The sequence below is a fragment of the Halanaerobium saccharolyticum genome, from assembly GCF_003053565.1.
Taxonomy (GTDB): Bacteria; Bacillota; Halanaerobiia; order Halanaerobiales; family Halanaerobiaceae; genus Halanaerobium; species Halanaerobium saccharolyticum_B.
The window spans coordinates 57,672-115,342 of sequence record NZ_QAXS01000004.1 but is presented as its reverse complement, the minus strand read 5'-3'; the positions used below and the strand labels follow the sequence as shown (position 1 = coordinate 115,342).

At 34.8% G+C, this 57,671-nt stretch carries 59 protein-coding genes and 5 tRNA genes (2 of these 64 cut by a window edge); 21 read left to right on the top strand and 43 right to left on the bottom strand.

Annotation, left to right across the window (positions count from 1 at the left end; translation table 11 throughout):
* The 18 genes from C8C76_RS02950 to C8C76_RS02865 all read left to right on the top strand — a co-directional run.
* Positions 1–378 carry the 3' portion of a GNAT family N-acetyltransferase gene (locus C8C76_RS02950; RefSeq protein WP_108138495.1) on the top strand. 69 nt of this gene lie to the left of the window's left edge, so the window shows 378 of its 447 coding nt (coding positions 70–447); its start codon lies off the left edge, out of view; it ends in the stop codon at positions 376–378.
* A gap of 25 nt (positions 379–403) precedes the next feature.
* Entirely contained in the window at positions 404–1,174 is a 771-nt protein-coding gene (locus C8C76_RS02945; RefSeq protein ID WP_108138493.1) for a hypothetical protein, read from the top strand.
* 28 nt (positions 1,175–1,202) lie between these two features.
* Complete coding sequence (locus tag C8C76_RS02940) at positions 1,203–1,517, top strand: hypothetical protein (RefSeq protein WP_108138491.1); 315 nt, start codon at positions 1,203–1,205, stop codon at positions 1,515–1,517.
* Positions 1,518–1,580: 63 nt separating this feature from the next.
* Positions 1,581–2,135 (top strand): GNAT family N-acetyltransferase, encoded by a 555-nt coding sequence (locus C8C76_RS02935; RefSeq protein WP_108138489.1) that lies wholly within the window; start codon positions 1,581–1,583, stop codon positions 2,133–2,135.
* 20 nt (positions 2,136–2,155) lie between these two features.
* On the top strand, positions 2,156–3,004 hold the full coding sequence (locus C8C76_RS02930) for a DUF2785 domain-containing protein (RefSeq protein ID WP_108138487.1): 849 nt from the start codon (positions 2,156–2,158) through the stop codon (positions 3,002–3,004).
* Between the two features lie 24 nt (positions 3,005–3,028).
* On the top strand, positions 3,029–3,883 hold the full coding sequence (locus tag C8C76_RS02925) for a hypothetical protein (protein ID WP_181248133.1): 855 nt from the start codon (positions 3,029–3,031) through the stop codon (positions 3,881–3,883).
* 189 nt (positions 3,884–4,072) lie between these two features.
* Entirely contained in the window at positions 4,073–4,561 is a 489-nt protein-coding gene (locus tag C8C76_RS02920) for a hydrolase (protein ID WP_108138484.1), read from the top strand.
* Between the two features lie 595 nt (positions 4,562–5,156).
* Entirely contained in the window at positions 5,157–6,086 is a 930-nt protein-coding gene (locus C8C76_RS02915; RefSeq protein WP_108138482.1) for a hypothetical protein, read from the top strand.
* A 76-nt stretch (positions 6,087–6,162) separates the two neighbouring features.
* The gene (locus tag C8C76_RS02910) at positions 6,163–7,374 is read left to right on the top strand and encodes a M28 family peptidase (RefSeq protein ID WP_108138480.1); all 1,212 of its coding nucleotides are present in this window, start codon (positions 6,163–6,165) and stop codon (positions 7,372–7,374) included.
* 24 nt (positions 7,375–7,398) lie between these two features.
* The gene (locus tag C8C76_RS02905) at positions 7,399–7,767 is read left to right on the top strand and encodes a DUF7670 domain-containing protein (protein ID WP_108138478.1); all 369 of its coding nucleotides are present in this window, start codon (positions 7,399–7,401) and stop codon (positions 7,765–7,767) included.
* 53 nt (positions 7,768–7,820) lie between these two features.
* Positions 7,821–8,600: an AAC(3) family N-acetyltransferase gene (locus C8C76_RS02900; RefSeq protein ID WP_108138476.1), complete on the top strand. Its 780-nt coding sequence runs from the start codon at positions 7,821–7,823 to the stop codon at positions 8,598–8,600.
* 48 nt (positions 8,601–8,648) lie between these two features.
* Positions 8,649–9,239 carry a DNA-3-methyladenine glycosylase gene (locus tag C8C76_RS02895; protein ID WP_108138474.1) on the top strand — a complete coding sequence of 197 codons (591 nt, stop codon included), beginning with the start codon at positions 8,649–8,651 and terminating at the stop codon, positions 9,237–9,239.
* A 156-nt stretch (positions 9,240–9,395) separates the two neighbouring features.
* On the top strand, positions 9,396–9,911 hold the full coding sequence (locus C8C76_RS02890) for a hypothetical protein (protein WP_108138472.1): 516 nt from the start codon (positions 9,396–9,398) through the stop codon (positions 9,909–9,911).
* Between the two features lie 70 nt (positions 9,912–9,981).
* The gene (locus C8C76_RS02885) at positions 9,982–10,311 is read left to right on the top strand and encodes a tRNA-binding protein (protein WP_108138471.1); all 330 of its coding nucleotides are present in this window, start codon (positions 9,982–9,984) and stop codon (positions 10,309–10,311) included.
* A 171-nt stretch (positions 10,312–10,482) separates the two neighbouring features.
* On the top strand, positions 10,483–10,650 hold the full coding sequence (locus C8C76_RS15045) for a hypothetical protein (protein WP_181248132.1): 168 nt from the start codon (positions 10,483–10,485) through the stop codon (positions 10,648–10,650).
* 509 nt (positions 10,651–11,159) lie between these two features.
* The gene (locus tag C8C76_RS02875) at positions 11,160–12,014 is read left to right on the top strand and encodes an alpha/beta hydrolase (RefSeq protein WP_108138466.1); all 855 of its coding nucleotides are present in this window, start codon (positions 11,160–11,162) and stop codon (positions 12,012–12,014) included.
* 89 nt (positions 12,015–12,103) lie between these two features.
* The gene (gene trpB / locus C8C76_RS02870; RefSeq protein WP_108138464.1) at positions 12,104–13,333 is read left to right on the top strand and encodes a tryptophan synthase subunit beta; all 1,230 of its coding nucleotides are present in this window, start codon (positions 12,104–12,106) and stop codon (positions 13,331–13,333) included.
* A gap of 84 nt (positions 13,334–13,417) precedes the next feature.
* Positions 13,418–13,921: a flavin reductase family protein gene (locus C8C76_RS02865; protein WP_108138462.1), complete on the top strand. Its 504-nt coding sequence runs from the start codon at positions 13,418–13,420 to the stop codon at positions 13,919–13,921.
* A gap of 385 nt (positions 13,922–14,306) precedes the next feature.
* Here C8C76_RS02865 and C8C76_RS02860 read toward each other — a convergent pair whose 3' ends face one another.
* The 3 genes from C8C76_RS02860 to yneA form a co-directional block, all read right to left on the bottom strand.
* A complete protein-coding gene (locus C8C76_RS02860) occupies positions 14,307–15,266 on the bottom strand; it encodes an L-lactate dehydrogenase (RefSeq protein ID WP_108138460.1) in 960 nt (319 codons plus the stop codon).
* A 118-nt stretch (positions 15,267–15,384) separates the two neighbouring features.
* Positions 15,385–16,041 carry a YneB family resolvase-like protein gene (locus C8C76_RS02855; RefSeq protein WP_108138458.1) on the bottom strand — a complete coding sequence of 219 codons (657 nt, stop codon included), beginning with the start codon at positions 16,039–16,041 and terminating at the stop codon, positions 15,385–15,387.
* Positions 16,042–16,173: 132 nt separating this feature from the next.
* A complete protein-coding gene (yneA, locus tag C8C76_RS02850; RefSeq protein ID WP_108138457.1) occupies positions 16,174–16,515 on the bottom strand; it encodes a cell division suppressor protein YneA in 342 nt (113 codons plus the stop codon).
* 163 nt (positions 16,516–16,678) lie between these two features.
* On the opposite strand from yneA, the gene lexA reads away from it, so the two are divergent.
* On the top strand, positions 16,679–17,302 hold the full coding sequence (lexA, locus tag C8C76_RS02845; protein WP_108138455.1) for a transcriptional repressor LexA: 624 nt from the start codon (positions 16,679–16,681) through the stop codon (positions 17,300–17,302).
* 86 nt (positions 17,303–17,388) lie between these two features.
* Here lexA and C8C76_RS02840 read toward each other — a convergent pair whose 3' ends face one another.
* The 13 genes from C8C76_RS02840 to gyrB all read right to left on the bottom strand — a co-directional run bounded on the left by C8C76_RS02840 (position 17,389) and on the right by gyrB (position 32,109).
* Positions 17,389–18,021: a uracil-DNA glycosylase gene (locus C8C76_RS02840; RefSeq protein WP_108138453.1), complete on the bottom strand. Its 633-nt coding sequence runs from the start codon at positions 18,019–18,021 to the stop codon at positions 17,389–17,391.
* Positions 18,022–18,047: 26 nt separating this feature from the next.
* Positions 18,048–18,689 (bottom strand): tetratricopeptide repeat protein, encoded by a 642-nt coding sequence (locus tag C8C76_RS02835; protein ID WP_108138451.1) that lies wholly within the window; start codon positions 18,687–18,689, stop codon positions 18,048–18,050.
* 82 nt (positions 18,690–18,771) lie between these two features.
* A complete protein-coding gene (hfq, locus tag C8C76_RS02830) occupies positions 18,772–19,011 on the bottom strand; it encodes an RNA chaperone Hfq (protein WP_108138449.1) in 240 nt (79 codons plus the stop codon).
* A gap of 94 nt (positions 19,012–19,105) precedes the next feature.
* Positions 19,106–19,501 (bottom strand): thioredoxin family protein, encoded by a 396-nt coding sequence (locus C8C76_RS02825; RefSeq protein ID WP_108138447.1) that lies wholly within the window; start codon positions 19,499–19,501, stop codon positions 19,106–19,108.
* On the bottom strand, positions 19,461–20,432 hold the full coding sequence (gene miaA, locus C8C76_RS02820) for a tRNA (adenosine(37)-N6)-dimethylallyltransferase MiaA (RefSeq protein WP_108138445.1): 972 nt from the start codon (positions 20,430–20,432) through the stop codon (positions 19,461–19,463). The genes C8C76_RS02825 and miaA overlap by 41 nt, the downstream gene beginning before the upstream one ends.
* A complete protein-coding gene (gene mutL / locus C8C76_RS02815; protein ID WP_108138443.1) occupies positions 20,432–22,411 on the bottom strand; it encodes a DNA mismatch repair endonuclease MutL in 1,980 nt (659 codons plus the stop codon). The genes miaA and mutL overlap by 1 nt, the downstream gene beginning before the upstream one ends.
* Position 22,412: 1 nt before the next feature.
* Positions 22,413–25,019, bottom strand: coding sequence for a DNA mismatch repair protein MutS (gene mutS, locus C8C76_RS02810; protein WP_108138441.1), 2,607 nt, complete (start codon positions 25,017–25,019; stop codon positions 22,413–22,415).
* A 138-nt stretch (positions 25,020–25,157) separates the two neighbouring features.
* Entirely contained in the window at positions 25,158–26,483 is a 1,326-nt protein-coding gene (gene miaB / locus C8C76_RS02805; protein WP_108138439.1) for a tRNA (N6-isopentenyl adenosine(37)-C2)-methylthiotransferase MiaB, read from the bottom strand.
* A 28-nt stretch (positions 26,484–26,511) separates the two neighbouring features.
* On the bottom strand, positions 26,512–27,171 hold the full coding sequence (locus tag C8C76_RS02800) for a potassium channel family protein (protein WP_108138437.1): 660 nt from the start codon (positions 27,169–27,171) through the stop codon (positions 26,512–26,514).
* A gap of 35 nt (positions 27,172–27,206) precedes the next feature.
* Positions 27,207–28,529 (bottom strand): TrkH family potassium uptake protein, encoded by a 1,323-nt coding sequence (locus tag C8C76_RS02795; RefSeq protein ID WP_108138435.1) that lies wholly within the window; start codon positions 28,527–28,529, stop codon positions 27,207–27,209.
* 116 nt (positions 28,530–28,645) lie between these two features.
* The gene (gene rd, locus C8C76_RS02790; RefSeq protein WP_005488503.1) at positions 28,646–28,810 is read right to left on the bottom strand and encodes a rubredoxin; all 165 of its coding nucleotides are present in this window, start codon (positions 28,808–28,810) and stop codon (positions 28,646–28,648) included.
* An 85-nt stretch (positions 28,811–28,895) separates the two neighbouring features.
* Positions 28,896–30,164 (bottom strand): chloride channel protein, encoded by a 1,269-nt coding sequence (locus C8C76_RS02785; RefSeq protein WP_108138433.1) that lies wholly within the window; start codon positions 30,162–30,164, stop codon positions 28,896–28,898.
* Between the two features lie 28 nt (positions 30,165–30,192).
* On the bottom strand, positions 30,193–32,109 hold the full coding sequence (gyrB, locus tag C8C76_RS02780) for a DNA topoisomerase (ATP-hydrolyzing) subunit B (protein WP_108138431.1): 1,917 nt from the start codon (positions 32,107–32,109) through the stop codon (positions 30,193–30,195).
* A 143-nt stretch (positions 32,110–32,252) separates the two neighbouring features.
* On the opposite strand from gyrB, the gene gyrA reads away from it, so the two are divergent.
* Entirely contained in the window at positions 32,253–34,637 is a 2,385-nt protein-coding gene (gene gyrA, locus C8C76_RS02775; protein WP_108138429.1) for a DNA gyrase subunit A, read from the top strand.
* A 68-nt stretch (positions 34,638–34,705) separates the two neighbouring features.
* Here gyrA and C8C76_RS02770 read toward each other — a convergent pair whose 3' ends face one another.
* From C8C76_RS02770 to C8C76_RS02645, 26 genes are all read right to left on the bottom strand, one after another.
* Complete coding sequence (locus C8C76_RS02770) at positions 34,706–35,296, bottom strand: cell wall hydrolase (protein ID WP_076543474.1); 591 nt, start codon at positions 35,294–35,296, stop codon at positions 34,706–34,708.
* 73 nt (positions 35,297–35,369) lie between these two features.
* Positions 35,370–36,125: an S-layer homology domain-containing protein gene (locus C8C76_RS02765; RefSeq protein WP_076543475.1), complete on the bottom strand. Its 756-nt coding sequence runs from the start codon at positions 36,123–36,125 to the stop codon at positions 35,370–35,372.
* Positions 36,126–38,117: a hypothetical protein gene (locus C8C76_RS02760; protein WP_076543476.1), complete on the bottom strand. Its 1,992-nt coding sequence runs from the start codon at positions 38,115–38,117 to the stop codon at positions 36,126–36,128. It lies immediately after the preceding gene.
* Positions 38,118–38,123: 6 nt separating this feature from the next.
* Entirely contained in the window at positions 38,124–39,287 is a 1,164-nt protein-coding gene (locus C8C76_RS02755; RefSeq protein ID WP_108138427.1) for a TonB family protein, read from the bottom strand.
* 15 nt (positions 39,288–39,302) lie between these two features.
* A complete protein-coding gene (locus C8C76_RS02750; RefSeq protein ID WP_076543478.1) occupies positions 39,303–39,707 on the bottom strand; it encodes an ExbD/TolR family protein in 405 nt (134 codons plus the stop codon).
* Positions 39,688–40,347, bottom strand: coding sequence for a MotA/TolQ/ExbB proton channel family protein (locus tag C8C76_RS02745; protein WP_233493796.1), 660 nt, complete (start codon positions 40,345–40,347; stop codon positions 39,688–39,690). Before C8C76_RS02745 ends, C8C76_RS02750 begins: the two co-directional genes overlap by 20 nt.
* 77 nt (positions 40,348–40,424) lie before the next feature.
* Positions 40,425–41,843, bottom strand: coding sequence for a HAMP domain-containing sensor histidine kinase (locus C8C76_RS02740; protein ID WP_108138425.1), 1,419 nt, complete (start codon positions 41,841–41,843; stop codon positions 40,425–40,427).
* Positions 41,843–42,520, bottom strand: a complete 678-nt coding sequence (locus C8C76_RS02735; protein WP_108138423.1) for a response regulator transcription factor — start codon at positions 42,518–42,520, stop codon at positions 41,843–41,845. Before C8C76_RS02735 ends, C8C76_RS02740 begins: the two co-directional genes overlap by 1 nt.
* A gap of 260 nt (positions 42,521–42,780) precedes the next feature.
* The gene (gene ltrA / locus C8C76_RS02730; protein WP_108076537.1) at positions 42,781–43,950 is read right to left on the bottom strand and encodes a group II intron reverse transcriptase/maturase; all 1,170 of its coding nucleotides are present in this window, start codon (positions 43,948–43,950) and stop codon (positions 42,781–42,783) included.
* 774 nt (positions 43,951–44,724) lie between these two features.
* Entirely contained in the window at positions 44,725–44,985 is a 261-nt protein-coding gene (locus C8C76_RS02725; RefSeq protein ID WP_076543482.1) for a stage V sporulation protein S, read from the bottom strand.
* A 102-nt stretch (positions 44,986–45,087) separates the two neighbouring features.
* Positions 45,088–45,864: a TIGR00282 family metallophosphoesterase gene (locus C8C76_RS02720; protein WP_108138421.1), complete on the bottom strand. Its 777-nt coding sequence runs from the start codon at positions 45,862–45,864 to the stop codon at positions 45,088–45,090.
* A 79-nt stretch (positions 45,865–45,943) separates the two neighbouring features.
* On the bottom strand, positions 45,944–47,488 hold the full coding sequence (gene rny / locus C8C76_RS02715; RefSeq protein WP_108138419.1) for a ribonuclease Y: 1,545 nt from the start codon (positions 47,486–47,488) through the stop codon (positions 45,944–45,946).
* A 151-nt stretch (positions 47,489–47,639) separates the two neighbouring features.
* Complete coding sequence (locus C8C76_RS02710; RefSeq protein WP_108138417.1) at positions 47,640–48,101, bottom strand: regulatory protein RecX; 462 nt, start codon at positions 48,099–48,101, stop codon at positions 47,640–47,642.
* A 6-nt stretch (positions 48,102–48,107) separates the two neighbouring features.
* Positions 48,108–49,145 carry a recombinase RecA gene (recA, locus tag C8C76_RS02705; protein ID WP_108138415.1) on the bottom strand — a complete coding sequence of 346 codons (1,038 nt, stop codon included), beginning with the start codon at positions 49,143–49,145 and terminating at the stop codon, positions 48,108–48,110.
* 91 nt (positions 49,146–49,236) lie between these two features.
* Entirely contained in the window at positions 49,237–49,782 is a 546-nt protein-coding gene (thpR, locus tag C8C76_RS02700; protein ID WP_108138414.1) for an RNA 2',3'-cyclic phosphodiesterase, read from the bottom strand.
* Between the two features lie 11 nt (positions 49,783–49,793).
* Complete coding sequence (locus C8C76_RS02695; RefSeq protein WP_108138529.1) at positions 49,794–50,999, bottom strand: tetratricopeptide repeat protein; 1,206 nt, start codon at positions 50,997–50,999, stop codon at positions 49,794–49,796.
* A 1-nt stretch (position 51,000) separates the two neighbouring features.
* Positions 51,001–52,248 carry a competence/damage-inducible protein A gene (locus tag C8C76_RS02690; protein WP_108138405.1) on the bottom strand — a complete coding sequence of 416 codons (1,248 nt, stop codon included), beginning with the start codon at positions 52,246–52,248 and terminating at the stop codon, positions 51,001–51,003.
* Between the two features lie 87 nt (positions 52,249–52,335).
* A complete protein-coding gene (locus tag C8C76_RS02685) occupies positions 52,336–52,776 on the bottom strand; it encodes a phosphatidylglycerophosphatase A family protein (protein WP_108138403.1) in 441 nt (146 codons plus the stop codon).
* Between the two features lie 11 nt (positions 52,777–52,787).
* A complete protein-coding gene (pgsA, locus tag C8C76_RS02680; RefSeq protein ID WP_108138401.1) occupies positions 52,788–53,318 on the bottom strand; it encodes a CDP-diacylglycerol--glycerol-3-phosphate 3-phosphatidyltransferase in 531 nt (176 codons plus the stop codon).
* Positions 53,302–54,639: a 30S ribosomal protein S12 methylthiotransferase RimO gene (gene rimO / locus C8C76_RS02675; RefSeq protein WP_108138399.1), complete on the bottom strand. Its 1,338-nt coding sequence runs from the start codon at positions 54,637–54,639 to the stop codon at positions 53,302–53,304. The genes pgsA and rimO overlap by 17 nt, the downstream gene beginning before the upstream one ends.
* A gap of 104 nt (positions 54,640–54,743) precedes the next feature.
* Positions 54,744–54,820 (bottom strand) — tRNA-Pro (locus C8C76_RS02670).
* A gap of 60 nt (positions 54,821–54,880) precedes the next feature.
* Complete coding sequence (locus C8C76_RS02665; protein WP_108138397.1) at positions 54,881–55,174, bottom strand: DUF2103 domain-containing protein; 294 nt, start codon at positions 55,172–55,174, stop codon at positions 54,881–54,883.
* Between the two features lie 137 nt (positions 55,175–55,311).
* Positions 55,312–55,387, bottom strand: a tRNA-Thr gene (locus C8C76_RS02660).
* Positions 55,388–55,405: 18 nt separating this feature from the next.
* Positions 55,406–55,481, bottom strand: a tRNA-Trp gene (locus C8C76_RS02655).
* Between the two features lie 12 nt (positions 55,482–55,493).
* Positions 55,494–55,569 (bottom strand) — tRNA-Thr (locus tag C8C76_RS02650).
* A gap of 20 nt (positions 55,570–55,589) precedes the next feature.
* Positions 55,590–55,665 (bottom strand) — tRNA-Trp (locus C8C76_RS02645).
* A gap of 327 nt (positions 55,666–55,992) precedes the next feature.
* On the opposite strand from C8C76_RS02645, the gene C8C76_RS02640 reads away from it, so the two are divergent.
* The gene (locus C8C76_RS02640; RefSeq protein WP_108138395.1) at positions 55,993–57,396 is read left to right on the top strand and encodes a dihydrolipoyl dehydrogenase family protein; all 1,404 of its coding nucleotides are present in this window, start codon (positions 55,993–55,995) and stop codon (positions 57,394–57,396) included.
* 29 nt (positions 57,397–57,425) lie between these two features.
* On the opposite strand, the gene C8C76_RS02635 is transcribed toward C8C76_RS02640, so the two are convergent.
* A protein-coding gene (locus tag C8C76_RS02635) for a class I SAM-dependent methyltransferase (RefSeq protein WP_108138393.1) crosses the window boundary here: on the bottom strand, positions 57,426–57,671 show its 3' end. Its footprint extends 324 nt past the window's final position; 246 of the gene's 570 nt are visible here — the last part of the coding sequence; the start codon falls outside the window, past its right edge; the stop codon is at positions 57,426–57,428.

Genomic DNA, 57,671 nt, shown 5'->3' with positions numbered 1-57,671 from the left:
TATGAACCATGGTTTGATAAATGGGAAGATGACAAGCAGCTGGAAAAATATCTGCATCAACTTACAGATAATAAGAACTCTTTATCCCTTGTTTTGACAAATGAACGGGATGAGATTCTTGGTGTTTCTCTGGGTTATACTTTTAGCTGGTGGCAGGGAGATGAATATTATATAAAAGAATTTTTTATAAAAAGAAACAGGCAGAATGAAGGCCTGGGAAGTAAATTTATTGAGAAACTAAATGATTATTTGAAAGAAATTGGATTTAAATATATCATATTAAATACTGATAAAGATACTCCAGCTTTTCATTTTTATCAAAAAAATGACTTTCAGCTTGAAGAAAAAAGTGTTTTTATGAGTAGAATAGTTGACTAAAAAAATAATTTAAAGGAGTTTTTTAATGCAGCAGTTAAATAATCCATTTTTAGAAAATAACAGACCAACAGATAATACATCCTTAAACAGATTACGGATTATTGATATACCAGATATTCCAGTTGATCCTGAAGTTAAAGGCAAAAGAGGTTTAAGGCTTATGTCAGCTGATAACTTAATTGAAACTATCAAAAAAGAAAGCCGTTACCTTGATTTGGATTTAGAAAATATTCCAGATGTTAAATTGCCGATTTATCTAAATAAAGCTCTGGAATCAGAAAATTTAAAAGTCAGACTGACAGCAGAAAATATAGCAAGGCGGCTGGGAAGAAATTTAGCCTTTATCTTACTCACTTTAAAAAAAGGTGATAGAGTTAATAGGGAGGCCAGACCAGACTGGGAAGATGAGCACTGGGATTACTGGAGGCAGGTTGAAAATATAGTTTTTGTCGGCGGGCTCTGCAGCGGTAGTTTAGGTCAGAGGTTAAAATATTATATTGATAAACTCTTTCAGGAAACAGAAACTCCTCAATATAGGATAAAATTTGCTAAAAATCCTTCTTTAATTCCCATGATCGGTGCTGCCAGACATGCACCCAAAGAATGCAGCAAATTGCTTGTTTTTGATTTTGGTCAGACCTTAATTAAGCGCGGCTTAGCAAATTTTGAAAATGATAAATTAAATAATATTAATCAATTGTCCAGTTTAGAATCAAAACATGTAGAGGAAATTGAATTTAGAAATGAAAATGAGGAAAAAAAGGAAGCAGAAAAATTAAAAAAAATATATTATTAAGACTATAAGTGAGACCTGGAAAGAAGTGGTGACCAATTACAGTAAACCCTGCTCTACTATTTCTGTCAGCATAGCTAATGACCTGATCGATGGTAAGTTTTTTGGCGGCGGCTATGGCAAATTAGGGTTATTATCAGATGATTTGCAAAAAGAAATCGAAACTGAAGTAAATCGTTTGATTGACAGCAATATAGAAGTAACATTTATCCATGATGGTACTGCAGCCGCAGATGCCTATGCTGAAACAGATAATTCTGTACTCTTAAGTTTTGGCACAGCTATTGGAGTCGGATTTCCAATTAAAAAAGCAGGCTTAAGACCTGTTTCAGAAGGTTTATTATAATTATTTCTTATTGCCAGAAAATACAGCTGGATTAAATATTTTAATTAAAAGAAGGTATTTAAGATGAAAAAAACTATTCTAAAAAGCAAAAGATTAATTTTAAAAACTTTGGATGAAAAAGATGCAGCCGAAGTTCTAGCTTATTATCAAAGAAATAAAGAGTTTCTCAGTCAGTGGGAGCCCAATAAAAAGAAAGAATATTATACATTAGATTATCAGATAAAATTATTAAAAGATCAGCAGAAAAAAATGAAAAATGGTACTTTATTTAGATTATGGATTTATAAAAAAAGTAATAATCAGTTAATTGGCTCAATAGCATTCAATAATATTATCAGAGGCTCTTTTCAATCCTGTCATCTGGGATATAAATTAGATAAAGATGAAATTAACCAGGGATATATGACAGAAGCTATAAAAACCGCTGTTGATTATGCCTTTAAAGAACTTAAATTACACAGGATTGAAGCCAATATTATGCCCAAAAATAAAGCTTCACTTAAGGTGGTAGAAAAACTGGGTTTTATTAATGAGGGGATATCAAAAAAATATTTAAAAATAAATGGTTCCTGGGAAGATCATATTCACATGGTATTGTTAATTGAAGAGCTGGAATAAATAATAAAGGGGTTTTGAAATTGACTAAAAGAGAGAATTTATTGAGTGATTTAAGAGAAATCCAGCAGAACGAATATAGATTAGAAAACCAAGAAAAGTTAATGGAATATGGAAATTTAATGCTTGAATACATAGGAGATCCTGACCCGGAATTAAGAGATATTCTTATCTATCGAACTTTTTATCACTGGATATTAGAAAAAGAGTATTTTAATGAAAATCAGCTTTTAGAAATTTTAAAAATAGCCCAGGATAAAAACCATTTATTTTATAAAATAGGAAATAAAAATGATGACACAATCTTCACCAGAGCTTTTTCTGTGCTTTTAATTGCTCTAATATTAGCCTATCATAGAGAAAATACTTTCATCAATCAGAACTTATTTTTAGAGGTTAAAGATAATCTGCTTAAATATTATAAAAATGAAAAGGACTTAAGGGGATATACCGAAAAAAATGGCTGGGCCGATGGAATTTCTCATGCAGCAGATGCCTTTGACGAGCTTATTGCCTGTGAAGAAGGCAGCAGAGAAATTTATTTAGAAGTATTAGAGGTAATCAAAAAAATGCTGGGTAATGAAAAGCATATCTTCAAAGAAGAAGAGGATGAAAGAATTACCAATATTGTTTTCCGGATGATTAAGGATAATTTACTGGCAGAAACAGAGCTGATTAATTGGCTTGAAAGCTTTGCTGAATTTCAAAAACCAGACACTAACAGAGAAAAAAGAACTGCCAGAATCAATTTAAAAAACTTAAGCCGCAGCTTATATTTCAGACTGCTTCATTCTGAAGTAAAATCAAAACCCAGGCTAAAGGAGACCTTAATCAGAAGTGAAAAAAAGTTAAACTCATTTATTAGAAATTAAGACCTGCAGGGGAAAGGAGTAAAATTGAATACAAAACTTATTTTAGTAGAGGGTATTCCGGGATCAGGCAAGACAAGTACAGCAGAATATATCAGCAGTTACCTTAATCGAAAGAATATTGCTAATGAACTTTTCAAAGAAGGTAATTTAGATCACCCTGCTGATTATGAAAGCACTGCCTGTCTGAGCAAAGATGAGTTTAGAGAAATTCAATCTCAATTAAGGATTGATAAAAGACTATTTTCTAATTACACAACTAATAAAGAAGATTATTATCTAATTGAATATGGGAAGCTTTATCATGATAATAAAATTAATATCAGTGATCAAATACTAAATCAGCTTGCTGAATCTGATGTATATAATCTGCCTCCTGCAGAACACAGCCGCTTAGTTAAAGATAAGTGGAGCAGTTTTGCTAAAGCAGCAGCGACTCAAGAACAGGTCAATATTTTTGAATGCTGTTTTCTCCAGAACCCGCTAACAACTATGATGGCCTACCATAATACTTCAAAAGATTATATAATTAAGCATGTTAAAGATCTAGAACAAATAATATCAGAGCTTAATCCGCTATTAATCTTACTTGAAGCTAAAAATATTGAAGAGCAGTTTGACCGAGTAAAAAAAGAGCGCTCAGAAGAGTGGTTAAATTTTGTTATTGACTATGTAACAAATCAAAGTTATGGTCAGGAAAATAATTTAGATGGCTATTCGGGGTTAATAGAATTTTATCAAAACTTAGCAGAACTTGAACTCAACATATTTTCAAAATTAAAAATGAGGAAGATTTTAATTAAAGACCCCCATTCTAACTGGGAGCAGAATTATCAAAAAATAAATTCTTTTCTAAAAAAAGCTGCGAAGGTCAATAAATGAAAAGAAAAAGATTGAGAGAGCTGGGTTTTAAAATCGGGAAAAATAATTATGCATTTTTCTGAAATTTGAGATATAATTTATTTAGAGAAAGAAATTAGGTAGCTTAAGCCTTTTCTTTAGTTGATCAGGGATTGTATTTAAGAAGAAATTTAATTTATATTGTTAGAGGTCAATAAGGAGAGGATGACAATGAAGAAAAATGCTGTTGAAGAAGAAGTTTGCTGTCCGCGCTTTGATCATGAAAAATGGGATGGAAAACTATTCGAATGGAACGATAAGAATTTTGTTAAAGATAGAGTTCATACCGCATTCCATATGCCAATCCGCTTTGGAGCGGTGATGAAAAAACTGGATCAAAAAATTACTGAAGCTGGAGCAGAAATTGAAGATAATCTGTGTCTTTCTAATCATACTTCCAGATGGAATATGGACGTCTATCTGGCAGTTGATAGAAAAATACCGGGCATGAAAAATGTTTCTCTCTCCGGAAAGTTTCTCTGCAGGGTTTATGAAGGAGATTATAAGGAAACTGAAAAATGGTGTAATGATTTCGAAAAATATGCAGTTAATAAGGGCTACTCTATAGAAGACTGGTATATGTGGTATACAACCTGTCCTAAATGTGCAGAAAAATATGGAGAAAATTATGTGGCCATTATTGCCAGAGTAGTTTATTGACATCCTCCCCGCTCGTTCGTTAAAATTCACCAACGAGGATTCCTTAAAGAAACTTGCGAGGTTGTCTGCTGATTAAATGCCAGTCCATTTCTGGTAGGCAAGTATAACGCAGACTTCAGGCTGTGCCATCAACCCTCCTGAGATATGGATATACCAACTCAGGCACCTGTACTTTAATCATACAAGCAGATAGTTTGCTGCATACTCCCTGCAATACAGATTATATTCTATTCTAATCACAGATTAGATACTTGCACGGCAAGTTAGACTATAATCCAGTTACAGTTTTTAGTGAGTACCTTGAACATTTTACGCACTAAAGGGTTAGTTAGTACAACTCCTTATATTCACTTGTATTACTAACTATATTATATCACTAAGGAAACAAACGTTCAACAAATATAAAGATTTTTTAACTATAAACCAGCCGATTCATTCCCGCCCATTAACATGAGCGATGCTTTCTCGGCTAAATTCGGTAATTGTGTAAAGAAACTGAAATTAATATTTTATTCTCAATAAAAATAGCTTAAAACGGAATAAAAGCCTCAGTCATATGAGGCTTTTATTTAAGCAAAACAAATGGAGTGGTTAGATGCTAAAACTAAGAAATAAAAGCTTTAAAATTATTACTGAGAATCTAAAAGAAAAAGCAAGACCAATAGATAGAGAACGTTTTAACTATCATTTTAACAATGCAGGGCCAGAAAAACTGATAAAGGAAATAAAAAAGTATCAAAATGAAGATGGAGGCTTTGGGCAGGCCCTGGAGCCAGATTTTAGGCTCCCCTTATCAAACCCAATGGCGACTTCAATTGCTTTAAGCTATTTACAAAACCTCGATAATCATAGTTCTGCCCGGGAACTGATCAAAAAGGCTATTTCTTACCTTGAGAATAGCTTCAATCAAAATAGAAATGGCTGGTATGCAGTCAGCAGAGAAGTCAATGATTATCCCCACACTCCCTGGTGGCATTATGATGAAGACGAGAGGATGACAGTTATCGATAAACACTGGGGTAATCCTTCAGCAGAACTGCTTGCCTATCTATTAAGATACAGTAATTACACTAATCAAATTAATTTAGATGCTTTAATTGAAAAAGCATTAAAAAATATTCAGCATAAAAAAGAATATGAATCTGAAAACGAAATCTACTGTTATCTTGAATTATATAAAGCAGTGGATTCTAAAACAAAAGCTCTCTTAAAGGGAAGTATTGCAGAAGGGATCAAACAGCTTATTGTATATGATCAAAAAAAATGGCAGGAGTACGTACCACTTCCTCTTGATTTTGTTCCAGCTCCAGAAAGTGAGCGATTTGGAGTTAGTGAAGCTAAAATAGAAGCGAACCTTGACTTTTATGTTGAATTGATCGAAAAAAGTAAGGATACACTCGTAAAACCACCCTGGGGAAAAAGTTTTTATCAAACAGATCTTAGTAAAGCCTATCAGGAATGGCAGGGTAACTGGACCCTGAAAATATTAATTACCCTGGATAATTACGGCAGAATAGAAAAATAATCATTTTATGCTGGTGATGATAGATGTGAGTGGTTAATATCTATTAAAGAAAAAGATAGTAAAGAGAGTGAGAATAATGGATAAGCTATTATATCAAAAAACAAAAAACTATCTTAATTATTTTTGTAAGGAAGTTAAAGACCGCTCTGTCGGCAGTCCCGGCAACCGCAGGGCAACAAAATTCTTTGATAATACACTTAGGGACCTGAACTGGCAGACAGATTTACAAAAGTTTGATGCCTTTGACTGGGAAAATGAAGGTGCTGTTTTAAAAAGCGCTTCTGAAAAATATGAAGTTTTTGTCAGCCCTTATTCCTTAGGCTGTAATGTAAAAGCTAAACTGGCGGCTGTTTCAAACATAGAAGTGCTTGCAAATGGTAATTTTAATAATAAAATACTGCTCTTGTACGGTGATATTGCTAAAGAACAGCTGATGCCCAAAAATTTTGTTTTTTACAATCCAGAAGAGCATCAGCAAATTATTTCCTTATTAGAAAAGAGCGGAGTAAAAGCAATAATTACAGCCACTGACAGGAATGCAGCTCTTGCTGGAGGAGTTTATCCCTTTCCTTTAATTGAAGATGGAGATTTTGATATTCCCTCAGTTTATATGACAGCTGAAAATGGCAGCAGACTGCTTAAGCAGAAAGGAAGAGAAGTCTCACTTAAATCTAATTCGAAAAGAATTGCTGGCCCGGGCTATAATGTGATCGGAATCAAAGGGAAAAATAAATCTCAGCGAATAGTTATCACAGCCCATATAGATGCTAAAAAAGGGAGCCCCGGGGCCATTGATAACGCTACAGGTGTTACTATACTATTAATCCTGGCTGAACTTCTGCAGGATTATGATAGCAATAAACTGATTGAACTGGCTGCTTTTAATGGTGAGGACTATTATTCAGTACCCGGCCAGATGGCATATATCAGAGCCAATCAGAATAATTTTGATAATATTATATTAAATATCAACATAGATGGGGCAGCTTATAAGATAGGAAACACCTCTTTTTCGAGCTTTGATCTAGAAGCTTCACTGGAAAAGAAAATTGAGGAGATAATAACGAGCTATCCCGGTATTGTTAGAGGCAGCAAATGGGCCCAGGGTGATCACAGTATCTTTCTGCAGTATGGTGTGCCGGCAGTAGCTATTTCTTCCAAATGGTTTATTGACAATATTGAGACTCAGCAGATAACCCACACCGAAAAAGATAATTTAGAAATAGTTGATCCAGCTAAAATAATAGAGATAGCTCAAGCTCTAAATCAATTTGTTAGAAAAATTTAGTTAAAGACGAAAGGTCGAGGCTCAATGATCCTTAAAATATTAAAACAAGATTTATTAAAAAAGAAAATTATAAAGTGGACGGCTAGATTACTTGCTCTGGGTTTATTGTTATTTTCTCTTCCCTTTTATTTTGGTTACGGTAATCCTGTTCCTTTTTTAAATCCTGATTACTCGTTTTTAGATAATCTCTGGCTGCTTATTTTCCCTTTAGTTTTTATTAGTCTTGCTCTGGGCTGGAAATATGAAAAACTTGCCGGCATTCTTCTTATAATGTCAATATCCACTGGTCTTCTGGCTACATTAATAATTGAAAATGAATTTATATTTGAAATGATGATTCCACTTTTTATCGGTATTTTATATTTGATTACAGCTTTTAATAACAATAATTAAAACTGGATTATTTGTTTTGAATTACTATTAAATTTTATAGATGGGGGATATTTATGTATACTAAAAAAGATTTAATTAAGGACTTTAAAGAAATTGGCATAGATCCAGAAGGAACTCTGCTGGTTCATTCTTCAATGAAGGCCGTTGGGGAAGTTGAAGGAAGAGCAGATACAGTAATTGATGCCTTTATGGAGTATATGAAAGATGGTTTACTAGTTTTTCCAACTCACAGCTGGAGTAAAGAAAATAATAAGGATAATCTTTTTAATCCCAAAACTGAAAAATCCTGTGTGGGGATTTTAACAAACATCTTTAGAAAAAGAGAAGGGGTTTTAAGATCTCTACATCCAACTCATTCTCTAGCAGCTTATGGTAAGGATGCTAAAGATTTTATTAAAGGGGAAGAAAAAAGAAATACTCCCTGTCCCAGAGAAGGCGCCTATGGTAAGCTCTTTGACAGAAATGCTCAGATCTTATTCTTAGGCTGTACTTTAAAAAGTAATACTTTTATTCACGGAGTTGAGGAATGGAATCAGATTCCCAATCGGCTTGGAGAAAAACCTGTTGAATATAAAATAGTTTTAGATAATCAAACAATTGAAGCTCCGGTTCATCCACATCAGGCACCAGTAGAAGATGTCTCTAAAAATTATGATAAGCTGAGAGAACCATTACTTGAAAAAAATATCTGCCGCAGCGCAAAAATTGGAGATGCAGTTTCTTATCTCTGTCAGGCTAAAGAAATGGCAGATTTAACTTCCACATTTCTTCAAAAAAATCAGGACCTTTTTCTTGACGATCAGCCGGTTCCTGAACAGTGGTATAAAGACTAAAGAAATAAAAGTTATCATCAATTAATTATAACTATGAGGTGTGGTAATTTGCGCTTAAAACAGGAATTTTATCAAAAAGATGCAGTTCAGGCTGCAAGAGATCTCTTAGGGAAAATTATAGTTAGAAAATATGATGGGAAAATAATTAAAGTTAAAATTGTGGAGACTGAAGCCTATTGTGGAGCAGAAGATAAGGCCTCCCATGCTCACAATAACAAAAAGACTAAACGTACAGCACCAATGTTTAAAGAAGGTGGTCATGCCTATATTTATTTAATCTACGGCATGTATTACTGTTTAAATGTAGTAACAGCAGCAGAAAATAACCCACATGCTGTTTTAATTAGAGGAGTTGAGCCGCTTAAAGGACTTAAATACATCAAAGAAAACCGTCAGATTAAAAGCAGTAGAAGCAAAGATTTAACAAATGGACCGGGAAAATTATCTCAGGCCTTAAAAATTGACAAGAGTTTTGATGGCTGTAATTTAGTCGAAAATAATTCCCTTTATCTCACAGATGGTGGAACTGAAGACTTTGAAATTGAAAGCTCTCCCCGAGTAAATATTGATTATGCTGAAGAATATAAGGATAAAAAGTGGCGATTTTTAATCAAAAATAATAAATATGTTTCAAAATAATAAGCTGATTATTATTTTCACATATTTCTGCAGGATAATTTAACTTTTTGTCTAATCTTTGTAATAGGCCCTAAAAATTTTGAGATGTAGTTTTCAAATTAGAAATTTTTTTAGTTTTAAAGTTATGATTAATCACTTTGAAAGGGGTTGGTTTTAATGAAAATAATTGATCTGCTGGAGCTTGATGAAAATGCCGAAGTCTTAAATAAAAAGGACCTCAAAGAAATTAAAGAACTTCCCGCTTTTATTATTTCTCAAAAGCAGAAGGAAAAATTTAGTAGTGCAGGACAGTGGCTTGTTTTAGATGAACTGCTGGAGATTGATAATAAATATGTCGTATATCTCCACGATGAAGAAAAAGAAAACACCTGGATCAAACTACCGGCTAATTATGTTGAAGAAGATTATATGGTGGATTATCAGGCGGAGGACAAGTGCCCCCTGGGCATTGATGTTCTAATTAAGGAAGATGGTTATCCAATTGGAGTTATCAAAGGCTGTGATTCGATTCAGCAGGCCAAAGTAGATAATAATTTGGATGGCCACAGATATAAAGGTGAACTAGGAATAACACTCAATGATAAGTATTTTTTAACTTATAAAAAGGATAATGAAGAATTTAAAGTTGTTAAGACCAATGTTGACTGGGATAGAGGAAAACATACAATTTAATTAATAAAATAGCAGAATATAAATTCGGGGCTGTCTTAAACAGCCCTTTTAAAATGGAGGAACTATAAAAATGGCAGATTTTAAAGATTTTTTAAAGTTGGATATTAGAGTAGGAAAAATTATTAAAGCTGAAAATTTTGAAGAGGCAAATGACCCGGCTTATAAGCTCTGGCTTGATTTTGGAGAAGAAATTGGAGAAAAGAAATCCAGTGCTCAAATTACTGATTTATACCAACCAGAGGATTTAATTGAAAAACAGGTGCTGGCAGTTATTAATTTCCCACCAAAACAGATTGCAGATTTCATGTCTGAAGTTCTGGTTCTAGGTGTTTATGGAGACCAGGGAGTAGTTTTAATTGAGCCAGAGCAAGAAGTAAAACTGGGCTCCCGTCTGGGTTAAATCTTTTCTGCAGCAGCTTATTTTATGAATGAAAGATATAATATTATACAGCTAAAAAAAAAGAATTTAAAGCAGGATAATTAAAATTTTTATTTAAATATATATTATAGTAATTTTTTTATCTTACCAAATTAAAAATTTCACAATACATAAAAAGGAGCTGTTTATTTAATGAACAAAAACGAAAAGAAAGACAATGTTATTATGTTAAGTGATTTCCAAAGAAATGACGATTATCTAGATGATGAATTAAGTAATTTCCAAAAAAATGATGATTCTTTAGAAAACGAAGAAAAAATCACCGCCCCTTTTGCTGGAGATTCAATGGAAAGATTTTAATTTCTAAGGGAAAATTTCACTGAAGTAAAAGAAATAATTATTAAACGATACTTAAAAGAAAATAATATCCCCACCAAAAAATTAATTATTGATTTTAGTTTCAAAGATAATAAAGAACTTTTTGCTCCTGCTTTGTTAAGGGGCGCAATTTTTGATGGTTACCTATGTCATAATAGACAGAAAATATTTTTTGGTGTACTTTTTCATAATAGAATTCATCCAAGTTATGATAAAGCATACTACAAGAAATTAGCTCGATTTCACCTTTACAATAAAAGTAATAGAAAAAATGGTAATTTTATTCTTATTTTAGCTGATGTTCCAAATATAAATTTCAAATATGAAGACTTACAACATCTATATTTAACCAAAAGATTTATAAAAAGTTTTGAACCTCTAATTGAAAAAAAATTAATGATAATCAAGAAAATGAAATTCAATAATAATGATTTTAATGAGTGGTATAATGTGATAAAATAAAAAATAAATAATACTTGGATGTGATTTCCATGCTTAAATGGCAGCTGGGAGACTATTTAACAACATTTTTATTAATAATTATACGAGCCAAAATTAAAAACTGGAAAATTGCAGACAGTCTGCAGGCGGAAAAAATAAAGTATGGAAATAATAAACATCAATACCTATTGTGGTATAACCCTCAATCTAAAGCTGAACGAAATAATATTATCTTTTTTATTCATGGCGGTGGCTGGAATAAAGGGAATCCTGAATTTTTTAAGTTTATGGCAGATTATTTTACTAAACTTGGTTTTACAACAGTTATGCCAACTTATAGGCTGGCACCTGATTTTCAATTCCCTGATCAGGAGATTGATGTCTTTGAAGCTCTAAAAAAGACCTCATCCATTTTAAGAGGTTCAGCAGTTGAGAAAAATATTATTATTGCTGGACAGTCTGCAGGTGCCCATCTGGGAGGGCTGCTGCTTTTAAATCAAGATCTGCAGCAGAAATATAAACTAAATAAGGATCTTTTTACAGCTTTTTTGTCTATCAGTGGACCACTTGATCTATCCCGACCCTGCCGAACTAAAAGAGCTGAAAAGTATTTATACGGATTTGTACCCACACCTAAAAAAAGACAAAAAGCAAATCCCATTAATTATCTGCATTCAGATTTTAAGATCCCTATTTTCTGCCTGCACGGGGCAAAAGATCCCCTGGTTCCTAAAGCTCATTCTATTGTATTTTTAAAAGAAATCAATGCAAAAACTCAGGCAGAAACTAAGTTGAAAATTTTCGAGAATAAACATCATTCTGATTTAACTGGATTATTTTTTAAAAATGAGCCAGGAAATAAAGAAGTTAAAGAATGGCTGCTAAAAGTGGATAAGTCAAATTAACCCGAAACAGCTCAGTCTAAGTTGACAGAAGTCAATATTTCTGCTAAACTTTTATTAAATTCAAAAAATTTGAGATGGAGGATGAGAGAATGAAAAAGAAGAGTAGAGAAGAGAATAGAGACGGGTTTTTTGGTGATTTTGGTGGCAGTATCGTTCCCCCAGAATTAGCAGATGTCTTAGAGGATTTAAAAGAAGCTTTTTATGAAATAAAAGATGATCCCGAATTTAGAGAAGAACTGGCTTATTTATTTAAAGATTATGTGGGCAAGCCAAGCCCTTTATATCTTGCTAAATCTCTGACTGAAGAGGTTGGAGGAGCGAAAATTTATTTAAAAAGAGAAGATTTAAATCACACTGGTGCTCATAAGATTAATAACTGTATTGGTCAGGCTCTACTTGCCCGCAAAATGGGTAAGAAAAGAATTATTGCAGAAACTGGAGCCGGACAGCACGGTGTAGCAACAGCAACTGCCTGTGCCTTATTTGATATGGACTGCATCATTTATATGGGTGAAGTTGATACCAAACGTCAGGCTCTAAATGTTTTTAGAATGGAACTTTTAGGTGCCGAAGTAAAACCAGTTACTGCTGGTGATGGAACCCTAAAAGACGCTGTTGATGAAGCTTTAAAAGACTTTGTTCAGCATGCAGATAATACCTTCTATATGCTTGGTTCTGCAGTAGGTCCTAATCCTTATCCGACAATGGTTAAAGAATTTCAGTCGATTATTGGTCAGGAAGCCAGAGAGCAGATTCTAGAAAAAGAAGGTAAACTTCCTGATTATCTGGTAGCCTGTGTTGGTGGTGGCAGTAATGCTATTGGTTTATTTGCTCCTTTTGTAGATGATGAAGATGTAAATATCCTGGGGATTGAACCTGGTGGTAAGGGAGATAAACCGGGAGAAAACGCTGCTCCTTTAACTTATGGTAAACCTGGTGAGCTGCATGGTTTCAAAAGTTATGTACTTTATGATGATCAGGATGAAAAAGTTATCTCACATACTCATTCAATTGCAGCCGGCTTAGATTATCCGGGAGTTGGTCCTGAACACAGTTTCCTCAAGGACTCCGGTCGAGCTAAATATACAACTGCTTCTGACCAGGAAGCTTTAGATGCCTTCCATTTATTATCTGAAAAAGAAGGAATTATTCCCGCTCTTGAAAGTGCTCATGCTGTAGCTGGTGGAATGAAGGTAGCTGCGGAGCTGGATAAAGATCAAATTGTAATTGTTAACCTTTCTGGACGTGGAGATAAAGATGTAGCTCAAATCAAAGAATTACATGAAAATGGAAAATTAAACTATTTATCGGATAAATAATTAAATTTATAAATTGAGGCTGAATATTTCTGCAAAGTTATATTCAGCTTTTTTTCTATAATATTTAAGCAGAGGTGAATAAAAATGAAGAAAGTAGATTTTAATCAGGTATTAAATGAATATAATGAGATTCTGCCCAAAGGAGTATTTTTAACAACAAAAAGTGACGGCGAAGTAAATACAATGACAATGGGCTGGGGAACTGCAGGATTTATCTGGAATCAAAATATTTTAATGGCTCCAGTCAGAAAATCACGCCACACTCATCAGCTTATAGAAGGCAGCAATTATTTTACAGTCAGTGTACCATTAAACGGCCAGTTAAAAAAAGAGCTGCAGTTTTGCGGAACTAAATCCGGACGAGATTATAATAAAATTGAAAAATTAGATTTAGAGCTGGGGGAAGTCGAAGAATCTGAAGTTCCAATTATCAAAGGAAATGATTTGCATTTTATCTGTAAGATTAAATATCAGCAGGATATGCTGAAAGAAAATTTAGATCAGGATATTTTGGAAAAGAATTATCCAGATAAAGATATGCACACATTTTATTATGGAGAAGTTGTTGCTGTTTATAAAGAAGAATAATAGAATAGATAAAACATATTTTTAAAACTAAGCAGAGTCTTCAAAAAAGCAGAGGCTCTAGAAGCAAAAAGTTTTCGCTGGGATGGGGATTTGATCAGCTTTTTAATTTATGAGGCTTTAAGAAAAGTGGCCATCATAGATCAAAATTGCTGATTTTAGCTCATTTTAGCGGAAATCTCTTTTTTTAAGTAAAAACTTCGTAAAATTATTATTTTACGAAGTTTTATTATGAGTGTAAATTTTTCTATTAAATATTGCCTGAAATAAATTATCATAAATTCTTTCTTTTGTATCTCATATCTTAAGTTTACTTAATATTTTGGGATATCAAAAAATTAAAAGTACCGGGTACTTGAGAAATTTTTCCAGGTACCCGGTACCGACATTAAACTTCTAATTTTTCAAAGTTCTCTTTTAAATGCTTAGCAGATTCTTTAAATGCTTTTTCCTCTTTTTCAGCCAGCGGTAGTTCTAAAACTCTTTCAATTCCATTAGAATTAATTAAAGTTGGCAGACTTAAACTTATGTCTTCAACTCCATAATATCCTTCCATCAATGATGAAACTGTTAAAACTGCATTTTCATCTCTCAAGATAGCTCTTGCGATTCTTGAAACTGCTAAAGCTACTGCATAAAATGTAGCGCCTTTTTTCTCAATTATCTCATAAGCAGCATTTTTAACCTGAGAGCTTATTTCTTCAAGACTGTGGTCTCTATCTGTACAGTCTTTATTACAAATTGGACAGTAGTTTTCTATCTTTGTTCCCGCAATATTGGTTAGACTCCAGACCGGAACCTCACTATCACCGTGTTCTCCAATAATATAACCGTGAACATTACTGGCTGCAACTCCACAGTTTTTACTTAATAAGGATCTGAAGCGGGAACTGTCCAGTACTGTTCCAGAGCCGATAACTCTATTTGCCGGAAAACCAGAAAGTTTATAGGTTAAATGAGTCAGTATATCTACCGGGTTAGTCACAACTAAGAGTATACCATCCTGATTGTATTCAGTGATTGAAGAAACTATATTTTTAAATATTCCTGTATTCTTTTTTATTAGATCAAGCCTTGTTTCCCCGGGCTTCTGGGCAGCTCCAGCAGTGATAATAATTAACTTTGCATCTGCCAGGTCCTCATAATCACCGGCATAAATATCAACCGGATTGACAAAAGAAGCTCCATGTCTTAAATCCATAGCTTCTCCTTCAGCCTTATCCTTATTTACATCGATTAAAACAATTTCTGAACCTACTCCCTGAACCATCAGAGCGTAAGCTGTTGTTGCTCCAACTCCACCAGCTCCAATGACGGCGATCTTATTAGGGTTTAAATTCTTATTCATCTTATATCACCTCAGTGAAATATTTTGTTATTATTTATAATAATTACTTGAAATTCATTTGATATTCTTTCTCTTTATTAAGTATAGCATTTTACTCAACAATAAAAGGTAAAATATTTTACAAAATTACTTCATTATTTTTCTTATATTCCTGATAACGCCGGTGGACTGTTGATTTTGAAACATCATAGCCCAGACCGCGCAGAGTTGCAGCTATATCTTTAAAGGTTAAATCCAAATTGCGTAACCGGATTATTTCTTTTAAGGGCACCTGCTTGCGGTCCCGTCCACCCTGATCAATATTTTTTAGATTTTTAGCGGGGTTAAATTCACCTTCTGCAATCTTATTTTTCATAGCCCGGCTGATATTCTGATTTCTGAGTTCCTGCTGATAATTTTCCACAACTCCCAGTATTTCTAAGATCATCTTTTCTAAATCATTTAAAGCAATTGCCCCTTTATCAGCCAGAGTATGTATTTCTGCCCCCATTTTTTCGACCTGATGGATTAAGGCCATTTTGGCATTACCACGCCCCAGTCGGCTGCTGTCCTGCACTAATAAAATATCTATTTTTCTTTTTTTGATTAAGTTTAAAACCTCAATAATCCCCGGCCTGCTCTCATTAAAGCCGCTTTCTTTTTCTTCAATAGTTTTAATAACTTTCAATTCATTTTCTAAAGCATAACTTAATAGTTCTTCTTTCTGCCTTTTTAGACTTGTGCTCTGACTTTCTTTTTGAGTGCTAACCCTGGTATAAATAATAGTTTTTTTCATCTTTAATCAGCCTTTCTGTATTAAATAGTATATTATATGAAAATAATTATAACAAAAAAATGACTGCAAAACAGCGATTTCCCCTGAATTACAATCATTTTCGATCCAGACTATATATCTTATTTATATAAATTAATTTATTGGAATTATCAATTCTCGCCCCGGATTAATTACAGCAGAATCGATATCATTAATCTTTTTGATTTTATAAACCATCTTTCTCAAGTCAACATTACTGGATTCATAGTAATGAGCGGCTATTGACCAGAGAGATTCTCCAGTTTCAATTTCATGTCTGATAAAATTGCTGCTGTTTTCTCCAGAACCAATTAGTGAAAAAATTGAAATAAACAAAACACTAAATAATAACACGGCTGCTGCAGCAGTCAAAATCTTCTTTAAAATTGATTTTCTCTTTTTCTTTGCTGTTTTAGCTCCCTGATAATTTAATGAATAAGTATTTATACCATTCATAACTAACCCCTCCTATTTAATATATAAACATCTGTACTAAACAACTGTTTGTATTTATATTATAGCAGTACACATGTTCATTGTCAAGAGCTATTTGAACGATTGTTTGTCTATTTATTATTTTTATGTTATAATAGAAGAAAATAAGAATGGAGGAATAATTATGGAAGAGCTATCTAAAAGACAACAAAGTATTTTACAATTTATTATAGATGAAATCAAAACCAAAGGATATCCCCCTTCTGTTAGGGAAATTGGGAAGGCTGTTGGCCTAAAATCTCCTGCTTCTGTTCACAGTCATTTAAAAACTTTAGAAAAATTGAATTACCTCCGCAGAGATCCCTCCAAACCGAGAGCAATTGAGGTAATTTATAATAATGATCAGGAAGCTAAAAATGATAAAGAAATGATTAACATACCGGTAGTTGGTAAGGTTACTGCAGGAGCACCTATTCTGGCAGAAGAAAATGTTGAAGATTATTTCCCTCTCCCCTTAAGCTATTTAAAAGTAGGAAATAATGATTTATTTATGCTTAAAGTTAGTGGAGATAGTATGATTGAGGCGGGAATACATGATGGTGATTATGTTATAGCTGAAAAACAGAGCTATGCTGAAAATAATGAAATTGTAATTGCCTTACTTGATGATGAAGCAACAGTAAAGCGCTTTTTCAAAGAAGAAGATCATGTCAGATTACAGCCTGAAAACCCTGCCTATGAACCAATTATATCTAAAGATGTCAAGATTTTAGGGAAAGTCACAGGTTTATTTAGAAAGTTTGACTAATTTTTTAAATTAATACAAAAAAACTAAGCAAATTAATGCTTAGTTTATAAAAAGTTCTTTATAAAATTTTAATTAACCTAAATAACTTAAATTTTTCCGCTGCTGGATAATTCTTTTATCCTATCAGCGGCTTTTTTTATTAATTTAAAATCATACCAGCTGTATTTTTTTTTCTTTTCATTTCTGAGCAAATAGGCAGGATGAAAGGTCGGCAAAAAATAAATATCTCCTCTTTGAAACCACTTTCCCCTTACCTTAGTAATTGATTCTTCTGGATCAAGTAAGTATTTTGTTGCTGTAGATCCCAAAGTTACAATAACTTTGGGCTGGATAAGCTCAATTTCAGCTCTAAGAATTGAAACACAGGCTTTAAATTCATTTTGATGGGGAACTCTGTTCCCCGGGGGACGACATTTGATTACATTGGTGATATAAAGATCTTCTCTTTTTAAATTAACAGCTTCAAATATTTTATCCATTAATTTTCCTGCTCGCCCCACAAATGGCCTTCCTAAACGATCTTCATTTGCTCCCGGACCCTCACCAATCAGCATAATTTTACTATCAGTACTACCTTCTCCCATCACAACTCCATTAGCACCTTTACGCAGCTGACAGCGGTGGCATTTTAGAGCTTCCTGCTTTAAATTTTGATAATTGTCACTGGGATAAGTAAATAATTGCTGAATTTTAAAATTTCCCTGCTGATCAAATAACATCAAATTCCCCCTGCAATTAAATTGAGTTATTCTGCAAAGTCCTGATATTCTTCACTGGCCAGAGCTTTAAATAAATTTCTAGCGCTGGCTGCTTCCATAACCGCTCTAAAATAATTACCATTTTCATAGTAAGCATAACCTTTAATTAAATGAGAATACTCATTTTCCTGCATTGAAAGAGCCTGATCTGCATAATTTAAGGCCTGATCATATTTTTTAATTTCAATTAGGGCCGCGGCGGCATGATTTAAAGCCCATAAATTTTCTGGATCAATTTTAAAAATATATTCAAAAAGTGAAACCGCTTCCCGATAATCCTTGTTTATTACCTCTCTAAAAGCAGCATAATTTAAAAGCAGCAGGTTATCTGAGTTCTGATAATTCTCCCAGTCAGCTAAATACGGAGAAACAGCAGTGTTAAAGTCTTCCCGGCTAACACTGCTGCCAAAAACATCTATAATATCATATGCATTTTTTATTTCTCCAGTATTAGCATAGGCTACTGCCAGGGTGTAATTTAAGACAATATCGCTCTCATTCTCTGCCAGCTGTTTTTGGGTAGTATTAATCAACTGCTCCCAGTTATATTTAGACTCAGCAGCTGTAGTAGAGTTAAATAGTATTGTTAATAATGAAATTATTATTAAAATCAATAACTTTTTCTTCAAGTATAAATCAGCTTCCTTTATTTCAAATTTATTACTAAATTCATAATTTAAACAGCTAATAATAGAATAAATCTTATCAGATCTATTCTTCCTCTAAGTCAAGAAGACCGCTTATTTTCTCAACTGGAGCAATAGTGGATATTGCATGTTTATAGATCATCTGGTCTCGCTCATCACTTCTCAGAATAACTGTAAAGTTATCATAGGCTGTAATTCTTCCCTTTAATTGATAACCATTGACAAAGTAAACAATAACCTCAATGTTCTTTTCGTGAACATGTTTTAAAATGTGATCCTGATAATTAATATTGTTATTACTCATCTCTGCAGCCCCCTTTTATATTTTTAAAGCTTCTTATATTATAAATTCAATATTATTTTGAAAATTCCTGCAAAGATAAATAAATATTGTCTAATTATTCTTCATTATCAGCTGATTCCTGAGCGGCTAATTCCTGAAAATATGAATTACCACTGCCAAAGTATGATTTTAACTGATAATATATATCATTAGGAGAACGAACTCCAAAGCCTGTATAAACTGCCTCTCCATCCTTAAAAACTTTAGAAACAGGAACCGAATTGATTCCATAACGTTCGAAGATCTCTGGAGCATCAGTTAATTTCAGCTGATATAGATCCAGCTGGGGGAAAGAATCAATAACCTGATTAATATTTTTTTCTGCAATCTGACAGTAACCACAGCTGTCATTTGAGAAAAGAACAAAAATTGCATCCTTTTCTTTGATTAGGCGGTCAAATTCTTCTCCATTAGAAATCAATTTCTTTTCGTTTTTTGTATTCTTGCTCATAATCTTTTTCTCCTTTTATTAATTTTAGCATTGTCTCTAAAATATTATCTTTAGTTTCCTCTTCGATATTAAAAACTATTAAATTTTCTTCTTTACGCAGCCAGGTAAGCTGCCTTTTGGCAAAATGTCTGCTTCTTTTTTTAATCTCATATACAGCTTCTTCCAGGCTAATTTCTCCATTTAAATGAGAAATCAATTCTTTATAACCTAAAGCCTGTTGGGCAGTATCACTTAAATTATGATGGCCTTCTGTAAGTGCTTTAACCTCTTCTAAAAGACCCGCTTTAATCATTAAATCAACCCGCTGATTGATTCTCTGGTAGAGATTTTCACGACTTCTGATCAGGGCAAATTTATAGGCACTGTAGCGGGGTGGACGCTCCTGCTGCTTCTTTTTATAAAAACTTTTTGTTTTACCTGTCTGCTCATAAATTTCTACGGCTCTGATAACCCGACGCAGATCATTAGGATGCAGTTTTTCGGCTGTTTTAGGATCTTTTTCAGCCAGAATTTGATGAACTTTTTCTGTACCCTCTGCTGCAGCCATTTTTTCTAAGCTGTCTCTCAGCTGATAATCAGGTTCAATCTCCGGCAGCATAAAACCCTCCAGCACTGCTCTTAAATAAAGGTGAGTCCCTCCAACCAGCATTGGAATTTTACCTTCGGCTTTTATTTCTTTAATTACCCGGTCACAGTCATTCTGAAACTGAGAGACTGAATAATCAGCTTCAGGGCTTAAAAAGTCAATCAGGTGATGTTTTACTTGCTTTCTTTCAGCCTTAGAAGCTTTGGCCGTACCAATATCCATCTCCTGATAAATCTGCATTGAATCAGCTGAAATTATTTCTGCCTCAATTTTCTGAGCAAGTCTAAGTGATAATTCTGTTTTGCCAACTGCCGTTGGTCCTGTTAAAACTATTAAATCTCTCATTATCTACCAAGTCCTTTTTCTATTTCTTCCCGGCTGATATTGATCATTATAGGGCGGCTGTGGGGACAGCGGTAAGGATTTTCTGTTTTATATAAGTCTTTGATCAGCTGAACACTTTCCTTTTTTGTCAGCGGCTGACCGGCCTTAATTGAAGAGCGGCAGGCTAAGTATTTAAGCATTGTCTTTTGTATTTCAGCTGCAGATTTTGCTTTCCCTGCTTCTGCAAGTTCTGCTATCAGCTCTTCTATAATATTTCTTGTGGGTTTATTTTTCAGTAAAACAGGAACTTCCTGAATTAAAATTGTATTACTGCCAAAATCACTAAAGTCTATCCCAATTTCTCTGATTTGATCTTCATACTGGCGCACAATTTCTCTTTCTTCTGCTGAAAGTTCTATTTTTACCGGCAGCAGTAGTGACTGCGACGCTTTATCTTTCTGATTGAACTCTGCGTAGAATCTTTCGTATAAAATTCTTTCCTGAGCATTATGCTGATCTACAATTTTTAAACCCTGATCAGTTTCAATCAAAAGATAACTGTTAAATATCTGTCCTAAATATTTAAAGTAACTTTCTTCAGCTTCTACCTTAGCCAGCGAGTATTCCTGGTTTTCATTTTTTTCAATAAGCTGACTAAAGTCTTCTTTATCTTCCGAGAAAGTCTCTGCCTGCCTGCTGTCACGGCTGTAGTTTATATTTTTTTGTAGATCTTTTTTGCTGTAGTTATTCTTTTCCCCTCTGTATTTATTGCTTGAAGAATAATTACCACTTTTATTTTGCTTTTGGGGATTATAATTATTTGCTGAAGATTTTCTCTTAAAATCAGAATCACTATCATTCTGCTCGTCAGAATTAGAATAATTAGCTTCAGATTTTTCTCTCTTTTGATCCTCTTTTTCGCCAAATATTTTCTCTCGCTCTACTCCTTCTTCCTCATTCTTTTGGTCTTTAAATTCAGCAGACTGCTTTAATTTGATTCTGGTAGTCGGATCATTTTCTTTAAGCGTTCTGCGCACCGCCTTTTTGATTACATCAAAAATAATCTGACTGCGGCTGAATTTAACCTCTCTTTTTGCCGGATGAACATTAACATCAACTAAAATAGGGTTAACCTTAATAAAGAGAAAAACAATCGGCTTTCTGCCTGGATCAGTTAACTTATTATAAGCTGTCTCTACTGCTTTTGCAGTAAGATTGTTATAGATAGGTCTGCCGTTGACAAAAAAGAGTTCATGACTTCTGCTGGATCTGGTTAATTCTGGTCGACAGAGATAGCCGCTGAGTTTGATATAGCGGTCTTCAACATCAATTGGAATTAAATTATCAGCGATTTCACTGCCGTAAACTGCATAAATAGTATCCTTTAGCTTGCCATTCCCAGGAGTGGACAAAATCTGTCTGCCATCATGATAGAGTTTAAAGCTCAAATCACTGTTGGCAGTAGCTTCTGCACTGACAATTTTACTGATATGAGAAAACTCAGTTGTTGTAGTTTTTAAATATTTATAGCGGGCTGGAGTATTGTAAAACAAATCTCTAACAGTAATTTCTGTTCCTACTGTTGAGCCTACCGGCTTTTTACTTAGTATTTCTCCACCCTTTAGTGTGATTTTTTCGGCCTGGTCACTATCCTGATGCCTGCTGATCATTTCAACCTCAGCAACTGAAGCAATACTGGCTAAGGCTTCACCTCTAAAGCCCAGACTGTAGAGTGAATAAAGGTCATCTATATCTTCTATTTTACTGGTCGCATAGCGGTTAAAAGCTGATTCTATATCATCAGTCTGAATCCCATGCCCGTCATCTTTAACCTTGATCAGCTCACGACCACCATCTTCAATTTTAATTTCTATATTCTCAGCCCCAGCATCAATTGAGTTTTCAATCAATTCTTTAACAATAGAGGCCGGTCTTTCTATAACCTCACCTGCTGATATCTGATTTGCTACATTTTGAGGGAGCTGCTTTATAATACCCATCTTAATTCTCCTCTTCTTTTAAATCCTTTTTCAATTTATATAAAAAGTTCATGGCATCCATTGGAGTCATTTCTAAAATATCCTGTTCATCAAGTTTCTTTAAAACAGGGCTTTTTTCTGTGTTGAATAGAGGCAGCTGCTGGTGTTTATCATCGGCAACTCTTTTTTCCAGTTTACGCACCGGCATCTTATTATTTTCTTCCAGTCTATTTAATATTTTCTGAGCACTGATAATTATTTCTTCCGGCAGCCCTGCCAGACGGGCAACCTCTATACCGTAACTATCACTGGCTCTGCCTTCAACAATACGGTGTAAAAAGTGTACCCCATCATTATCTTCTTTAACCAGTACATTATAGTTTTTGATTCCGCTGTACTCATCTTCCAGTCTGGTGAGTTCATGATAGTGTGTTGCAAATAATGTTCGAGCACCAATACGCTCTGGATTGTTGAGATACTCACTGACAGACCAGGCGATAGAGACTCCGTCATAGGTGCTGGTACCTCTGCCAACCTCGTCTAAAATTATTAAGCTTTTTTCAGTACTGTTGTTGACTATATTAGCTACTTCATTCATTTCTACCATAAAAGTACTCTGACCTGTTGTTAGGTCATCACTGGCTCCAACTCTGGTAAAGATTCTGTCAGTTAGTCCGATCTGAGCCTCATCTGCCGGCACATATGACCCCACCTGTGCCATTAAGACTATCAGGGCAACTTGGCGCATATATGTCGATTTACCGGACATATTGGGACCGGTAATAATAATAAATCGCTGATCACTCTGGTTTAAATAGCAGTCGTTGGGTACAAACTGCTCGGCAAACATTTTTTCAACTACCGGATGGCGTCCATTTTTAATTATAATTTCGTCATCATTATTAACTTCTGGCCGACTGTAATTATTTTCGATTGCCAGAAAAGAGAAGGAAAGTAGAACATCAAGCTGAGCTATAATAGCGGCAGTCTGATTGATCCGCTCAACTTCTTCCGCTATCTTATCTCTAATTTTAACAAATAATTTATATTCTAGATCATTGATTTTTTCTTCTGCTCCCAGTACTTCCGACTCTTTTTCCTTTAACTCCGGTATAATATACCGCTCACTGTTGCTTAAAGTCTGTTTTCTTTCATAACGCTCCGGTACTTTATCAGTATGAGAATTTGTTACCTCCAGATAATAACCAAAAACTTTATTGAAACCAACTTTTAAGGTGCTAATTCCTGTTTTTTCTCTCTCCTCTTTCTGGAGAGAAGTAATCCAGTCTTTACCATTACTAACCAGATCTCTAAGTTCATCTAGTTTGGCATCATGGCCATCCTTGATTATTCCACCTTCAGTTATTGTAGTTGGCGGCTCTTCTTTAATTGACTGATCAATCAAAGTGTAAATATCATCTAAAAGATCAAAGTCCTGCTGCATTTCAAGCAGTAAATCACTTTCTAATTCAGTCAGCAGTTCTTTAACAGCTGGTAATTTGGCAAGTGAATTTCTTAAAGCTATCAAATCCCTCGCGTTTGCTGATTGATAGGTAATTTTACTCATAATTCTTTCTAAATCATAGATTTCTGATAGCTCAGCTCTTAATTTTTCCAGAAGCATAAAGTTATCTATAATCTCTGCCAGTGCATCATGTCTTTTGTTAATTTCTGCTTTTTGAATTAAAGGCTGATTGATCCATTTTTTAATTTCTCTGCCGCCCATAGAAGTAACTGTCTGGTCAACTATAGAGAGTAAAGAACCTGAGCGCTGATTATCTCTAATAGTCGAAGTCAGTTCCAGATTGCGCCGGCTGGCCGAATCTAAAACCATATAATCTTCCAGGTGGTATGATTTTAGGGCTGTTATCTGATTAACTGTTCTCTTTTGAGTTTCACCTAAATAGGAAAGTACCTGACCGGCTGCATAAACAGCAGCCTTCATCTCTTCACAGCCAAAACCTTCCAGAGATTTTAGTTGAAAATGATCAAGTAAACCCTGATATAGACGCTCATATTTTTTATCAGCTAAGATATTTAAAGTGAAATTATAAGTCTGCTGCAGCTCCTCTATCAACTTAGTTTGGGCTGTTTTTTGATCTAGAAGCAGCTCCTGAGGCGAAATGCGGTTAATTTCATCTTTTAATTTATCCTGATCAGCTGCTGGAAACTCTGTCAGATAAAATTCTCCTGTTGAGATATCAGTATAAGAAAAGCCGTAGTAATCCCCGAATTTAAAGGCAGCCGCAAGATAATTATTTTCATTTTCCGCTAAAATTTCATTTTCGATCACTGTCCCAGGAGTTACAACCCGGATCACATCCCGCTCTACAATACCACTGCTTTCTGATGGGTCTTCGAGCTGTTCACAAATTGCCACCTTGATTCCACTTTTAATTAATTTTTCAATATATGAGGCAGCTGAATGATAGGGAACACCTGCCATCGGTATCTTTTCTCCTCCACCCTTGTTGCGGGAAGTTAGAGCAATATCAAGTATTTTAGCCGCTCTTTTAGCATCATCACCAAACATTTCATAAAAATCTCCCAGTCGGAAAAAGAGGATTGAATCCCGATATTTATTTTTTAAATCATGATACTGCTTCATCATTGGTGTTAGCTCTGCCAAATTAATCCCTCCAAAATTTATAAAATAAATAAAATAAAACCTGAAAGATCTATTTAATTATCCTTCAGGTCGACTTTGTGAATTGTTTCATCTTAACCAGGTTCAAAACGGTGGTTTTGGACCTGGTTCCATAATATATTAAATTACTGTTCCTTCTAAGGTCCAGCTTTTTGCAGCTTCAATTTTTACTTCAACAATTTCTCCAATCAATTCTTCATTTTTTTCAATAAAACAAATTTTATTGGTGGAAGTGCGGCCTTCATAAACTTCTGGATCATTACTGCTGGGCCCTGTCACCAGTATTTCCTGAGTTGTTCCAATTAACTTCTGATTTTTATCATAACTAATTTTATTCTGCAAATCCATTAAGCGCTTTAAGCGCTCTTTTTTCACTTCTTCCTCAACCTGATCGTCTCTCCGGGCTGCAGGAGTACCACTGCGCTGAGAATAAATAAAGGTATAAGCCATATCAAAATTTAATTCTTTGACCAGCTCAATTGTTTTTTCAAAATCTTCCTCGCTTTCTCCTGGAAAACCAACTATAAAGTCTGTAGAAACAGCAGCTCCAGGAATTTCCTCCTGAATTTTCTTAACTCGCTCTATATAATATTCACGAGTATAACCGCGATTCATTTCTTTAAGAACTTTGTTGCTTCCTGACTGTACCGGAAGATGAATGTGATTAGCCACCTTATCCAGATTTTTAATATTTTCTAATAATGCATCAGAAAAATCTCTTGGATGAGAGGTCATAAAGCGGATTCTTTTTAATTTTTCAACTTTATTTAATTCTTCCAGTAATTTTGGAAAAGTAATCTCCTTATCAAGATCATTTCCATATGAATTAACATTCTGACCGAGAAGAGTAATTTCTTTAACACCATCTTCAGCCAGCCTTTTAGCTTCATCTACAATTGATTCTACCGGTCGGCTGCGCTCTCTACCTCTAACATAAGGAACGATACAGTAGGTGCAGAAATTATCACAGCCCTGAATAATTGAAATCCAGGCTGAATGCTCAGACTCGCGCTGAGAAGGCAGGTCAGGAATTAAACCCTCTTCTTCATCCCAGACTTCAACGACTCTATCTCTTGTTTCTTCAATTTTTTTAATCAGATTTGGTAAATGATGAATATTATGAGTCCCAAAAATCAAATCAACATGGCGGTATTTCTTGTAAACTTCATCAACAGGTTCATCCTGCTGCATCATACAGCCGCCAATACCAATTATCAGGTCTGGATTCTCTCTTTTATACTGCTTGAGCTCACCAAGTTTACCAAAAACCTTTAATTCAGCGTTTTCTCGGATAATACAGGTATTTAATAAAATTATATCTGCATCAGCCAGTTCATCTGTATGCTGATAACCCATTTCTTCCAGCATCCCGGCGAGTCTTTCTGAATCATGTTCATTCATCTGACAGCCGTAAGTTATTATATTGTAATATTTATTTTCACTCATTATTTCACTCCTGTAATTAACTTAAAATCTATTGATGATCATCAAAATTCTTTAACTGTTCTAAACTTTCGTTTTTACCCATCACAACCAGGCGGTCACCTTCCAGAATTTTATCGCCGGCTCCAGGAGAAACATTAAGATTTTCTCCCCGCTTGATTGCCATTACGTTAACATTAAACTTAGATCTAAATTCTAATTCTTTTAAAGTTTTACCGATCATTTTATCTGTAGCAATTATTTCTATTACCCCATATTCTGGTGCAAATTCTATATAATCAAGGACATTGGAAGAAATCAAATTATGAGCTATTCTGGCTCCCATATCTCTTTCGGGGTAAACAACTCGATCTGCTCCAACTTTGGTTAATACTTTACCGTGTAGAGAATCTGGTGCCTTTACTATTACATAGGGAACACCGAGCTCCTTTAAAATCAGTGTGCAGAGAATATTGGCAGAAACATTATCTCCAATACTGACAACTGCCACATCAAAATTTCTGACACCTAAAGTCTTGAGTGCTTCCTCATCTGTGGCATCAGCCTCTACAGCATGAGTAACCTCAGCAGAAATCGACTGTACCCTTTCCTCATCCTGGTCTATTGCTAGAACATCATAACCATTATCAGCCAGAGTTGTAGCAACACTGGAGCCAAAACGGCCTAAACCAATCACAACAAACTGTTTCATCTGTATTTCCTCCTGTCAAATAAACTTCTAATTAATTAACCTACCATAACTTTTTCAGTTGGGTAGTGATATATGCCTTTACGCTGTTTTTCCCCGATTGCTACTGCCAGGGTCAGCGGTCCTACCCGGCCGGCAAACATAGTAATTGTAATCAGCACTCTACTTATATCTGAAAGCTGTCCGGTAATTCCAGTAGATAAACCAACTGTACCAAAAGCAGATACTGTCTCGAATAAAGCATCTATAAATTGAAAATCTTCAATAACTAATAATAATGTTGTAACCAGAATAACAAGCCCGGCAGCAAGCATGGTGATCGTAAAAGCCTTATAAACTATCTGTTTTTCAAATCGCCGGTTATATATTTCCATATCTTCTTTTCCAGTAATCATATTTTTCATGGTTACCAGAATCACACCAAAGGTTGTAGTTTTAATTCCACCACCGGTTGAACCCGGAGAAGCACCAATAAACATTAAAACTATAATTAAAAATAATGAAGACTGTTTTAAGGCCCCGGTGGGAACTGTATTAAAACCTGCAGTACGCGGGGTAACTGAAAGAAACATTGCCCCCAGAGTTTTATCCAGTAAAGGCAGACCCTGAAGTGTGTTATTATATTCTAAAATAAAGAAAGTAATAAATCCAAAAACCAGTAAGGCCAGAGTCATTACGATTACAATTTTAGTTTGCAGAGTTGTCTTTTTGAATTTAACTCGATTATAGGCCTCCATCATAACTCCAAAACCGATTCCACCGAGTATAATTAAAGCCATAATTACTATATTAACTGTTATATCACCGGTAAATCCTTCCAGACTGTTGCCGAAAAGATCAAAACCAGCATTGTTAAAAGCTGAAACCGCGTGAAAAATAGATAAATAAACAGATCTCCAGAAAGGATAGTCCTGACTGAAGCGCAGAAATAAAATTGCGGCAGCTGTTCCTTCAATTGCGAAAGTAAAACCTAAAAGATACTGCACCAGTCTCACCATACCAGAAATTTGATACTGATTGAGATCTTCCTGGATAATTAACCTTTCTTTTAAACTAATTTTTTTTCCGACTATAAAGGCGAATAGAGTAGACATCGACATAATTCCGAGTCCACCAATCTGGATTAAAAGCATGATTACAGTTGAACCAAAAATTGTGAAAGCCTCTTTTGTATTTACTACAATCAGACCGGTAACACAGGTAGCTGAGGTAGCTGTAAAAACTGCATCTACTGCTCCCAGACCCTGTCCGTCAGTTGTTGCAACTGGCAGCATCAAAAGCAGTGATCCGAGCATAATAATTACAAAATAGCCGCTCACCAAATATTGAGCTGGTGTTAAATTCTTTTTCTTTAAATTCATTTGTACCCCGCCCTTACATCTTATTCGAAGTTATTATACTATAATTAATTTTGAAAGTAAAATAAAAACTGGGGTTAAAGCCCCAGCTTTTAAAAAATATTTAAATATAAGTACTATTAGCCATCATATGGTTCGAACATATCTTTACCAACACCACATTCAGGACATGTCCAGTCATCTGGAAGATCTTCAAAAGATGTACCTGGCTCGATTCCACCTACAGGATCTCCTTCTTCTGGATCATAAATGTACATACAAACTGTGCACTGATACTTCTGCATATTAAGTCTCTCCTTCCTCATTTTAATATTTATTTACTTAACTAATTATAAAACAGAAATAACTAAAATGTCAAGTTTTTACTGCCTAGAGGCGTTCAAAATATTCAGGGGAATAGGCTGATTTTATACCGCTCATACTTGCTATTCTCTCAGCAATCAAGGAGGCAATTAAAAGCGGAATTGTCAAACTGTAATTATGAGTAAATTCCAGAATAATAAAGGTAGCCGTCAGGGGAGCTCTAATAACTCCACTAATCACAGCAGCCATACCAATCAGGGCATATAAAACTGGAGAACCGCTTAAAAAAGGAAAAATTTGATGAAAAGAAATACCAATAATTATTCCAGTTAAACTGCCAATTAACAGCGACGGAGAAAAAATCCCGCCCGAACCCCCTGAGCCCAGTGTTAGGGCAGTTCCAATAATCTTAAAGATCAATATTAAAAGTAAAAATCCCAGATTAAATTCGTTCTGCTCAAATAAAGAAATTATAACCCGGTTACCAGAGCCCATTATCTCAGGCAGGCCAAAAGCGATAACTCCTAACAGCAGACCTCCCAGCGCTGGTTTTAGAACAATATTAATTTTTAAGTTGTCGAATATATCGGACAGTTTATGCAGGGTATAAATAAAAGCAACTGCAAAAAATGCTGCAAAAACTCCAATAACCGCTGCTGTTAAAAAATTATAGGCACTACCAACCTGACCTAAATTTAAATCTGCCAGAAATAGATCTTTTCCACTCCAGCGGATAACCATATCAGCAGTAATAGCACTCAAAGCAACCAGAATTAAACGACTTTTTTCAACTTTATTAAATAAAATTTCAGTTACAAACATAATTCCACCCAGTGGAGCATGGAATAAACCAGCTATTCCAGCTGCAGCCCCACAGCCTAAAAAGCTTTGATAATCATCAAGATCAAGGTCAAGCTTATAAGCAATTAAATCACCCATCCCGGCTCCAATTTCGACTATTGGACCGATTCGCCCACCTGAACCACCAGTTGAAATAGTAATGGCCGAAGCAAAACCCTCAGTTAAAAGGTCGCGATAGGTTAAATGGCGCTCCTTGCTTTCAATCGAGGACAAAATGGCTGGAATACCATGACCTTTTGCAGTCATACTACCATATTTAATTATAAAACCAACAAGCAGCCCACCCAGAGCTGGTAGAAACAAAAAGCTTAGGCGGTTTAAAATAGTCAGCTCCATTCCAATATCAAGCAGCGAAAAAGTAAAAAAGTCTAAAACATTATTATATAACAAAGCTATTAGCCCTACTATTAGGCCAATTAAAAATGCTAAAAACAATTTTAGATATCTGTTATTAAATTTACTATCAGCTGACAAATAATCACCACCTAACTGCAGTTAGATTTTAAACATCAATAGTTTGAGCCAGTTCTGCATTATTAAAAATAAATTCTTTTCTTAAAGAAGCATTTGAGCCCATTAAACGGGTAAAAATATCATCTGCTTCGATATCATCGTCAATTTCTACCTTCTGCAGAACTCTGTTTTCTGGGTCCATAGTTGTATCCCAGAGCTGTTCCGGATTCATTTCTCCAAGTCCCTTATATCTCTGCAGGGAAAAACTACTGCCTTCATTTTCGGCTCTAAATTCTGCTAATTCCTGATCACTGTATAAATAATGACTCTTTCCTCTCTTTGTCACCTTATATAAAGGTGGTTTGGCCAGATAAATATGGCCGTTATCAATCAACTCAGGCATATAACGGTAAAAGAGGGTTAAAATTAAAGTTGCAATGTGAGCACCATCTACATCAGCATCAGTCATGATAATTATTTTGTGATAGCGAAGCCTCTTTAAGTCAAAATCCTCTCCAATTCCTGCCCCTAAAGCAGTAATAATTGAAGCAACCTCTTTATTATTCAAAATCTTATCAAGTCTGGCCCGCTCTACATTTAAAATCTTTCCCTTCAGCGGTAAGATAGCCTGAAATTTACGCTCTCTACCCTGTTTTGCAGAACCACCGGCTGAATCACCCTCAACAATAAAAAGCTCACTTTTTTCGGCCTTTTTGCTGCTGCAGTCGGCAAGTTTACCGGGCAGGGAGTTAGAAGAAAGCGCAGTTTTCCTTTTAGTCAGCTCTCTTGCTTTTTTGGAAGCCTTACGCGCTCTAACTGCCTGGACTGCCTTATCAATAACTTTTTTGGCAAGTTCAGGATTGGTATCAAAATATAAACTTAAATATTCGTAAACCTCACTTTCAACAATACTTCTGATCTCACTGTTGCCGAGCTTAGTCTTGGTCTGGCCCTCAAACTGAGGCTCAGGCAGTTTAACATTAATTACTGCAGTAATTCCTTCTCTCACATCTTTACCATTAAGTGAAGAGATCTTCGCCGGCAGCTGGTTATTATTCTTAGCAAAGTTATTAATTGCTCTGGTAAGAGCAGTTTTAAAACCTGTCAGGTGGTAACCTCCATCAATAGTATTAATGTTATTAGCATAAGAAAAAATCCGCTCATTGTAGCCGTCATTATACTGAACAGCTATCTCCACCTCATAATCATCAGGTTTTGATTCAAAATATATAATGTCTTCATTGAGTATATTACGGTCTTTATTTAAAAATTCAACAAAAGCTTTAATACCACCATCATACTGGAATTCCTCTTCTTCTATTTCTTCTCCGCGCTCATCTCTTAAAACAAGGGTTAATTCCTTGTTTAAATAAGCTGATTCCTGCAGGCGGTGGGCTAAATTTTCATATTTAAACTCTGTAGCTGTAAAAATTTCAGAATCCGGTTTGAAGCGAATTACTGTTCCACTGCGGTCAGTACTGCCCAGTTTTTTTAGTTTATCAACAGGAATTCCTTTTTTATAGTGCTGCTGATATTTATTTCCCTTCCAGTGGGTTGTGATCGTCAATTCCTCTGAAAGAGCATTAACTACTGAAACACCAACTCCGTGCAGTCCTCCAGAAACCTTATAACTATTATTATTAAATTTTCCTCCCGCATGCAGAGTTGTCAGAACTACTTCTACAGCAGGCAGGCCAGTATCCTGATGAATATCCGCCGGGATACCACGACCAAAATCTTCGACCGTAACTTCTTCCCCTTCGTGAATAGTAACCTTAATTTGATCACCATTTCCAGCTAAAAATTCATCTATACTGTTATCTACTACCTCCCAGACAAGGTGATGTAAACCTTTTATCCCTGTACTTCCAATATACATTCCCGGTCTTTTACGAACTGCTTCCAGACCTTTAAGCACCTGTATCTGATCAGCATTATAATCTACATTATCAAAAAGTGTATCCATAAGTCTTCACCATCCTCCATTTCATTATTATAACAAAGAGATTTAGAGAATGCCAGTCGTTTAAGCTTTAAATTTGCAAATTCTATGATAAGAATGATATTATAAATTAGCAGAAAACGATTAAATTTGAGAGGAGATAGATAATGAAAGAAGAAATTTATCCAATTGCAATTGAAGATAAAATGAAAGATGCTTACCTGAATTATTCCTTAAGTGTAATCATCGGTAGAGCTTTGCCTGATGTTAGAGATGGTTTAAAACCTGTACATAGAAGAATACTTTTTGCTGCCCGCGAACTGGGGCTGCTGCACAATCGTCCCCATAAAAAATCAGCCCGCCTAGTTGGTGAAGTATTAGGTAAATTCCATCCTCATGGTGACAGTGCAGTTTATGATGCTATGGTCAGGATGGCACAGGACTTTAATCAGCGTTATCAGCTGATCGACGGCCACGGTAATTTTGGCTCAATTGATGGTGATAGTGCTGCTGCCATGCGATATACTGAAACAAAATTAACTGAAATTGCTGAAGCACTTTTAGACAATATAGATGAAGAAACTGTTAATTTTATTGATAATTTTGACGGCAGTCTGCAGGAACCTGAAGTGCTGCCCTCAAAAATACCAAATCTGTTAGTTAACGGCTCCAGTGGTATTGCTGTTGGAATGAGTACTTCTATACCACCTCATAATTTAGGAGAGGTAATAGATGCTTTAATTCACCTTCTCGACTATCCTAACGCCAGACTGGAGACAATTATTAAAAATCATCTACCCGGTCCTGATTTTCCAACCGGTGCAGCTATAGTTGGCAATGACGGTATAAAATCAGCCTATCAAAATGGTAAAGGGAAAATAACTTTAAGAGCTAAAAGTAAAGTTGAAAAAGAAGGAAGACATCAAAATCTAATTATTACCGAAATCCCATATCAGGTTAATAAAGCAAAATTAATTGAAGAAATTGCTGATCTGGTTAACAAAGGAAAAATATCAGCAGTTTCTGATTTAAGAGATGAATCAGATAAAAAGGGAATTAGAATTGTGATTGAATTAAAAAGTAAGGCAGATCCACAATTAACATTAAATAGACTTTATAAATACACAAATCTGCAGACTAATTTTCGGATTAATCTTTTGGCCCTCAATGATAAAAAGCCAGTTGTGATGGGGCTGCTCGAGATTTTGAATCACTTTTTAGATTTCCGCAAACAGGTTATTAAAAATCATACTCAATATAACTTAAATAAATCCGAAAATCGTTATCATATTTTAGCAGGTCTAAAAAGAGCAATCGATGAGCTTGATATAGTAATTAAGGTAATTAGAAACTCTCAATCAAAAAAAGAAGCCAGGGAAAAATTAATGCAGGAACTTGATATATCAAAACAACAGGCCCAGTCAATTCTGGAGATGCAGCTGCAGCGTCTGGTAGGAATGGAATTTGAAAAGCTGGAAGCTGAAAGAGAGGATCTAGCTGAGAAAATTAAGTATTATAAAAACATTTTAAATAACGAGGATGAATTGAATAATGTACTCCGTGATGAACTTAAAGAAATCAAAAAAAGCTTTGATGATCAGCGGCGAACCGAAATAATTGCTGATGACAGTAAAGCTGAAATAACTAAAGATGATCTGATCAAAGAGAAAAATGCTGTTTTATCACTATCCTACCGGGGAATTATTAAACGAAATGAAGAATTCAAGAATCTAAGAGCGGCTAAAAACGACTATCTCGTTGCAGCAGTTGAAGGTTCTTCGTTAGATCAACTTCTCTTTTTTAGTGATCAGGGAGAAGTATATAATTTACAGGTCCATGATATTGAAGAACATCACGGACTTGCTACCGGAGATAATTTAAGTAAATATCTTCAGATTCCAATCAAGGAAAATATTATTTCATTAAATATTTTAGATAAGGAACAGAATAAGAATCAGAATCAATATTATACCTTTGTTACTCGTTCTGGTTTGGTCAAAAGGAGTAATGTCGATGAATATAGGACCAATTATAGCCATATTAGAGCAATCAAACTGGACAATGATAGCTTAGTCAATGTTGAAAAAACAAATGCGATAGAAGATATAATTGTTGTTAGCAAAAATGGTTATTTAATTAGATTTAGCGGGGATACCTTCTCGACTACCGGTCGGAATACTCTTGGCAGTAGAGCAATCAATTTAAGCAAGAATGATCATGTAATATACTTTAACATTTTTGATAAAAATGATTTCTTAATCTCAATTAGTGAGGATGGTAGAGCTAATAAAATTAAATTAAACAATTTTAGATCTCAAAAAAGAAATGGTAAAGGAATTAGAATCTTTTCTAATAGCAAATACAAACTTGCAGGAGCGGTCACAGCAGCCAGAGATGATAAAATATTAATTGCTGCTAAAAATGGAGAAATAAATGAAATAGTTGTCGCTGATATACCAGAAACCTCACCGGGAGGTAATATGTATCAGGTTACAAAAGAACTTGATTTTGAAAAAATAGTGGCTGTCAAAAAAATTATTGAAGTGGAATAAAACTTAATAATCAAAGATAAAAAACCTCAGTCATATGACTGAGGTTTTTATTTAAGCTAAATAAGTTTTTATTTTAAAAACACATGGTTGCCAATAGTTACTACCTTATCTCTTTTAGCAAAAAACTCAGGGTTTCTTGATTTAGCAGGATTATAAAAATAAAGGCTTCCCTGACTTGGATCCAGACCGCTTACAGCATCATAGGCAGCCTTAAAAGAATCATTATCTGGTGATAAATCAATCATCCCATTTTCAACTGGAGTAAATTGCCCAGTTTGATAAACAACCTCTCTAATTGAATTTGGAAATGAAGGATGATAAACCCTATTAATTATAACCGCTCCTACTGCCACTTTGCCCTGGTAGCTTTCACCACGCGCCTCCGCATTAATTATACTTGCCAGTATTTCAATTTCATCTGCACTAAAATTTTTGTAACTATAAAAATCATCCCTTACTGCAACTTCTTTATTACTGCTTTTACCACCGGAAAGAACAACAAGCAAAAACATAAGTCCCAGACCTGTGTAAATATCTTCTTTTTCTATAGATGCTGCTTTAAGTTCTGAAACAGGCATTAAATAAGGTAGAAATACTGAATTAAACAGTAAAATCAAAGCAAGTGTAATTATTATTTGTTTAAAATGAATCTTCTGCATAGACTATTCTCCTTATATAAGATACTTAATGATATTAAAATATAATCAATCTACCATAATCCCTTATTTTAAATTAAAGAATTAAAGCAAGTAATGCCAGTGCTCCAAGTATATAACCAGTATTTAAAGAACCCTTTTCTTCTTTCAGCTCTTTATTAGCCGCTTTCTTTTCAGCTTCAAGTTCTGAAATTCTATTTTCCAATTCTTCAATTCTTGTCATATTAATACTCTGATTATCTTCCAGTTCCTGCAGCTTTTGTCCGGAAACTCCTTCTTCTTTAATAGCATTTAATTCCTTTTCTAAACTATTAATCTGGTTGTCCAGACCGTTAACATTTTCTTCTAATTCTGCCATTCTGGATATATGATCAGCAATATCCTGAACCTCTTCCTGAAGTTCAGATACCCGAACATTAATGTTAGATATATCTTCATCCTGAATCTGGTTCTTATCTTCTGTATTCTGTAATCTTTCTTCAAACTCCTTTTGCTTTTGAGCAACCGTAACCAGTTCATCTCTAAATTCCAGAGAAAGTTCGCGAATTACATCAACATCTTCTTCCGAAAGATTCTGAGAAGCAGCTCCACTGGTGGTATTTTGCAGTACATTAGTAATAATTTCTGCCATTTCATATCTTGTTAAAGGTTGATCTCCATTAAAATCCTCTCCCGAATAAAGACTTAAATAACCTTTATCAGCCAGATACTGAACACTATCATAAGCCCAGTGATCACGAGGAACATCATCAAACTGCTGAGCAAAAACACCTGAAGTAAAGATTAAGACAAATAATAAAGCTATCGAAAATATGTTTTTATATTTTAACATTTAATTTTCCTCCTCTAAAATATTTCTGATTTCAATTTTAAAAGGATTACCAGGTCCATTTACTGCTTTTAGATTACTAATATTTATATTCCCCGGATCCTCTTCCTTTAATTTAAAATGAACTGTTGCAATAATCCCATTTGACTTATTAAATGGAAATTCTTGATTAAATAAAATTTTTCCTCTTTCAGATCTATCCGGCCTATTAAATGGCAGCAGATTGTTATTTTCACCAACAAAGAAATCTCCACGCGAGATATGAGTTAACAGTAATTTTTCGCTATCATAATTGAGGGTAAAGGATATATTTTCAGCTTCTGCAATATTTGCAGCAACAATGTCAACAGCAAAATAATCCTCATCTTTCTGTCCCCTGGTTTCCCTGAGCAAAATAAGTGGTTTTAATTCTGGTAAACTAATCTCTTCAACAATCGTTTTTTGGTAATTATTTAAACCACTAACCTTTAAAGCAAAAGGTAGAGTACCATCAACTCTTAAGGCTTCGATTGCCCAGTTTATATTAATCTTTTCATTAGTTCTCAGAATTCCAATATTCTTTTTACTAATTTCTCTGCTGGCTGTAACTAAACCGGGTGGCAGTATTAATTCTGCTTCAACTCCATAAAGTGAAGTTTCTCCAGAATTATTAATCTCAGCCTGAATTCTAAATGGATTGGGTTCTAATCTACCATCAACAGATTGCACATCCTCCATTAATGTAATATCAGCATTTAGCTCAGGTGGACCAAGAAATTCGACTCGTCTTTCAACTTCATTGGAATCTGTATTGTCAGCATCCACTATAACTCTGTAGGTCATATTTTCAGGAAGATTATCTCTATTACTAGCACTAACATTCCAGGTTATTTGAGAAATACCTCCCGGCTCCATATCACCAAGATTTCTGCTTAACTGATCTGCACTAAAACCATCGGGAAGTTCAATTTTAATTGATACATTCCGGGCATTAATTTCGGAAGTGTTTTCTAAATATGCTACCACAGGGAAAGTCTGATTATTATCATCCAATGTTACTTCTGCCGGTGATGTTACTCCCAGTGACAAAATACCAGGAACTATTGTTATACCTCCAAGTCCATACTTTGTAATATAGGTTTTAGTTTCTCCAGGCTCAATTATTTCAGGTACCCAGTACATTGCTATAGCACTGTCTATCTCATATTCGCCCTTACGCATAAAATCCTGACCCGGGTTAAAATCAAAATCCCAGACACCATCTGCCAGACTGCCCCAGTCAGAAAAATAAACTCTATCTGGTGTACTTACATCAGGACCAATAAATGATCCCTGAGAAGTAACCTGAGGGTTAGAAACACTATCAAAAGCCTGCCAGAAATCATCAAGCTGTTTATCATAATATAGTTTATCAGTTGAAATGGTGTCTTCACCAAGTCTAAAGGGAGCCCCATCATTTTCCCCCAGCATAGTGTCAAGCATTATTCTGAGCCCAACTTTTTCTTCTTTCTGACCTTCATTTGTAACTCTATACTGTATCTGTGCACTATCTGCCAGTCCAGTTGTTGAACTTTTTACAATTGAAAGAATCTGTTCAACTACAATATTATCAAAACGAGTTCTGGTAACAATTTGGTTATCCTCTACTGTTGGTTCCTGGATAACCTCACCATATTTAGCCCCATCACCAGCTCTTCTCTCTGTTGAACCACCAAAAACATATTTCTGATCATTAATCCAGAGTGAAGTATAGGATGTCCAGGGATTAGGCCGGCCATAAATTAGCGGTTTATTATCATCATTTTCTCGCGCTGGAGCACCACCAGTTGTTTCGACAGCAAACCTCCCCTGCGAGTTTTGATTTTGATTAACCACAATTACTATATATTCATTTCCAAATCGAAGATTATTATCTTCATCTACATTCTGAAAAAAATTATCCTGAGCTGATGTTTGAATTGAAAAGATTAATAAAAGTATTAGTGACACTAAAATTATATTTCTATATTTTTCCATTAATTATCACTCACCTCCAGCAACAAATTCAACTTCTCCAATATTTACTTCCACCTGACTGTTATCAGATTCATCAATATAATATCTTACTGAGACAGGAATTCTATAGGAACGCTGATACTCTTTAAATTCCCAGCCGTGTTCTAAAGTAAGCTGAGCCACTCTGTCCATAGAATCATATCCAGAAGATTCAACTACCTCAATATTATTGACAATTCCACCTGGTGAAAGTTCAACCATTAGTCTAACTGTACCCTCAGAACGACTTCCAACTAAATCTTTGGGAAAAGTTGGTGGTTCAATCAAACCAATCAAATCACCTGCAGTAGGCGGAGGTGGTGGATTAACTTCCTCCTTCTCCTGAGTAGTGTTATTATCTGTACTGGTTTCATCAGAACTAGTTTCAGCTGTTTTCTGTTCAGACTGAGTAACTTCTTCTGGTTTAGTTTGAGAGCTCTGGCTGCTTTCTTCTTTTGGCTTTTCAATATTTTCTTCTTTTGTCTCAGTTTTGTTTTTTTCTATTTCTTTTTTCTTTTCAGGTTCTTTTTGAGCAACTTCCAGCTCGCTTTCACTATCTTTACTGGCCATAATATCGGTTTTTTCAGAACTTGATTCTGCTTCCGGTTCCGGTTTTGATTTAGTCTCAGTTTTAGGCTCAACATCTTCAGTTACTGGTTCTGATTTGACTTCCTGTTTTACAGGTTCCGGCTTAGAATCAGTTTTCTGTTTTTCTACCGCTTCAGAATTATTAACCTCCTTCTTGGGAGCTGGTTTTTCTTCAATCTGAGCTTTTTGCTGTTCTTTAACTACAGGTTCCGGCTCCGGTTTTGTTGCTTCTTTTTTTTCGGGTTCTACTGGTTCAGGTTTTACTGATTCAGTTTTTTGTTCCTCATCTGGCTTTGGCTCTTCTAAGACTTCTTCTTTAGTTTTTTCCTGCCTTTTTTCTGCTGGTTTTTCAGTTAGTTCAGCGTTTTTGTCAACATTTTCTTCATCTAAAGGAGCAGGTTGATATTCAACCATTTGTACATAACCATAATCATCTAATTCATTCTCACTCTGAGCACTCCCATGCAGAAAACCAATTGGAAGAAAATACAAAATTATTAAATGTAGTATAATTGATACACTTATATATAACAGTAATTTTCGATCGTCATTTTTATTAGGCATAAATTCACCATCCCATTAACTACCTTCTTTATCTGCAGCTAGTGCCAGCTGTGTAATTCCTGCATTTCTCATTCCATCCATTAAAGAGACAACATTTTCATACCGCGTATTTTTATCAGCACTAATTACAATTGTCAAATTAGTATTTTCATTATTTGCAACTTCCGCTTCAGAAATAATTTGATTTAAAGCTAAAGATTGGTCTTGATAATAATAATTTCCATCCGAATCAATCTGGACAATAAAATTTTCTGTATCCTGTTCTGTTGCAGTAACTGCCTTTGGAAGCTGCATTTCAATACCCTCAGGAGTAGTTCTAAAAGTAGTAAAAAGCATAAAAAATACTAAAAGAAAAAATATAACATCAATCATGGGTATTATGTTGATTGAACTTTTTTTCTTAAGAGTAGTTTTGAACATCACTGTCACCTCTATTATTACTTACAACATCAACAATCTCCACCATGCTTAAATTCATCTGATGAGCCCTTCTTTCTACTTTATGAGCAAAATAGGAATAGAATATTGCTGTTGGAATTGCAATAATTAATCCTAAAGCAGTACTGATCAGTGCAGCAGCAATTCCAGAACTAATCTGAGCTGGATTTGCAGCACCTGCTGCTGTTCCAAGAATATTAAAACTGCTAATAATCCCCATAACAGTTCCCAACAGACCTAATAGAGGAGAAATCATAGCAACAACATCCAGTATTGGCAAATGTCTTTCCATTTTTTTAATTTCATCTTCTCCAACAGCCTGCAAAACCTCTCTTAATCGAGAAGGATCTTCACTATTATGAGCTAAAGCTGTTGAAAGAAGCTTGGCATTAGTACTCTTTTTTCCTTTTAATTCGTTTAGTGCACTTAAAATGTCACCCTCTTCAACTAAAATTTCAATTCTTTTAATTAAACGAAAATTATTGTCATTATTTCTATAAAAGAATATAGCTTTTTCGATTATTACAGCCAGACTAAAAATTGAAGCTATCAAAAGTGGTATAGTCATTGGTCCACCTAATGTCAACAAATTCCAGATACGATTTAAATCCAATCCAATCACTCCTCTTAAATCTAATAATTAAATAATTAATATGCACTAATTTTTTATTTCAATATAAAAAATCATATTCCTTTAAATTAATCCTTGCTCCTTTTAAAAACCAACTTAAATTCTGTACCATTATTACTACTTTCTACGCTAATTTGACCCTGATGAGCTTCCATTAATTCTTTAGCAACAGCAAGGCCGATACCTGTACCCTGATTTGTAGAATTTCTAGATTTATCAGCTCTGTAAAATCTTTCAAAAATATATGGTAGGTCCTCACTGCTGATTCCAATACCACTATCTTTAATAAAAACATCAATCTCATTTTTTGTTACCAGAGAATTAATTTTAATTTTTCCATTTTCAACATTATATTTAATTGCATTTTCAATAATATTATTGAAAATTTGAAAAATACTATCCTGATCTCCTTTAACATTAAGCTCATTATTTAAAGTTAAACTAAGTTCAATGTTTTTTTCTTTTAGGGCTTTCTGATGCTGATTAGTTATTTTTTTTATAATTGGAGTTAAGTTTATTTTTTCCTCTTTTAGATTAAATATTTTATTTTGAGCATCAGCGAATTCATTTAATTTTTCAATTAAAGTAGTCATTCTTTCAGTTTCTTCCTGCATTTCACTGATATTCTCCTGATTAGCTTTTATTTTTCCATCCTCTATCGCTTCCAGATAACCTTTAATAGTCGTAAGAGGAGTTCTTAATTCGTGGGCTAAATCAGAAGTTGATTCTTTTCTTATCTTTTCCAATTTATTAAGTTTTTTACTCATTAAATTAAAGGACCTAATCAACTCAGTTAATTCGTCATCTCCTTTGCTATTAATATTTTGCTGGTAATTTCCTCTGGCTACATCTAGTGCTGCGTTTTTTAGCTTAATTAAAGGTTCAGTAATTTTCTTTGATAGAATAAAAGAAAAAATAATAACAATTAAAATTACAATTAGAGCACTTAAAACAATTGCTCGATAGATATTATTCTTAAAATAATCATATAACTCGGAATCAATCTGATTTTCTGCATTAACTTCTTTCCAATATAATGTTAAGACTTTTTCAGAACCAATATAAACTTCCTGACTCCTGGTTCTGCCAGGGTAATTATCCGGTAACTGTCTAACACCATTGAAATGGGAATTATTACTCATCATCCCCATTCTCCTCATCATCCCCATTCTCCTCATCATCTGTGCCATCTGATTATTCTGGGATGGAAAATAAATAAATTCTCCCTGATTATTTTCAACCCAGAGTGGAATTCTATTAGTTCTACTGAAATTATTTACTAAATTTTGGACGGCTGCAAAATCATTATTTTTAAAATTATCACTGAGTACTGAAGCAAGATCAGAGACATTTTCTTCTCTCTGTAAGTTAATAAAATCATCAAATCTTTCCCCAATAGAAAAGTTTATAAAAACTCCGACCAGTAATAATGAGAGTATAACCAGTACTAAAAATACAACAAAAAGTTTTTGACCAAGTTTTGACATCAAATATCACCTGTAAATTTATATCCTGCTCCATAAACAGTAACAATATACTGGTCTTTATCCAGATTCATTTTTTTACGAATATTTTTTATATGAGCATCAATAGTTCTGTCAAAACCACTAAATTCTAAACCCATAACCTGATCAGCGAGTTGTTCTCTACTTAAAACCTGACCTGCATTATTTATTAGAGTCATCAAAATCTTAAATTCAGTACTCGTTAAATCACATTCCTGACCCTCTTTTTTTACAGTCATTTCATCAGGATATATTTTAAATTCTCCCCTGTTTAGTGAAATAATACTCGCCCTATTTTGATTGCTGCTTCGTCTTAAAATAGCTCTGGTTCTTGCAAGTAACTCACGAGGACTAAATGGTTTAGTCAGATAATCATCCGCTCCATAATCAAAACCTTCAATTTTATTTTCTTCACTACTTTTAGCCGTTAGCATAATTATTGGTACCTCAGATACCTGCCTTATTGTTTGACAGACCTCTTCTCCACTAATTTCGGGCAGCATTAAATCTAAAATAATTAAATCAAAGTTTTTAGTTTTAAACAGAGATAGGGCTTCTTTTCCATTTACAGCCTCAAAAATATTATATTCATCTTGAAGATAACTTTTAATAACTTTTCTTATCTTCTGTTCATCTTCAACTATCAAAATTTTTTTCATACTGCCACCTCAAAAAATAATCAAATATTCTTATTCCAGATTAATAAATAATCCCTAACTATTATCTATTATATAACTTAACCCCTGTATAACACAAGTTAAAATAAGATTAAAAAATAGAGTAGGACCAGCCTTTCAGCTGGGACCCCTCGTCAAACTGCACGTACGGTTCTCCCGTATACAGCTTTCCGTCAGTCGTTGCCCCGTCTCAAGGAATAAGTCTTCGTCGCTGTGTTACCACAGCTGTATATTTTAATCCTCTAGGACAATCTAGTAAGTAGTGAAACGAGTCCCTTCTTCCTGAAAAAGGAATTGGGGATTCTTTTGTTTTGATTCATAACTGCTTTCTTTTTCTCTATATATGACCTTAACCGCATTCGTATCCATTCATCCAAGCTCCTGAAAAGTGTCTTCACATTTCCATGACCGAAATAATTAGCCCAGCCATATATTTTAGCGTTTAGCCTTTTTATAATTGAGTCCACTTTCCAGGGCTGATTTCTCTTAGTAACTTTTCTAACTTTGTCTTTGAATTTTTCTAATGATTTCTTTCTAGGTCTTTTGTACCTCCAGGCTATGAATTCAAATCCTAAAAATACAAAACCCTCACCAAAGTTAGTTATTACTGTCTTTTCTGGATGCAGTTCTAATTTAAGTTTTTCCGTAATAATTTCTTTAACTACTTCATAAGCTCTTTTAGCTTTCCTTTTTGATTTCGTCATAACCACAAAATCATCAGCAAATCGCACCAGTTTATACCCTCTTTCTGTCATTACTTTATCGAACTCATGCAGAAAGATATTTGCCAGCAGTGGCGATATTACGCCACCCTGAGGGGTTCCTTTTTCTGTGGGTATATATTCTCCATCTTTCATGACTCCCATGGTCAGCCACGATTTTATTATTTCAATTACCCAACCATCTGTTACTTTTTGCTTTATGAATTCTATTAAAAGCTTATGGTCTATATTATCGAAAAACCCTTTGATATCTGCATCTAATACCCATTTGTATCCCTGTTCTTTATATTCTTCAATTTGGTTTATCGCGTCCATCTGCGATTTACCTTTTCTAAATCCAAAAGAACAGTCACAGAATTCTTTCTCATATATTGGCTCCAGTATTCCTCTCACTGCCGCCTGAGCTATTCTGTCTTTAACTGTGGGTATTCCAAGTGGTCGCTGTCTTCCATCACTTTTCGGGATAAATACTCTCAGTGCTGGTTTGGGTTGATATCTATCTTCTAAGAATTCTCTGTATAGTTCTCTCATGTGGACTGAATAGTTTTCTTTGAATTCTACTGTATCTATTCTGTCAACACCTGCACTACCACTGTTATCTAAGACATGTTTTGCGGCTGCTTTCATATTCCTAATCTTTGTTACTTTATCTTTAAGGGTGTAATACGTCTTCTCAGTTATCTCTTTCACCAGTCCTTACTTCACGACTTACCAGTCTCCAATTCTACAGTCCAGTTAAACAGACCCTATTTTCATAATATTATCAGCCGCGTTTTAGGTTCTCACCAATCGCCCCCTCTGACATTTTACTACTGAGGTTATGGTGTTTCTGACCTACCACCTTTGAGATTAGATTTCTCCCTCCGGCTACCAGCCTGACCCACTGCTTTAAGCAGTGTTTAAACCATTAAAATCTGTCTACCACTCCTGTATTATCTTCAACTTCGACTGCGCTGGCTGTCCTTTGCTAAACTGGCTTTATCCTCCTGCAGGTCACCCTGCTATCTAAGGACCAGTCATCATAGCTACTATTGACGCCATCTGAACTCTGTATCTACTTTATCTTGGTTTTCCCGTTCAGGTTATACCGCGACTTACTAAAACTAGTTTTAGTTTTAGACAAATACAGAACTCCTCCGGTCAATTATTCCATCTTGCTGTCATTCCAACCCTAATCACATCTGCAAATCCAGCCTAGATTGCATGGTTGTTATGCCGGCATTGAGCTTCTTCGTTTCTTAGGCGAATCGCCATTTACAGATGCCACCTCTGGTTCACATAATGTTTTGGACTAACAGCACGTCTCAGACTCTTCAGATTCCACCTCACGGTGAACACCCTGTCATTGTTGACTTCTACATGATACATGCCACAACATAGATAGGACTTTCACCTATTATCAGAATAATTTACGGAGCACACTAAAAAAAATCTGTCTGCCAGAATGGCAAACAGATATAATTTCTATCTGGGTTCCACAATTAATTTAATTGCGGTTCTTTCCTCTCCATCAATCTCAATATCAGTGAAAGCAGGAATACAAATCAAATCAATTCCGCTGGGAGCTACAAATCCTCTTGCAATTGCTACTGCTTTTACCCCCTGATTTAAAGCTCCTGCCCCAATAGCCTGTAGTTCTGCATTTCCATTTTCCCTGAGAACACCGGCCAGAGCTCCGGCAACTTTGTTAGGACTAGAATTAGATGATACTTTAAGTACTTCCATCTTTATTTATTACCTCCTTGATCTTGATTGAATAATATATTAATTACCTCTATATAATATATTAGCCATATATGAAATAAATTCCTGCTTTTTTTCAAAAAATTATAAATTATTTTTCTTTATTTCCATGATTTGTTTAACAGAATTATTTTGATCATCTGTTTTGATCAAACAGGCTTCAATTTTAACCCTACCAGTACCAACTTCGTATCTAACGGGTAAGGAATTTTTCATTTTTTCAATCATCTTATCCGGTTTCATTCCCAAAATAGAATCAACAGCACCAGTTAAACCAACATCAGTAATATATGCTGTTCCTTCAGGAAAAATCTGTGCATCATTTGTCTGTACATGAGTATGAGTTCCTATGACAGCTGTTACCAGTCCATCAACAGCTCTGGCAAAGGCCATTTTTTCTCCCGTAGCTTCTGCATGAAAATCAACTAAAATAATATCCGAATCATCAATTTCTGGATAAAGTTTCATAAACTTATGATAAGGAGAATCAGCTCCCTGCATATAAACCTGACCAATTAAATTTACCACAGTTAGCTTTGTAGAATTTATTTCAATAGTCTGCCAGCCACGACCGGGATTATTGTCAGGAAAATTTAATGGTCGGATCAGTTTTGGATCCTCATCAATAAATTTAAATATATCTTTATTATCCCAGGTGTGATTTCCCATAGTAAAAAAATCTATCCCATAACCGTACAATTCCTCTGCTACTTTTTTAGTTATACCAAAACCACCAGCAGAATTTTCTCCATTAGCTATTACAAAATCAAGCTTATAGTCCTTAATCAGATCATTTAAAAAAGTTCTGACAGCACGTCTGCCGGCTCTACCAACAATATCTCCAATAAATAAAATATTCATAAAGGCTCTCCTAGTTTTTATTGTAAATTTATTAAAGGCTCCTCAAAGAGGAGCCCATTAATTTCAGAATTAGTTATTTTTATTTAGCATAATCTACTACTCTGGTTTCACGAATAATAACTACTTTAATCTGACCAGGGTAGTCGAGATTCTTTTCAATTTTCTTAGTAATATCTCTAACCATTTTAGTACTTTCAACATCATTAATTTTATCAGGCTCAACAATAACTCTAATTTCTCTTCCTGCCTGAATGGCATAGGCTTTTTCTACACCGTCAAAGGACTCACCAATTCCTTCTAAATCTTCAAGTCTCTTGATATAAGACTCTAATGTTTCTTTTCTAGCTCCTGGTCTTGCTGCTGAAATTGCATCAGCTGCTGCAACTAATACTGCCTCTACTGATTTGAATTCAACATCATTATGATGAGCTTCAATTGTATGAATTACCTTTTCGCTTTCACCATATTTTCTTGCAGTATCAACACCAATATTAACATGAGTTCCTTCCATATCGTGGTCAATTGCCTTACCGATATCGTGAAGCAGGCCTCCACGTCTTGCTAGAGTTACATCTGCACCCAGTTCAGCAGCCATAATACTTGCTAAATAGGATACTTCCATAGAGTGCTGTAATACATTCTGTCCATAACTTGTTCTGAATTTAAGTCTACCTAAAAGCTTGACCAATTCAGGATTTAAGCCGTGAACTCCTGTATCAAATGTTGCCTGTTCTCCAATTTCTTTAATGTGCTGATCTAATTCCTTCTCAGCCTTTTCAACCATTTCTTCAATTCTAGCTGGATGAATTCGACCGTCAACAATTAATTTTTCTAAAGCAATTCTTGCAATTTCGCGTCTGATTGGATCAAAACCAGATATAACAACTGCTTCAGGAGTATCATCAATAATTAAATCAATACCGGTGAGACTCTCTAAAGTTCTGATATTTCTTCCTTCACGTCCGATAATTCGACCCTTCATATCATCATTTGGAAGATTAACAACAGAAACAGTTGATTCTGTTACATGATCCGCAGCAGATCTCTGTATTGCAAGTGAAATAATCTCTCGCGCTTTCTTCTCAGATTCTTCTTTAGCCCGTGCTTCTTTTTCCTTAATCATCTTTGCGTATTCATGATCTAATTCAGATTCAACCTTATTTAAAAGGTACTCTTTGGCTTCACTTTCTGAGAAACTAGAGATCATTTCTAATTTTTCTTTCTGTTCTTTTTTGATTTCTTCAATTTCCTCTTCAGCTTTTGTTAAGTTTTTATCTCGATCTTTAATGCTCTGCTCTTTACGTTCTAAGTTCTCAGATTTTCGATCAAGATTTTCTTCTTTATGCATCAGTCTATTCTCTAACTTCTGCAGCTCATCTCTTCTTTTCTGACTTTCTTTATTTGCTTCTTCACGAATTTGATGAGCATCTTCCTTAGCTTCAAGAGTGATTTCCTTTTTCTTTGCCTTGGCATCTCTTTCTGCATCTTGGAGTATCTTCTCTGCTTCTTCTTCTGCAGACTGCATACGTGCTTTCGCAATATATTTCCTAATTAAATACCCAATTACAATTCCGAGAGGTAGGGCTATTATAAAATAAAATACACCTCCAGTAATAATATTCACCCCCTGTCCTATATTCAATTTTTTAATTTTATATTTACATTTTCTAATAATATTTTAACTTTTTTCGCAGCTTATGTCAAGAAAAGACGATAATCTGGTACTAAAAGGAAAAAGCCTGCCGCCGGCAGACTTTTAAGTCATCAATTTATATCTATTTATCTGTAATCTTATATATTAAATCATAACTAAAACCTTTATTGGCCAGATAATTTTTCAACTTATAACTTGAGCTATCTTCTTCTGTCCGTCTGCGCAACCATTTATCTTTTAAATGATTCGCCATTTCGCGTTCATCTTGATCAGATAAATAATTGTTTAAAGCGGAATTAATAATCCGTTGATTAACTCCCTTATCCTTAAGTTCTTTGTAAATCAATTTTCTCCCTCTCGGATGATGTTTCTTTCTTGACCTGATCCACATTTCTGCAAAACGTTCTTCATTTAAATAATCATTTTCCAGCAAAAAGTCAACTACTTCTTTAATAACCTCTTCACTAAAATCTTTTTTTCGCAGACGATCTTCAATTTCTTTGATTGTCCTTTCTCGGTAGCTAAGCAGTTTAAAAGCTTTATTACGAGCTTTAGAAAATTCTTTTTTATCTATTTGAGCCATTGAAAACTATTCCTCTTCCTTTTCTTTTTCACTTTCTGCTTCAACTTCTCCTTCTTCCAGGCCCACCTTAACTCTAATTTTATTGTCTATTTCTTCCATAATTTCTGGATTGTCTCTTAAAAATTCTTTTGAATTTTCTCGACCCTGACCAAGACGAACATCTCCATAAGAGTACCAGGAACCGGCTCTATCGATGATTCCAATTTCTTCACCAAGATCAAGGATACATCCCGACTGTGAAATACCAGTACCATACATAATATCAAACTGAGCATTTCTAAACGGAGCAGCTACCTTATTTTTCACAATTTTTACTTTAGCTGTACTTCCGATCATTTTATCTCCATCTTTAATAGTTTGAGATCTCCTCATTTCAATTCGGACCGAAGAATAAAACTTAAGTGCACGTCCACCGGGAGTTGTTTCCGGGTTACCAAACATAACTCCAATTTTTTCTCTAATTTGATTTATAAAAACAACTGAAGCTTTAGATTTACTGATTGCTCCTGAAAGTTTGCGCATTGCCTGAGACATCAGTCTGGCCTGCAGACCCATATGGGAATCTCCCATATCTCCCTCTAATTCTGCTTTTGGTACCAAAGCAGCTACTGAGTCAATTACAACTAAATCAACAGCATTACTGCGGACAAGTGCCTCACCTATTTCTAGAGCTTCTTCTCCACTATCTGGCTGCGAAATCAGAAGGTTATCAATATTAACCCCTAAGTTTTTCGCGTATTTAGGGTCAAGAGCATGTTCAGCATCAATAAAAGCTGCAATACCATCCAACTTTTGAGCTTCAGCAATTATATGCAGAGCCAGGGTTGTCTTACCTGATGATTCATTACCATATAACTCAATAATTCTCCCTTTTGGGATACCTCCAATACCTAAAGCTAAATCAAGAGGTAGAGCTCCTGTAGGAATAGCTTCTACATTTAACTTTTGAGAATCTCCTAATCTCATGATCGAACCCTTACCAAACTGTTTTTCAATCCTATTAACTGCTTTATTAAGTGCTTTTTCTTTATCACTAGTTGCCAAGTTTATCTTCCTCCCCAAATTTATTTTAACTGCAATTTTTGTCTTTAATTATATTATAGAACAGATGTTTAATGATTGCAAGGGCTAATTTCTATTTAATGGAAAATAATTCAATATATTCTGGGCCTGATTTTTTCAACTGACTCTGATAAAGGGTAATGCTTTCTATTCGTGCATAAATATTAAACAAATTGGGCGCAAGTAGTTCTTTTTTAATTTTAAAAGCTTCACCTTTATTTCGCCCCAGTGTTAAATGAGGAATATAATCCCGCTCATCTTTTTCAAAGCCATATTTAATAAGCTCATTTTCCAATCTCTGCTGCAGCTCAATTAGTTCTTTTTCCCCTCTGTCAAGACCGAGATAAATCACTCGGGCTGAATCAGGACTTGGAAATGCATCAAACTTAGCAAATTGAATGTATTCATTTTTTTCTTTAAAATCAATATTTTTTAAAACCTTAATTAAATTTTCTTTTTCCTGAGTTGAACTTTCACCAATAAATTTAAGAGTCAGATGCCATTTATCTTTTTCAGTCCATTTGATATCATTTTTTATTTCAGTTTTTATATAATTTAATTTATTCTCAATTAAATCTTTACTGCGAGAATTAATGTCTGCTGCTATAAATAATCTCATATTAACACCCTTTAGTTTATATCAAGTTCACTTTCTATTCTGTCCAGAAGCTCTCTGGCCTCCTGATAATTATCATTAATGTGCAGAGCCCTTCTTAATTCAGCCCTTGCTGCTTCCAGCATTTCTGCTCCATAATAGGCTTTACCCAGATAATAGCGACTTTCTGCGTATTCGGGATTATTTTCTACTGCCAGAGAAAATCTTGAAATAGCTCTGTAATATTCCTCACGCTCTAGATGTATTTTCCCTTCTCCAAGAAAGGCTTCGACATAATTAGGATTGTACTTTAAAGCCTGGCTGTAATAATTTAAGGCCTGATTTAAATCACCGTTTTCCTCAGCTACACCAGCCAGCAGATAATAGCCGTAATATGAATTTTCGTTTAATTCTACAGCAGTTTTTAGTGCCGATTCAGCCTGAGCATAATCTTCCAGTTCAAGATAGCTCTCTCCCAGTCCAATATAATAAGGAGCAAAATCCTTTCGATTTTTTATTCCCTGATTAAATATTGAAACAGCTGAATTATAATTACCTAATTTCTGATATAAATTACCCAAATTTAGAAATAGAGAAGATTGAGAACCGTTAAGCTCTAATGCTGATTCATAATATTCTACAGCCTGATTTAAATCATCCTGTTCTTCTTTGATTTTTGCAAGGTTTAAATAATCAGCAGCTGCTGGTTCAGCATCAATTATTTCCAGATATATATTTTCGGCCTGCTCCAGTTCTTGAGTTTCTAAATAGGCATAAGCAAGATCTCTTTTAAAATCATTACTTTTAATCCCCAGTTCTTCCGCTTTTTCTAGATATTTTAAAGCTTCCTCAAAATCAGCACTGTCAAATTGATTGTTTTTATTTAAATACAATTCTGCAATTCTCCAGTTTAAATTGCCGCTCTGAAAACCGAGTTCATTCATCTCTTCCAGATAGTCAACAGCTTTAGAAGTCTGGTAGCGGTTGATAGCTGTCATAGTTGAATAATAAAGAACACTGAATTCTAGACCTTCATCCAAATCTTCTCCTTTAAGAAGATTAGTGAATTTTTCCTCTGCCAGAGCATAATTTCCAGAATTATAATTATCTAAGGCCTCATTAAATATTTCCGCTGTTGTCTTTTCCTGTTCAGTTTCGACTGCCTCCTGTGCCAGAACAGAATTAGAGAAAGAAAAAATTAAAAAGATAATGATAGTTAAATAAAAAGTTTTTTTAAGCATTTTAATTTTCCTCACTTCCTTTAATTAATTTATAAATCTCAAAAAGTACCACCTGTGAAGCATAATAACGATTTAATTCTCTGCCGTAATTTTTTTGAAGTTCTATGATTTTAAGCTTTCCTCTAAAAGCAAGAGCTAAGAACATGGTTCCAGCTTTTTTTCCCTCGTGGGCTTCAGGCCCTGCAGCTCCAGTTGTGGCAGCTGTAAGATCAGCAGCAAAAATTTCTGCTGCATTTTCGGCCATCGTCTGAACACACTCTCTACTGACAGTGCCATATCTATCTAAAAGCTCAGCTTCAATATCAAGCAGCTTACTTTTTATCTTTTTATTATAAGCAACTACTGAACCTAAAAAATATTTTGAACTGCCTGCTTTTTCAGTCAGTATCTCTGCAATTAAACCACCGGTAAAAGATTCCGCAGTGGCAATTTTAATATTCTTTTCAATTAATAACTCATGAACTTTATCAACTATGCTCTGCCGATCCTCACCATATAAATAATCAACAAACTCTGATCTGATAACCGCACTGGACTGATCTAAAACTTTATTTTTTTCTTCTCGGTTCAGGCTGCAGTTCTGATCAAGCTTCAGCCGCATTTTAACTTCAGCTTTTCCTGCCTGATAGCTAATCTTTAGATTAGAGTTAAGATCCAATTTGCTGAGTTCAGAAGCCAGAGTCGATTCGCCAATGCCAATAAAGTTAAATTCTCGAATTAAAGGTCGATTTTTATCTTTCTTTTTTAAATCATCTAATATCTTATTTTTAAATAAATATTTTAATTCTGATGGAACACCAGGCAGCAGATAAAATATCTTATTTTCTTTTTCAATTTTTAAAGCAGGAGCAGTCCCCTTTTCATTGGTAATAATTTCTGCTCCTTCGGGGATATATGCCTGCGATAAATTATTAGAACTCATACCTGAACCATGATTACAGAATATATCTTTTAAGTTGTCCTCGATTGCTTTTGAATAAATTAAATTTAAATTTAACACTTCTGCAAATGCTTCTTTAGTCAGATCATCTTCTGTAGGTCCTAAGCCTCCTGTTATAAAAATTAAATCTGCTGATTGGGCAGCATAGTCAATTGTTTTTTTTATGCTCTCTTTCTGATCTCCACAGATCAAAATGTTTTCTGGTTCAAAACCAAATTCACTTAAATTTTCTGCTAAAAAACTTGAATTGCTGTCCTGGACAAGCCCGGTTATTAATTCCGAGCCAGTTGCTACGATTGCAGTCTTCAATATAAACACCTCATTCTAATTATATCATTTTAAAAAAAGAAAATCGACCCATTTAAGGTCGATTGGATTAAAATCAGATTAAATTTATCAAATTAATGTAATAATAACTTTTAAAATAATAAGAGAAGTCAAACCAGCCAGAATATCATCGAGCATTACTCCCCAGCCAGAAGGTAAATCCTGAACTTTATCGATCAGCCAGGGTTTAGTTATATCAAAAACTCGAAAGAGGATAAAACCGCCTACTAATACAGGAATACTTGTCTTTAAAGTGTAAAAAGTTAATAACTGTCCGGCCATCTCATCAATAACAATTTTACTGTCATCTTTGATCCCTGTCTGTCTTTCTTCAAAATTTGCAACTGCTATTCCCCCAATTGAAAGAGCTGATATCAAATAAATATTATTTAAAATTGGAAAGAAAAATAGAAGCAGGACCATTAATAATGATCCCCAGGTCCCGGGTGCAGCTGGAAGATGACCACTGTAAAAACCACTTGCCAGCAAATGATTTATTTTTTTAAGCATAGTTACCTCCCTTAAGAATAATCAACCTCTGCGGCAGCAAAATAAGTATAGCCAGAATAAATTGTAATTATTACCGTTAACCAGATTAATAACTCAGTTAAAAGAAATGGAAAATTAATAATTTGTGGATTAATGATAAGCACAATAGCAGTAATCATCTGGATTGTAGTTTTGGTTTTACCCCAAATATTTGCTGGAATTACTGAGCCCTGATCTGCTGCAACCACTCTTAAGCCAGTTACTGCAAGTTCCCTTGCCACTATAATTACTAACGGCCAGGTAGAAAGCACTCCGGTCTGCACAAAAGCTGTAAAAACTCCAATAATTAATAGTTTGTCTGCCAGTGGATCTAAAATTTTACCAAGGGTAGTTATCAGATTATGTTTGCGGGCATAATAACCATCAAACTTATCAGTTAGAGCAGCCAGACTAAAGACAACCAGAGCTGCAATACTGGTACTTAAAGTATTTACTAAAAGCAGATAAATAATTACTGGAACCAGCAGAATTCTTAGAACAGAAAGTTTATTTGGTAGATTCATCCTCAATCTCTCCTATTAAATCATAATGGAAGGCTTCTTTTATTAGAGCCTGATAGATTTCTCCAATTTCAAGCTCTGCCTCATTTTTAGAAATATAAATCTGATTATCTATTTCCGGTGAATCATAACGAGACCTGGCCAGGTAATTTTCCTGATCCTGATCTTCAATGATCACTTCAATCTTGCGCCCGATTAATTCCCTGTTTTTGGCCAGAGAAATTTCCTGCTGCAGCTGCATAATTTCTTCTTTTCTTTCTGCTTTAATTTCTTCCGGAACTCGATTGTCTAAATTATAGGCTGCAGTCCCCTCTTCGCGAGAAAACTCAAAAACACCAAGCCTGTCGAATTTAAACTTTTCAACAAATTTTTTCAAATTCTGAAAGTCCTGCTCGTTTTCGCCCGGAAAACCAGCAATCAGAGATGTTCTAATTTTTGCATCAGGAATCTTATTTCTAATCTTATTTATTATATTAGCGATATCTTCTTCATTTCCTTTGCGATTCATTAACTTTCTTATCTTTTGGGAAGAATGCTGGATCGGCAGGTCAAAATAATTACAGATTTTCTCTTCTTCAGCGAAAACTTCAATTATTTCGTCAGTTATAAACTCCGGATAACTGTATAAAACTCTAATCCATTTAATTCCTTCCACTTCAGCCAGGCGCTTTAAAAGTGGTGCCAGAGCAGAACGACCGTAAATATCTACTCCGTACTGAGTTGTATCCTGGGCAATTATAATTAATTCTTTAATTCCTGATTCAGCTATTTTTTCTGCTTCTGCTGCAATATCAGCAATAGATCTGCTCTTTACTGCCCCTCTAATCTGGGGAATACTGCAGTATGTGCAGTTATTATTACAGCCTTCTGCAATTTTTAAATATGCATAAACATCATTGTCTAACTCTCTGGGCAGCGAAGAACTGTAATCAAAACCGGCTTCCTCAATTCCACCTGTATCTTTACCCTCAAGACTCTCTCTGATAACCTCTGCTATTTTATCAAAATTTGAGGTTCCTAAGACAGCATCTATTTCGGGAATATCAGCTTCCAGCTCTTCACTGTAGCGCTGAGTCAGACAGCCGGTTACAACAACCGATTTACAGTTGTACTGTTTTTTATATTCAAGAGCAGCCAAAATTGTTTCAATAGACTCTTCTTTTGCATCCTGAATAAAACCACAGGTATTAATAATTATAACTTCTGCCTCTTCAAAACTATCTGTATATAAAAAATCATCTTCTCCTCTTAAAAAACCATTCATATGCTGACTGTCAACTTCATTTTTAGGACAGCCTAACGTCATTAAAGAATATCTTATCATTTTTACTCCTTTATAGTGTCAAAATTTAAATTTAAATATATATTATTCCAGATTTAATAGCTCTATAACTACAAAAAAGCCCTCAAAGGGCTTTGATTCTAAAATGGTCGGGCTATCCGGATTTGAACCGGAGACCTCTACACCCCCAGTGTAGCGCGCTACCAAGCTGCGCCATAGCCCGTTGTCAACAAGAAATATTATATATAAATTAAGTCTTTTTGTCAAATTAAATTTTGGATATTTATTTTATAAAATCCAGTTTTTTTAAATACTCCATAGTCTGATCAGGATAATCTGTTACCACAAAAACTTCCTGCAGGGAGGAGCTGTTTTTCGCAATTAGTTTAATCCCACTTCTGGTATTATACTTAAGCTGAATATAAGCTGGGGTTCCACTACCCTTTCTTCGATTAATCCTTCCCGGAATAATACTCTTAACAAGCTTTGAAAGAGCAATATCTTCCAGCAGGGGTAATATATCTTCAATTATAGTATGTTCCTGTTTGATTTTATTCTGCCTGTACTTATTTGCCAAATTAATCACATCCTTTATTAATTATAGCATCGAAAGATAAGCTCCGCAAATTATTAAAACTCGGGGCTGATCAACAAAAAAGAAAAATACCTGTAAAAAGAAAAAAAGAAGCCGTAATCGACTTCCCTATTGTTTAATGGAGCTGATGACCAGACTTGAACTGGTAACCTGCTCATTACAAGTGAGCTGCTCTACCAATTGAGCTACATCAGCACAGTATTAAATTAAAAATGGCAGGGGAGACAGGAGTTGAACCTGCAACCAATGGATTTGGAGTCCACTACTCTGCCAGTTGAGCTACTCCCCTAAAAATCAAAAATGGAGCTGATGACCAGACTTGAACTGGTAACCTGCTCATTACAAGTGAGCTGCTCTACCAATTGAGCTACATCAGCACAGTATTAAATTAAAAAAATGGCAGGGGAGACAGGAGTTGAACCTGCAACCAATGGATTTGGAGTCCACTACTCTGCCAGTTGAGCTACTCCCCTAAGACGAGGCGTTTTTCAATCAAGCAATAACTATTATAATAGAGTTAAAGGTATAGGTCAAGTGTTATTATTGGAATTATGATACTTCAGACCAATTTAATAGCTTTTTTCTTGAAAATACTTGATTATACCCTGATTTTCATTAATTTTTAGCTGGATATTTATTAAAAAAATTCTAAATATTCCACTTTTCTCCTGTTAAATTGTAAGCTGTAATACATCTGATATATTTTTTCTAAAATGTTATAAATAACTTGAAATTAGTTTGAGAATATATTATCATATATATCGTAAAAGTTAAATATTTTGTAATATGAGGTGGTTATAATGGAAAAACATGATTTAATAGTAATCGGAATGGGTCCTGCTGGAATGGCAGTTACAGCAATGGCTGCAAATATGGGACTGGATGTTCTCTCAATTGAAAAACATAAAGTTGGTGGGGAATGTCTAAACTACGGCTGTGTTCCCAGCAAAGCTTTATTAAAAGCGGGAGAGGTAAATGAAGTTGCTGAAAATTTAAGACAGTATGGTATAAAATTAGCTGGTAAAACTGAAATCGAAAATCCTTTAGAAATTGTTAGAAAAAAAGTTGGAGAAATCAGCGGCAACAAAACAATGAAGGCTTTTGAAAGAGCAAAGTTAATTGTCGACCAGGGGGAAGCTAAATTTGTTGACAAAAAAGTAGTTGAAGTAGCTGGGAAAAAATATACTGCTGATAAGATCTTTATTGCAACAGGTACTGAGCCAATGATTCCACCAATTCCTGGATTGAAAGATGTTCCCCGTTTAACTAATTTGAATATTTTTGAGCAGGAAGATATACCCGAAACTCTAACAATTATTGGTGGAGGTGCAATCGGATCAGAAATGGCTCAGGCTTTTTCCAGATTGGGATCTAAGGTAAATATGTTCCAGATTGATGATCATCTGGTGCCAACTGGTGATGAAGAAGCTGGAAGAGTACTGGAAGAAAAGTTTAAAAAAGAAGGTATTGGTGTTCACAACAGCACTGGAATCAACAAAGTTGAAGAAAAAGACGGTAAAATCATTACCCATACAGATGTAGGAGCATTTGAATCTGACAAAATTTTAGTAGCTACTGGTAGAAAAGCTGTTTTAGATCCTTTAAAACTGGATAATGCAGGGATTGAATATGGTAAGTCCGGCATCAAGGTTAATAGAAAGCTGGAAACTAATGTTAAGGGAGTATATGCTGTCGGTGACTGTAATGGTAAGGCTCTACTCTCTCATGCTGCTATGCACCAGGGAATGCTGGCTTTAATGAATGCTATCAATCCAACTCCAATTAAACAATTTAATTATGATGATTATCTGGTTCCCTGGTCTGTATTTACTAAACCAGAAATTGCTCAGGCAGGAATCACAGAAAAAGAGGCAAACGAAAAAGGCCTAAATTATCAGATTGTAAAAGAAAGATATGAAGATTATGGCCGTGCAATTGCAGATGGTAAACCTGAAGGTTTTGTAAAAGTAATTACCAACAGCAAAGGAAAAATATTTGGAGCTACAATTGTTGGTGAAGCAGCCAGTGAGCTGATCCATGAATGGATCTTAGCAATTCAGCATGATATTTCAATGTTTGATATTATGATGACTCAGCACTCCTTCCCCACTATTTCTCTAATGAATAAGCGGGTTGCAGAAAAATGGATGATGAATAAAACTGACTCTGGAATAATTCCTAAACTCGCAAAAAAACTTATCTAGAATAAAAAGCAGGCATCTGCCTGCTTTTTTTAATTCCTCTTTTTAATAGCAACTACTTCCGGTGGTGGCCCCGGCTGATTAAGAAATTTATAATTTAAAACATTATATTTTTTATAATCCAGATCAGTTACATAATCCAGAACTGCCTCTCTTTCCTCATCTCCTCCATCATGACCGCTGTAAATAACAAGAACAACAACTCCGTCCTTTTTAAGCAGCACAACTGCTTTTTTTAAAGCTCTAATTGTACTTTTAGACTTTGTAATGATCTCTTT

Excerpts from the sequence above, each read along its gene's own strand:
- C8C76_RS02945 (WP_108138493.1), top strand. The coding sequence starts at position 404 with ATGCAGCAGTTAAATAATCCATTTTTAGAAAATAACAGACCAACAGAT.
- C8C76_RS02935 (WP_108138489.1), top strand. The coding sequence starts at position 1,581 with ATGAAAAAAACTATTCTAAAAAGCAAAAGATTAATTTTAAAAACTTTG.
- C8C76_RS02920 (WP_108138484.1), top strand. The coding sequence starts at position 4,073 with ATGAAGAAAAATGCTGTTGAAGAAGAAGTTTGCTGTCCGCGCTTTGAT.
- C8C76_RS02915 (WP_108138482.1), top strand. The coding sequence starts at position 5,157 with ATGCTAAAACTAAGAAATAAAAGCTTTAAAATTATTACTGAGAATCTA.
- C8C76_RS02910 (WP_108138480.1), top strand. The coding sequence starts at position 6,163 with ATGGATAAGCTATTATATCAAAAAACAAAAAACTATCTTAATTATTTT.
- C8C76_RS02905 (WP_108138478.1), top strand. The coding sequence starts at position 7,399 with ATGATCCTTAAAATATTAAAACAAGATTTATTAAAAAAGAAAATTATA.
- C8C76_RS02900 (WP_108138476.1), top strand. The coding sequence starts at position 7,821 with ATGTATACTAAAAAAGATTTAATTAAGGACTTTAAAGAAATTGGCATA.
- C8C76_RS02890 (WP_108138472.1), top strand. The coding sequence starts at position 9,396 with ATGAAAATAATTGATCTGCTGGAGCTTGATGAAAATGCCGAAGTCTTA.
- C8C76_RS02885 (WP_108138471.1), top strand. The coding sequence starts at position 9,982 with ATGGCAGATTTTAAAGATTTTTTAAAGTTGGATATTAGAGTAGGAAAA.
- C8C76_RS15045 (WP_181248132.1), top strand. The coding sequence starts at position 10,483 with ATGAACAAAAACGAAAAGAAAGACAATGTTATTATGTTAAGTGATTTC.
- C8C76_RS02875 (WP_108138466.1), top strand. The coding sequence starts at position 11,160 with ATGCTTAAATGGCAGCTGGGAGACTATTTAACAACATTTTTATTAATA.
- trpB (WP_108138464.1), top strand. The coding sequence starts at position 12,104 with ATGAAAAAGAAGAGTAGAGAAGAGAATAGAGACGGGTTTTTTGGTGAT.
- C8C76_RS02865 (WP_108138462.1), top strand. The coding sequence starts at position 13,418 with ATGAAGAAAGTAGATTTTAATCAGGTATTAAATGAATATAATGAGATT.
- C8C76_RS02860 (WP_108138460.1), bottom strand. The coding sequence starts at position 15,266 with ATGAATAAGAATTTAAACCCTAATAAGATCGCCGTCATTGGAGCTGGT.
- C8C76_RS02855 (WP_108138458.1), bottom strand. The coding sequence starts at position 16,041 with ATGAAAAAAACTATTATTTATACCAGGGTTAGCACTCAAAAAGAAAGT.
- yneA (WP_108138457.1), bottom strand. The coding sequence starts at position 16,515 with ATGAATGGTATAAATACTTATTCATTAAATTATCAGGGAGCTAAAACA.
- lexA (WP_108138455.1), top strand. The coding sequence starts at position 16,679 with ATGGAAGAGCTATCTAAAAGACAACAAAGTATTTTACAATTTATTATA.
- C8C76_RS02840 (WP_108138453.1), bottom strand. The coding sequence starts at position 18,021 with ATGTTATTTGATCAGCAGGGAAATTTTAAAATTCAGCAATTATTTACT.
- hfq (WP_108138449.1), bottom strand. The coding sequence starts at position 19,011 with ATGAGTAATAACAATATTAATTATCAGGATCACATTTTAAAACATGTT.
- C8C76_RS02825 (WP_108138447.1), bottom strand. The coding sequence starts at position 19,501 with ATGAGCAAGAATACAAAAAACGAAAAGAAATTGATTTCTAATGGAGAA.
- miaA (WP_108138445.1), bottom strand. The coding sequence starts at position 20,432 with ATGAGAGATTTAATAGTTTTAACAGGACCAACGGCAGTTGGCAAAACA.
- mutL (WP_108138443.1), bottom strand. The coding sequence starts at position 22,411 with ATGGGTATTATAAAGCAGCTCCCTCAAAATGTAGCAAATCAGATATCA.
- miaB (WP_108138439.1), bottom strand. The coding sequence starts at position 26,483 with ATGAGTGAAAATAAATATTACAATATAATAACTTACGGCTGTCAGATG.
- C8C76_RS02800 (WP_108138437.1), bottom strand. The coding sequence starts at position 27,171 with ATGAAACAGTTTGTTGTGATTGGTTTAGGCCGTTTTGGCTCCAGTGTT.
- C8C76_RS02795 (WP_108138435.1), bottom strand. The coding sequence starts at position 28,529 with ATGAATTTAAAGAAAAAGAATTTAACACCAGCTCAATATTTGGTGAGC.
- rd (WP_005488503.1), bottom strand. The coding sequence starts at position 28,810 with ATGCAGAAGTATCAGTGCACAGTTTGTATGTACATTTATGATCCAGAA.
- gyrB (WP_108138431.1), bottom strand. The coding sequence starts at position 32,109 with ATGGATACACTTTTTGATAATGTAGATTATAATGCTGATCAGATACAG.
- gyrA (WP_108138429.1), top strand. The coding sequence starts at position 32,253 with ATGAAAGAAGAAATTTATCCAATTGCAATTGAAGATAAAATGAAAGAT.
- C8C76_RS02770 (WP_076543474.1), bottom strand. The coding sequence starts at position 35,296 with ATGCAGAAGATTCATTTTAAACAAATAATAATTACACTTGCTTTGATT.
- C8C76_RS02765 (WP_076543475.1), bottom strand. The coding sequence starts at position 36,125 with ATGTTAAAATATAAAAACATATTTTCGATAGCTTTATTATTTGTCTTA.
- C8C76_RS02760 (WP_076543476.1), bottom strand. The coding sequence starts at position 38,117 with ATGGAAAAATATAGAAATATAATTTTAGTGTCACTAATACTTTTATTA.
- C8C76_RS02755 (WP_108138427.1), bottom strand. The coding sequence starts at position 39,287 with ATGCCTAATAAAAATGACGATCGAAAATTACTGTTATATATAAGTGTA.
- C8C76_RS02750 (WP_076543478.1), bottom strand. The coding sequence starts at position 39,707 with ATGTTCAAAACTACTCTTAAGAAAAAAAGTTCAATCAACATAATACCC.
- C8C76_RS02740 (WP_108138425.1), bottom strand. The coding sequence starts at position 41,843 with ATGTCAAAACTTGGTCAAAAACTTTTTGTTGTATTTTTAGTACTGGTT.
- C8C76_RS02735 (WP_108138423.1), bottom strand. The coding sequence starts at position 42,520 with ATGAAAAAAATTTTGATAGTTGAAGATGAACAGAAGATAAGAAAAGTT.
- C8C76_RS02725 (WP_076543482.1), bottom strand. The coding sequence starts at position 44,985 with ATGGAAGTACTTAAAGTATCATCTAATTCTAGTCCTAACAAAGTTGCC.
- C8C76_RS02720 (WP_108138421.1), bottom strand. The coding sequence starts at position 45,864 with ATGAATATTTTATTTATTGGAGATATTGTTGGTAGAGCCGGCAGACGT.
- C8C76_RS02710 (WP_108138417.1), bottom strand. The coding sequence starts at position 48,101 with ATGGCTCAAATAGATAAAAAAGAATTTTCTAAAGCTCGTAATAAAGCT.
- thpR (WP_108138414.1), bottom strand. The coding sequence starts at position 49,782 with ATGAGATTATTTATAGCAGCAGACATTAATTCTCGCAGTAAAGATTTA.
- C8C76_RS02695 (WP_108138529.1), bottom strand. The coding sequence starts at position 50,999 with ATGCTTAAAAAAACTTTTTATTTAACTATCATTATCTTTTTAATTTTT.
- C8C76_RS02685 (WP_108138403.1), bottom strand. The coding sequence starts at position 52,776 with ATGCTTAAAAAAATAAATCATTTGCTGGCAAGTGGTTTTTACAGTGGT.
- pgsA (WP_108138401.1), bottom strand. The coding sequence starts at position 53,318 with ATGAATCTACCAAATAAACTTTCTGTTCTAAGAATTCTGCTGGTTCCA.
- rimO (WP_108138399.1), bottom strand. The coding sequence starts at position 54,639 with ATGATAAGATATTCTTTAATGACGTTAGGCTGTCCTAAAAATGAAGTT.
- C8C76_RS02640 (WP_108138395.1), top strand. The coding sequence starts at position 55,993 with ATGGAAAAACATGATTTAATAGTAATCGGAATGGGTCCTGCTGGAATG.